This is a genomic window from Hydrogenivirga sp. 128-5-R1-1 (genome assembly GCF_000171895.1).
Genome location: NZ_ABHJ01000001.1, coordinates 110,228 through 163,558, shown reverse-complemented (window position 1 = coordinate 163,558; position 53,331 = coordinate 110,228). Strand labels below are relative to the sequence as shown.

The following is a 53,331-nucleotide window of genomic DNA, read 5'->3' as shown; positions in this document are numbered from 1 at the left end:
GTCAACGTCCGCCTCCAGGAGGGCGAGCCTTATGTCCCTGAGGGCGTCGTTTATAACCTTGTCTGTGAGCTTTCTTGCCTTCTTCAGTTTGGAGAGTGTTCCGCTGAACTTTTCCGTAAGTAACTCAAGCATGTTTAAAAGTATAAACTAAAGACTGAGGTCTATAAACCTGCCCGTTTCCTCTCCGTTTTCTGAGAGCATCTCTATGCGGGCTTTTATCTCCATGGCGGTAGCCTTAGCAGCTATCGCCCTGTCCTGAGGCGAGGGGTTCAGGGGTGCGAGGGCAGCCCTCTTAACCTTACGGGCTATCTCTATAGTTTCTTCGGGTGTTTTCCCCTCTTTCAGGTGAAGGGGGACTTCTCCCCCCGTTATGTACATTCTTCCGTCAGGACCTTTGGTGTACCTGTACCTTACGGGACCGGCCAGCTCACCGCCGACGGACTTGTGGGCGAGCTCGTGCATCTTTACCTTCTGTTCCGCGAGCCTCAACTGCTGGGTCATTATGCTGAGCTTGACGTTCTCCATGAGGCTCTGTCCTGCAGCTCCCACCCTCATGATATACGCCCTTTAGCCCCTGATATTAAAGATATAATTTAAATGCCATGAGCTTGAGTGCACACGAAATTCGCGAGCTTTTCCTGAGCTTCTTTGAGAGGAAGGGACACACCAGGGTGAAGAGTGCCCCCCTGGTTCCGGAGAACGACCCTACCCTTCTCTTCGTGAACGCGGGCATGGTTCCCTTCAAGAACGTATTTCTCGGTGTAGAGAAGAGACCCTACACGAGGGCTGTTTCCTGTCAGAAGTGCCTCAGGGTCTCTGGAAAGCACAACGACCTGGAACAGGTGGGCTACACCTCAAGGCACCATACCTTCTTTGAGATGCTCGGCAACTTCTCTTTCGGGGACTACTTCAAGGAGTCTGCCATAGAGTACGCCTGGGAGTTCGTTACCGGAACCCTCAAGCTTCCGGAGGAAAAGCTCTACGTATCTGTTTACAGGGACGACGAGGAGGCTTACAGGATATGGAGTGAAAAGGTGGGCGTTCCTTCGGAGAGGATATGGAAGCTCGGCGATGAGGACAACTTCTGGCAGATGGGCGAGACGGGACCCTGCGGACCCTCCTCAGAGATATACGTGGACAGGGGTGAGGAGTACGAAGGTGACGAGAGATACCTTGAGATATGGAACCTCGTCTTCATGCAATACAACAGGGACGAGAAGGGTAACCTAACACCTCTTCCCAAACCTAACATAGACACTGGGATGGGACTTGAGAGGGTTGCGAGCGTCCTCCAGAACACGAAGACGAACTATGAAATAGATATAATCTACCCTCTGATAGAGTTCGGAGAGGGTGTTTCAGGGCACAGATACGGAGAGTCCCCCGATACGGACGTTGCCCTCAGAGTTATAGCGGATCACCTCAGGGCTCTCATCTTCGCCATATCTGACGGTGTGCTTCCCTCCAACGAGGGAAGGGGTTACGTGATAAGGAGGATACTGAGGAGAGCCCTCCGGTTCGGCTACAAGCTGGGTGTTGAGGAGCCTTTCCTTAACCGGGGTATAGACCTGGTAGTGGACATAATGAAGGATCCTTACCCAGAGCTTGATATGTCCAGGGAGTTCGTTAAGGGGGTGGTCAGGGGAGAGGAGGAGAGGTTCATAAGAACTCTTAAAGCCGGTATGCAGGCGGTTGAGGAACTCATAGAGAGAGCTAAGGAGGAGGGAAGAGACACCCTCAAAGGCGAGGAGGTCTTCAAGGCATACGACACCTACGGATTTCCCCTTGACCTGATAGACGAGATAGCCCGTGAGAGGGGGCTGAAGATAGACATCGCCGGATTTCAGGAGGAGATGGAGAAGCAGAGGGAGAGGGCAAGGAAGCACTTCAAGGTTGAGACTAAGAAGGTAAAGCCCGTTTACCAGCATCTGAAGGACATAGGGAAAACTTCCGAGTTCGTGGGCTATGAGCATTACGAGTACGAAACCGAGCTGATGGGCGTCGTGAAGGGAGAGGAGCTCGTGAGTGAGCTCTCTGAGGGTGAAGAGGCTGAGCTAATTCTCAGAGAAACTCCATTCTACCCCGAGAGAGGGGGACAGGTGGGAGACACGGGTGTGATAGAGAGTGACAGGGCTCTCTTCAAGGTTGAGGACACCCAGTCACCCGTTGATGGAGTTATAGTCCACAGGGGAAAACTCCTGAAAGGAACGCTTCGCGTTGGTGACAGGGTCGTTGCGAGGGTGGACAGGGAGAGGAGAGAGGACATAATGAGAAACCACACCGCCACCCACCTCCTTCACGCAGCCCTGAAAAACCTTCTTGGAGAGCATGTGCGTCAGGCTGGTTCTCTCGTTGCGGACAGGTATCTAAGGTTTGACTTCACCCACTTTGAAGCCCTGACGAGGGAGGAGCTCAAGAGTATAGAGGAGCTCGTCAACGAGAAGATAAGGGAAAACATGCCCGTTCAGGTTAACGAGATGGACTACCAGAGCGCCTTAAGAAGCGGAGCTGTCGCCATATTTGAGGAGAAGTACGGAGACACCGTCAGGGTTATATCTGCGGGAGAGTTCTCAAGGGAGTTATGTGGAGGGACTCACGTATCAAGGACGGGAGACATAGGCTACTTCAAGATACTCTCCGAGTCCTCCGTCGGAGCTGGTGTCAGGAGGCTAATAGCCCAGACGGGCAGGTGGGCTGTGGAGACCGCCTTCAGGGAACACACCCTCCTTGAGGATGTGGCTCAGTCACTAAACGCCAAGGAGGAGGAGGTGCTCTCCAGGCTTGAGTCTTTGAAGTCAGAGCTGAAGGAGAAGGAGAGGGAGATATCGCGCCTGAGGCAGGAACTTCTGAAGTTTCAGATAGAGACCTCTGTGAAGAGAGAAGAGGTGGGAGAGTTTACCCTCTTCTGGGGAAAATTCAAGGGCGTTGGGGCGGAAGAGCTCAGAAACCTCGCTGACATGCTCAGGCACAAGACAGGTAAGGACGTGGTGTTCCTCCTTTCCGAAAAGGACGGAAAGCTCTCCACCGTCGTGGCTGTGTCAAAGGAGACCACCGACAGGGTGAAGGCTAACCAGCTCATAAAGGAGCTCGGCAGGGCTCTCAAGGGTGGAGGAGGAGGAAGGGAAGACCTCGCTCAGGGCGGCGGCAGTAACCCGGGAGGCTTTGAAGAGGCTGTTAAAATATTAAGGAACAGGCTTAAGGATATTTCCTCAGGAGGTCAATAGATTGAAGGTGGGTGCGGTTTTAGTTGGAGCTATGATGGGAGCTATCCTCTTAGCGTGCGATAAGAAGGAGGAGAAAACCCAGGAGTCTCCTAAACCGGAGACCAAAGAGGAGATCAAGAGAGAGGAAAAAGAACCTGCGGTTGAGAAAACGGGGGCTTACGCCCTTGCGGACAAGAAGGGCTGTTTTGCCTGTCACGACGTTTACAGGAAGAAGGTGGGACCCTCCTATGCCGAGGTGGCTAAGCGCTACGCTGGTAAGGAGAAAGCCCTTGAAGAGCTCGTGGTGAGCATAACCAAGGGAAGCATGGGTAAGTGGGGCTCAATACCCATGACGCCTCAGCCCGTTACGAAGAAGGAGGCTGAAGAGTTAGCCAAGTGGATACTCTCAATCAAGTGACTTCTCTCTTAACCCTGCTGGATACGTTGCACATGAGCTCGTAGGGTATCGTTCCCGCCTCCCTTGCGAGCTCACCGAAGGTTCTCTCTTCGCTGACCACGGTTACCCAGTCTCCAACCCTGACGTTTGCTGTGCCAACGTCAACTATGGTCATGTCCATGGTTATGTTTCCGACTATGGGCAGCTTGTTTCCCTCGTAGAGCAGGTAGCCCCTGTTTGAAAGGCTCTTCATCAACCCATCTGCATACCCAAAGGCGATCACCCCTATCCTCATCTCTCTCTCGGTGACGAAAGTTCTGCCGTAGGAGATAGGGTGTCCTGCGGGGAGCGTTTTAAGGGACAGCACCCTTGCCCTTATGCTTACCGCCGGTCTCAGCCTCAGGGGGTACTCCTTAAGAGGCTTTTCCCCGTAGATGGCAAGCCCCACCCTTATGTGTGTCGTGTAAGGCACCCTGTATATAACTCCGGCGGAGCTTTCCAGATGAACCTTTATTTTCCTGCTGTACCTTCTCACTATGGCTTCAAACCTCTCTATCTGTTTTCTGGAGAACTCTTCGTCCGCGGGAGTGGAGAGGTGGCTCATTATACCCACTACCCGTGGGTCGTCCACGAACTCATCAACGAAGCCGAGACGCCCCATGCCTGTGTCGTACTTCACGTGAAACTTTATGTCCTCGTTCCCTATTATCTTCAGGTGTTCAATGTCTGAAACCACGGGCGTAAGCCCGTACTCTTTAACCGCCTCAAGCTCCTCGGGCAGGATCCCCCCGAGTATCAACACCTCCCTCTTTATGCCCATCTCCCTGAGGAGGACACCCTCTTCCACGCAGGCAACGGCGAAGGATTCCACCTCCGGGAGCTCTCTGAGTATGGGGGCTACGTATTTTACCCCTATCCCGTATGCGTCTGACTTTATCACCGCTATCAGCTTCTTTCCGCCGAACCTGAAGAGCTCCCTTACGTTTTCCTCTACGGCTGAGCGCTTTATTCTGAGAACAGACCTGCAACCAAGCAGAGCCCCGCAGTATCCTTCAACCACATCTAAAATTTTATAGGAGTTTAGAATCTAATTATGAGCGTGAGGGAGATAGGGATAATCGGTCTCGGCAGGATGGGTCTCGGTATAGGAAAACGGCTCGTGGGAAAGGGCTGGAGGGTCTTCGGCTACGACCCATCTGAGGAGGCGAGGGAAAGGGCAGAGGAGGGGGGTATAGAATCCTTTGAGGAGCTCAGCTTCCTCTGCGGTGAGTTCACGGATAGAAAGCTCCTCTGGATAATGGTTCCCCACACAGCGGTGGACGGGGTCATATCCTCCCTCAGGGAAGAGCTCGTTGAGGGCGATGTGGTTATAGACGGGGGGAACTCCTTCTATAAGGACTCCGTCCGCAGATTCAACGACCTGTCCCGTATGGGAGTTCATTTCCTTGACGTGGGGGTAAGCGGTGGTGTGTGGGGAGAAGAGCAGGGCTTCTGTCTCATGGTGGGTGGTGAGGAGAAGGTCTTCCGGGAGCTTGAAGAGCTGTTTATAGACCTCTCCTACGGAGGGGACGGATACGCTTACATGGGCAGGGCTGGAAGCGGACACTTCGTAAAGATGGTGCACAACGGGATAGAGTACGGGATGATGCAGGCTATAGCTGAGGGCTTTGAGCTCATGAAGGAAAGTGACTATGACCTTGACCTTGAAGAGGTGGCGAGGGTGTATACAAGGGGTAGCGTGATTAGGTCGTGGCTCATGGAGCTCACCCACAAGTCCTTAAGGGACTTTGGAGACCTTAAGGGTATAGAGCCTTACGTTCAGGACTCGGGAGAGGGGAGGTGGACTGTCCAGACAGCGGTGGAGCTCGGAGTTCCCGTATGGGTTATATCCGATGCCCTCTTCAACAGGTTCAGGTCAAGACAGAACGACTCCTTCAGGGATAAACTCCTCGCCGCTCTCAGATACGAGTTCGGAAGGCACGAGGTAAAGAAGAAGGATGAATAGGGAGCTCGTATTCTTCATATTCGGGGGGACAGGAGACCTCGCGAGGAGGAAGCTCTATCCCGTTTTGCAGAATCTCTACCGGAAAGGTAAGCTCAGGGGGTTGAGGGCTGTCTACGCCCTCGGCAGGAATGTGGACAGGATAGAGGAGTACGTGAGATCCCTTGAGGGGGACTTCGCAAAACTTATCCGTCCCTTTGAGTTTGACGTCTCCAGAAGGGAGTCCTACGATAGGCTGGGAGCTGAAATATCCGGTATGGGGGGTGCGGAGCTAATACTATACTTAGCCCTTCCGCCCCAGCTCTTTGAGACAACCATACTCCACCTGGGTTCGCTCATGAGGAAGTTCTCCAACCCACGCAAGATCGTTGTGGAGAAGCCCTTCGGCTTTGACCTATCCTCCGCAAGGAGGTTGAACTTCCAGCTCAAGCGCTACTTCACCGAGAGGGAGATATACAGGATAGACCACTTCCTCGGGAAGGTTCCCATACAGAACATCCTGTCCGTGCGCTTTTCAAACTACGTGTTTGAAGGTATATGGAACAAAAACTTCATAGACAACATACAGATATCGGCTCTGGAAGACATAGGGCTTGAGGGGAGAGCGAGCTACTACGACAGGGTGGGCGCCCTCAGGGATATGGTTCAGAACCACCTCCTCCAGATACTCTCTTTCCTCGCGATGGAACCCCCTGCAGTTATGGAGGCTGAGCGTGTTCGTGACGAGAAGGTGAAAGTCCTCTCTTCCATAAGGCATCTCTCTGAGTCCGATATAGACCGCTACGCGGTGAGGGGTAGGTATAGAGGATATCTTGAGGAGCTCGGCAGGGAGTCTAACACCGAGACCTATGCAGCGGTCAAGCTGTTCATAGACAACTTTCGCTGGGAGGGAGTACCCTTCTACTTGAGAACGGGCAAGAGGCTTAAGAGGAAAGTGACCCAGGCTGTGGTCGTCTTCAAGGAGGTTCCGGGGAACTTCGGCAGGCTTCTTGGATGCGTCCCTGAGCAGAACAAGCTCGTATTTGAGATAGCACCCTCCAACAGGGTGATGTTCTTCTTTGAGATGGCGCCCCCGGAGGGCTTCCTGTCCTGTCCCGTGGAGAGGGAGATGGAGCTTGAGCTTGCGCCGGAGGGTCTGCCGGAGGCTTACGAGACCCTCCTGGAGGATATAGCGGAGGGAAACCAGACCCTCTTCATAAGGGAGGACGAGGCCGAGCTCGCCTGGGAGGTAGTCCAGCCGATAATAGACCGCTGGAGTCAGGAAGGGGATATCCCCGAGTACGAACCGGGCAGCTGGGGACCTAAAGAGGCTGAGGAACTTATAGGTAGAGACGGGAGGAGCTGGATAGTTGTATAGGATCTTTCACTACGACACTCCGGAGGAGGTCAGCAGAGAGCTCGCCCGCTTTATGGAGGAGTTCCTGACCACGGTGATAACCGAGAAGGGCGTAGCAAAGCTTGGGCTTGCAGGGGGAAACTCCCCGAGGGAAACCTATGCTCTCATGAGGGACTCCTTCCACCTCTGGGAGAGGGTCTTGATATTCCCGACGGACGAGAGATTCGTTCCCTCCGAATACCCTGAGAGCAACTACCGGATGCTGAGGGAGTACCTCGGTGACAGGGCGAAGGTATACAGAGTTAAGACGGAACTCCCACTGAGGGAAGCCTGCGAAGACTTTGACAGGGCTCTCTCCAAAGCCGGGGGGCTTGACCTCGTACTCCTCGGTATCGGCAGGGACGGACACACAGCCTCTATATTCCCGGGGGTTCCTTGTGAGTCCTGCGGTGAGAACGCCTGCACCTCAAGGTCTCCAGATGGGCTTGACAGGATAAGCATGAGCCTGAGCTATATAAACCGTTCCCATCAGGTAGCTTTTCTCGTCCTCGGAGAGGAGAAGAGAGATGCCCTTGAGAGATTACTTGAGGGTGATGATATACCCGCTTCGCGGGTGAGTAATGGAAAGGGGATATACCTGTTCACTGACCTTCTTCCAGCATCTCGTTCTCAACTTCAAAGTAAACGTAGTAAGCGTTGACAGGGTTTACGTCAAAGAACACAGGAACCTGAGCGTAGGAGGGGTCTATCTCAAGGAGAGCGTCGTTTATGTGTTCCCTTACGTAGTCTATGTCCTGACCCTCCTCTATCATCTTCCTTATCGTTCTCCTGAGGTCGTCTATGTACCTGTACGTCCAGTTCACCCTGTCCCTTATCCTCTCCCTGGTGAGCATGGGCTTTCCGTGTCCCGGGAGGAGGACGTCGGGGTCAAGCTCAAGGATCTTCTTCAGGCACTTCAACCAGTCCCTTGAGTTCCCGGAGCCGAGAAAGGGGAGGCGTCCGTCAAAGACTATGTCTCCACTGAACAGAACCTTCTTATCAGGTATCCAGGCTACTATGTCACCGGGGGTGTGGGCTTTACAGAAGTGCCTCACCTCTATGGTGATCTCACCCATGTGTATATCTATATCCCGCGTCAGGGTTATGTCGGGTGCTACCATGTCCGTGCCTTCCATGTGTTCCCTCAGGAGTTTTTTGCGAGCCTCGTAGAAGTTCCAGCTTGAGGGTCTTGATACGTACTCGTAAGCCCACTCGTGAGCTATCACGTCCGCCCCAGCTTCCTTCAGTGCCCCCGCCCCGTAGAAGTGGTCTGTGTGATAGTGGGAGACCACCGCGAACCTTATGGGTTTTCTGGAAACGTTCCTTATGGTCTCTACGAGCTCCTTCCCGAGCTTATATGTCGTCAGGGTATCAAATACGAATACACCCTCGTCGGTTACCACAAAGTAAGCGTTGGATATAAAGCCTCTGTTTTCGTAATTCACCTGCTCGTAAACCCCGAAGACCCCATAGACTCCCTCCTTGACTTTCTTCAGGGTTTCTCTGACGTGCTTTGGGTGATCTCCCCCTAAGGATGCCCCAACCCACAGGAGCAGGACTAAGAGGAATGACCTTTTCATAGCTCCCCCTTAACTTCTTTTATGGCACCCTTAACGTCCTCGTCAGCCTTGATGAAGAGTTTCTTCGCCTCTTCCGAGAGCTCTTCGTCAAAGACCCTCAGCAGGGTCTTAACGTTTATGAAACCAACAGCCACGGAGCCGTCCTTTCTCTCGTAGAGGTATATCCTGCAGGGAGCCATAACACCGAGCTGGGGGAACTCCCTGAATATCTTTTCCGCGTAGGAGAGGTTGCACACGAGCATGTAAGAGAATCTCGGCTTGTCGGTAGCCACGTCTATAACACCGAGAACATTCATGTTCCTTCCGTCAAGGGCTGTCTTGAGGAGGAGCTTAACGTCTTCAAAGTCCATGCCCTCTATGACCTCTTCGTACTGGAGGGGGTGCTTACCCTTATCCTGGGCGAAGGAGAGGGTTATCAAGAAGGTAAGGATTATGAGGGCGAACCTCCTCAATTCAACTCCTCCTCGGCAACCTCTGCCACAGCTATGCGTAGTTTTTGGTAAACGTCGGCTATGAGCTGGACGTACTTATCTCCGAGTTCTTTAGAGTAGTCCTTTATAAAGAGTATCTCCTTAGGAGCCGTTATGGTGGTCTTTCCGTTCTTCTCATAGACGGCTATGCTGCAGGGTATAAGGACACTCATGAAAGGGACCTTCCTGAGGAGTTCCTTCTTCTCAGGTATGTCGCACGCGAGCACCGTGGTGTAGTTGGGAAAGTCCTTCATGCCCCTCTCATGGATGACCTTAGACATGGGAAGGGTTCTTATGACCTTCAGTCCCTTCTGGTTGAGCTTCTCAACGAGCTCCTTTACGACTTCGTCGTGCTTCTTTTTGCCTTGGACTTCAAGGGTGAAGAAGAACATCTTCTCTGGAGTTATGAGGTTCGTCCTCACGTAGAACATAAAGGCAAGGACGGCGAGAAGGCCGCCCAGAAGGAAGAGAATTGCCCTCATGTTCCGAAGCACTCCTCGTAGGTCTTGTAGGGAGCATCAAGGACCTTTACGTTGGGCTTCGTTCTTACCTTTATGCTTCCCTTCTTCTTTATGTAGTTTATGAGTATGTCGTAAACGGGAACGGGCTTGTAGTCCGGGTGTACGGCGTCCGGGGGCGGTGGTGGTCCTCCGTAAACCGCCATCAGGTACTCCTTGTTCTCCTTGAGAGGCTTTCCACCTATCCACGCCCTCTTTATCCTCTTGTACTGGGGTCCGTATACTTCTATCTCGTACTCAACGTTCCAGAGCCTTGACATATCTCCACCCTGCTGGTAGAAGGGGTCTGGGTTGAAGACGTTGTCCGCCACGTCCTCCCATATCGTCAGAAGGTCTTTTCCGGTTCTCTTCAGGACGTAAACGTTGGGGTAGGTTATGGCTGTATAGTCGTAAACGTGATCCCTCGTTATCTTCTGTCCCGGCAGGACGACCGTTCCCCACCTGTATCCGGGAGAGGTTACCACGTCAAGGTCTCCGCCGTAGTAATCGTTTATAGCCTCTCCGACGAGCCAGTCCCAGGTTGAGAAGAAGGTGTCCCTCTTGTAGAGCATGACCTCGGCCGTTCCTATCTCCTCGTCAAGCCTGTGGGTCTTGGTAACCTCAGCCTTCCACTTGTTAACTATCTTCTGAGCTCCCTTGTCCGCAGGTATCAGGTTCGTTGCAACGGGGTAGAGCTTGAAGTTAAAGTCCCTGATCCTGCCGTTTCTTACGTCAAGGTCAAGCCTTCCAACGAACTTACCGTGGGAGCCTGCTATGAGCACGAGGGTCTTTCCTACCTTTACCGCCCTTGGAGTTACGTCGTGAGTGTGCCCAGAGATTATGACGTCTATTCCCTCAACCACCTGGGCTATCTTCTGGTCAAGGGGGAACCCGTTGTGGGTGAGGAATATTACCGCATCAACCTTGTGCTGCTCCCTGAGCTCGTTTACGAACTGTTGTAGCTGATCTTCCCTTATTCCGAAGCTCCAGCCCTCAACGAACTGCCTGGGGTTTGCGAGAGGAGTGAAGGGGAAGGAGCTTCCTATTATTCCAAGTTTGACTCCTCCTACTTCTTTTATGGTGTAGGGTTTGAAGACGAGCTCTCCCCACATTTCATCAACGACGTTGTGGGTTATGAACTCGCATCCTCCCTTCTTCAGGTCGTCTATTCTCTTGAGGAAGGTCTCCTTACCGAAGGTGAAGTCCCAGTGAGCGACGAAAAGGTCGTAACCCGTGTAGTTCATCCAGTCAACCACAGACTTACCTTCGGTGAAGGTTCCTATCGCGGTGGTCGTCCAAGTGTCTCCGCCGTCCATGACGAGGACTTTGTCTTTTCCTCTCTCGGCTATGACGTGTTTAATGATCGTGGTTATGTGGGCTGCTCCACCCATCTTGCCGAACTTCTGGGCGAGCTTGGGAAAGTCCACACAGCTGGTAAAGTAAGCCTCAAGGCTTGAGGGGGCTATCTTGTAGTACCTGAGGAACTCCCAGCCCGTTATATATCCGGGAGTGCCCACGAGCTTTTTGGGAGCCACAAGGTTCATAGGCTCCGCAAAGTAGAGAGGTTCAAGGTGAGCGTGCATGTCGGTGGTGAACAGCAAGGTCACGTTCCCGACAGGCTTGAACCTCATTATGTCGTCGTAATTCATCTTTGCCAGAGCCGCCACAGGGTTGGCGCTCATGAAAGCACCCGTAACTATAGCCAGCTCTAAGAAATCTCTACGCGTCAGATGCATCTGCCGTCACCTCCTCTTAACATAAAAAAAAGAAATAACACATTTTGGGTATCTATGTTGAAAATCAGGGGGACCTGAGGTCCCCCTACGGAACGTTACTTGTTGAGTGGAGAGTTGGGGTCATGCATATAGGCAACTATGTCGGCTATCTCTTCGGGCTTCAGGACTCCGTGGTATCCAAGTCTGGGCATTACGGAACAGGGGTTTACAGCCCATGCGTTGTATATCCTTATGTAGGTATCCTTGGGGTCTATGCCCCTCTTGGCGTAACCCCTGAGAGAAGGACCTATGTTTCCACAGGCGAGTATCTTGGGGTCTCCGCAGTGGCAGGCGTAGCAGTTACCCCTTCTGCTCTTTCCGCCCTTCTTGGGGTCTCCGAACAGCTTCTCACCCCTGGCTATGTTCTTTCCTACGACGCCGCCCTCGGGAAACTTAACGGTAGCGAGCATGTCCTTCTTGAAGGTCTCTATGTCTATACCCTCGGGAACGAGCTGAACGGGGTTGGAACATGCCTTCTGGTACTTGTCCTGATTGGACAGAGCTATCTTAAACTTCTCAGCCTTGCTGAGCTTTTTCTTCTCAGCCTTGGGTGCCTCAGCCTGCTGAGCCGCCGGCTGACAGGCTACCAGTAGACCAAGTCCTGCAACAGCACCAGCTAAAAATATCTTCTTCATCTTTCGCCCCTCCTTTTACCTTAAGAGTCCAGGAACCTCAACCGTAGCTCCGTTGGCTGCCTTCTTCATGTACAGCTCAAGGGCTATCACCCACTTGGAGAAGGGTGGCGGCTTCTTCACCCAGTCCTTCTTCTGGTTCCACTGCTTCACGTACAGGAAGTAAGCCTTGTAACAGCTTCTCGTCCTGTCTTCCATGGTCCACATCCTGTCAGAGCCGAACCTGTATGCGGGCCAGTGGGCGTAGACCTTCTGTTTGACCGGGTCTGGTAGTCCCTGAAGCCTTATTCTCTTTCCGGCGAGGACTGTGTGGCATATTCCGCAGGAGAAGTCCCTTGCTCCTACCCTCTGGAACCAGAGCTTCTCCCCGAGTTTGTACATCTCCTTCTCTTGGGGATCATCAAGCTGGACGTTTATCTCCATGCCGTTGCTCAGAGAAGCCACGAATGAGGCGAGAGGCACCCTGTAAGGACCGCTCCACTTCTTGAACTTCTTCATGAACTTCTTGTCCTTCTTGTCGTAACCCATGTACTTGGTCATACAGGCGAGTATTCTCAGGTCAACGTCAGCAACCTTGCCTATGTCCTTGTAGTATCTGGGCATCTTTGTGTACGCACCCTCAAGCTTTACCCCATCCTGTCCGTGGCAGGTTGCGCAGGACTTTCCGTTGGGTCCGGGCTTATGGAACATCTCCCTTCCTTCGTCAACGTAGGCATCTCCGGGGTGCATACCGAGCTCTTTCAGCTCCTTCAGGTGTGTGGGGAGTTGCTCCTGAGCTACCGCCGCAGTTCCCAGAACTGCCCCTCCAGCCAGCACGGCTGAAATAAAAAGTGCCTTTTTCTTCATACCAACCCCTCCTTGTTAGGCAACGTTAATTTTGACGGTCTTTTCCCACTTGCCTCCTTTGTTGTCTTCGTACTTTATGGCAAGCGTGCCGGACTCGGTCGCCTTCATCTTTATAGCGAAGTAAGGGTTTTTACTTACACCGGGTCCCGTGTTCAGGGTGGTTACCTTCTTTCCGTTGAAGGAGAACTCAACCTTGGTTATGTAGTGGGCGGGTATAATCTTCCCGGTCTTCTTGTCCTTCCTGAGACCGGTCTCCATAGGGTGTGTTATGACCATCTGAACCTTAAAAACCTGACCCTTGCTTATCTTCCTGGGTACTCTTACTATAGCTCTTCCTAATCTTGCCATCTTCTACCTCCCTTAAAGTTTTCTGGATTTATTAACCGCAACCACCGACGGTGACCTTAACTTCCTTAGCAGCAGCCAGGAGACTGCCATCCTTCATCTTAATAACAGCCCTTACGGGGGAAGTCTTTGCGAGCTTTATCCTGGTGGCGAAGAACACCTCGCCGTTCATAGGCGTGAGCTCCACCGTTGCCACCCACGGATTGAAGTTGGCGTCCGCAAATATGTAGAGAGCTTCAACCTGGTCAATAGGTATGTTGGCTGAAACCTGAACGGGAACGTTAGCCCCGGACTCAGCTATGGTGGGCGCCTTGATGTTGATGAGGTTGCTCTCCTTGAGACCGGAGAGTCCCGTGCCCAAGTGCTCCTTCAGGGAATCGTCAATGGAGATCTTCTTCGGCTTAGCCCCGAAGGACTCCCTGACCATGCCGGGAGCTGCAACTACTGCCACCGCTCCCACTCCTGCGACCTTGAACAGGTCCCTTCTTGTAATCATTTCTAACACCTCCTTAGGTTGGTTTTCTTACAAGCTTTGATTAGCAAGTTCAGGAAATCTTCCCTCTCCCTACTTCCGAATATTCTGAGGACTATTCTATCACTCCTCGGGTCGTAAACCACGAAGTAGGGAGTTCCAAAGACGTTGAACTTTCTATCAAGCTCAACGGAGTCCTCTATGTTCAGACTCACAACCACGAAACGCTCCTTTATGTAGCTGTCAACCTCGGGGTCTCCGAGGACGAACTCTTCCATGTGAAGACAGTAAGGGCAGTGGTCTCCGTAGAAGTACAGGAGCACCTCCTTGCCCTGGGATTTAGCAAGTCTAACTCCCTCAGCGAAGTCAGTGACCCAGCCTGAAACCTGAGAATAAGAAAATGCAGATATTCCAATAATCACAAGTATTAGACGCCTGAGCATGGCAGTAAATAATTTAGAGGAAAGGAGTTCGTAAAATTATTAATTGTTACTTATGAATAGATAACCACATCTAATTTAAAATAATTCGCATATAAAAAATATCTTATGGAAAGAGGGGCGCTACCGGGATAGAGAGGTCCTCATCCCAACCCAGCATAAGGTTCATGTTCTGGACAGCCTGGAGGGAAGCACCCTTCCCGAGGTTATCTATGGCGGATATAACAATCGCCGTGGACGTTCTCTCATCGTAGTGGGTGTATAGTAGGCAGTTGTTCGTTCCGAGAACCCACTTGGTCATCGGCGGAGTATCCAGCAGGGTGACGAACCTTTCTCCGTAATATGTGTCCTCAAATAGAGCCTTTACATCCCTGAACTCTGTTTTTATATACAGGGTTGACAGCATACCCCGTGAAGCTGGAACTACCGTTGGTGTGAACCTGATTTTTATAGACCTGCCGCAGAGTCTCTCAATAGCGTCTTCCATCTCCGGAGTGTGCCTGTGTTTTGTGACCGAGTAGGCGAAGAAGTTCTCCTCCATCTCAGGGTAGTGAAAGTGCTGTCTCACCTTCCTACCGGCACCCGACACACCCGATAGAGAGTGGACGACCAAGTCCGAGACCTCTACGCCCTCTTTCAGGAAGGGATACAGGGCGAGTAGGACGGAGGTTGGGTAGCATCCAGGGTTTGCTACGAGTTCACTCTCTCTTATGCTGTCCCTGAAGAGCTCCGGAAGCCCGTAAGCGGACTTCTTCAAAAGCTCTGCGTGGTCGTGCTCAAAGCCGTAGAACTCAACGTAAGCTTCTTTATTCCTTATCCTGTAAGCTCCGGACAGGTCTATGACCTTTTTGCCGGCGTCTATTAACCGGGGAACGAGCTCCATAGAAGCTTCGTGGGGGAGGCACAGAAAGGCGAGATCAAAGTCTTCGTAGGGTTCTTTTGAGAGGGCTATATCACCCATAAGGGGACTAAGGTGGGGTAGAACCTCAGATACTTTCTTCCCGGCGGTTGAGTGGGATACGAGGTCTGTTATGCGGACGTGGGGGTGTTTAGAGAGAACCCTTACGAGTTCAGAGGCTGTATAACCCGTAGCTCCGTATATACAGACCCTTAACGTTTGCTCCACCTGTACTTAGCCCTTGCACCCATCTGTGCGTACTTCTTCCTTTCCTTCTCCCTGGCGTCTCTTGTAAGGAGCTTGGCTTTCTTGAGGGAATTTCTCAGGTCTGGATTGTGGGCAAGAAGAGCTTTGGCTACGCCGTACATTATGGCTTCCGCCTGTCCTGATATGCCCCCGCCTTTAACGGTGGCGTATATTCCGAACTTACCTTCGGTTCCTGTAACCTTGAAGGGGAATATGACCTTCTGGAAGAGGGTCTCCCTCTGAACGTAATCCTTGAGGTCGTATTCCTTGCCGGTCTCATCAACCCTGACCACGAGTCTATCTGGCTGGTCTTTAAGTATCCACACCCTCGCTATTGACTCCTTCCTTCTGCCTGTCCCGTAGTGAGAGTTCTCAGGAGTTATCTTGAAGTCCTTAAGCTTACTCATCCTTTAACCTCCAGTGGTTCGGGTTTCTGGGATATGTGCGGATGTTCTGGACCTCTGTAAACCTTCAGCTTCTTCAGCATCCTGTGCCCAAGCCTGTTCTTGGGTAGCATCCTCTTGACCGCAAGGGTTATGACCTCTTCGGGCTTGTTTGCGAGCATCCACCCGAGGGTTCTTTCCTTTAGACCTCCCGGATAGTTGGAGTGTCTGTAGTATTTCTTTTGGCTCAGCTTGTTTCCTGTAACCCTTACCTTTTCGGCGTTCACGACTATCACGAAGTCTCCGCAGTCAACGTCCGGCTGGTAGTAGGGTTTGTGCTTTCCCCTGAGTACCTTGGCTATCTCTGTGGCGAGCCTGCCGAGAACCTTCCCCTCGGCGTCTATCACGTACCACTTCTTCTCTACCTCGTTGGGCTTAACTCTGTATGTCCTCATCTCTCTCTCCTTTCAGGAAACCACTATTTTATTACTTTTTACCTATATATTCAAGTGGGTTTAGGACGGAGCCGTCCTTTGACCTTATCTCAAAGTGGAGCGCACACTTACCGGAGCCCGGCTTGAGACCGACCTTTCCTATAACCTCTCCCCTGCTTACCTTGTCACCTCTGTCAACGAGGTTCTGCATGTTGTAGGCGTATATAGATAGGTATCCTGGGTGTTCCACTATAACCATGTTTCCGTAAGTTGTGAGGTCGTCCCCGCTGTAGATCACTCTGCCGGTGTCCACAGCCCTGACCTTATCCCCGCAGGAGGCGTATATGTCCACACCACGGGAGCCCTTCTCAACCTTCCCATCAACCGGCAGGAAGGCGAGGTTTATCTTTGGCTTATCCACGTATCTCCTCTCAAAGGCTCTCTTCGGCACGGGCACCTTTATAAGCTGACCTACACGGATGATGTCGCTTCTCATGCGGTTGGCTCTCTTTATATCTTTCCAGCTCACGCCGAACTTCTTTGCGATCTTCTGGAGGCTGTCTCCTCTCCTAACCCTGTACTTTATATAGACCACCTCGCCTCTTCTGTAAGTTCTCCTGACCCTCTTCCTGGCTACACCCTTCTTGGGAATCTTTAGCTTCTGCCCCACCACTATTACATTACTTCTGAGCCTGTTGAACCTCTTTATCTCCCTCCAGCTCACGCCGAACCTCTTTGCTATCTTCTGGAGGCTGTCTCCCGGTCTAACTCTGTAAACTACATAACTCTTCTTGACGCTCTTCTTTCTCTTCACAACCCTCTTCTTATAGGGTATGCATATCCTCTGCCCGACCCTGAGATACTTCTTCTTCCTAAGCTTTGGGTTTGCCCTGAGTATGTCCTTTATATAGAGGTTGTACCGGTCTGCCACCTTCCACAGACTGTCTCCGGGTCTGACCTTATGGTATAGTCTGCACTTGGCTGCGTTGGCTTCCCCAACGGCAAGGCTAATAGCGAACACTAAAACCAAGAAGAGGCTCATCAGGTTCCTCCTTAATTATCTCCAGCTTATCAACCCGCGACAGCCTTGGACCCCTCCACACATCTTTAACGAAGCTACATAAAACTTCTTCGTCCCCTTCAACGAGGATTTCAACCCTTCCATCGGGAAGGTTCCTAACCCAGCCTGATAGTCCGTAACTCTCCGCAACCCTCTGGGTATAGGCTCTAAAACCAACACCCTGAACGAGACCCGACACAAAAATGCGAAAACGCATGTCCCTTATAATATTACCAAAGGGAGGTTTATGCTAATGGAGAACACCGTTACCTTTCTCCTGAATCCGCTAAAGGGAAACAAGGTATGGGCTGTGATGACCTACGATGGTGAGCTCATGTACGACGTAATGTCCGTTAAGAGGGCTGAGTTCTGTATGGCTGAGGGGGAACAGTTCTGGATGAACCCCTTCGGTGGAACTTTCCAGTGGGACACGAAGGTATCCCAGCCCTATGAGGCTGAGTTCGTCCTATTCAAGAGGGAGGCTCAGCAATACATGTGCGTCTTTGACCTTGAGATAGCAGACCTCCAGTACATAGACTACGCCCCCACCACCGGGGAGCTGGTTTTTGACGAGGCTGAGCTCTCAAGAAAGCTCGGCGGCAAGGAGCTCGGGGAGTTCAAGAGGTTTATGGGAGAATTGTGGGACTATATAAAGGAGATATCCTGATGTTAGACAGGAAATTGCTTGAGATCCTCGCCTGTCCTGTGTGCAAAGGTGATCTCCTTTACGAGGAGGAGAAGGACATACTCGTATGTGAGAGGTGCGGTGTTTACTACGAGGTCAAGGAAGGGATACCCGTTCTCCTTCCCGATTCAGGGAAGCCTCTTGTAAAAGAAAGTCCCTGAGCTCCTCCTCGCTGTCCGTTGAGAAGTCCGCGGGTATATCCATCTCGGTAACCTTCTTAAAGTGGGCGAACTTCATGGGGTTTCCGTACATCTTTCTGTAAAAGTGAACCATCTCCATGTCCGCTCTGTTGTCTCCAATGTAAACGCCCTCGTTGGCTCCGAGCATCTCCATACACAGGTGAAGGGGGAAAGGGTGGGGCTTCCTGAGGTTCTTATCCAGAACGTCGTCCTCGTCTACGGTGACCTCAAAGATATCCTTGAGGTTGAACCTCTCAAGCACGAACTCAAGGTCTCCCTTTGGTCTACCCGTAACTATGCCTAAGGGAACCCCGCTCTCCTTCACGCTCTCAAAGAATTCCCTTGATAGGAGCTGTTTCTCCTTGTGCTTGAGCCTCTCGTATATCTCGGTGAACTTCTCAACGAGAACTTCGTAATCTGCAGAGCCTCCGAACTCCTTTATAACCTCGTATGTAGCGTCCCAGTCGTTGTTTATAGCCTTTGAGAACTTTATCTCCTTGACAGCCGAGAGCGATACCTCCATGCCGAGGAAGTACTCTGCTGTTTCTTTTATGGCGTAGTGGTAACTCTCCCTTACGTCCACTATGACGCCGTCAACATCAAATACGAAGGCTTTCATCCTTAAACACGCTCCGGGACGCTCTCCTGGGTTTTGGAGAGGATGAACTTGACGAAGTTGCTCGCGAGGAAGGTAACGTTGGAGGTCTTGGGATATATTATGTTGAATCGCCTCTTTACCCTGAAACCCTTTATCTTGACGGGGACTATAGCGCCCCTCTCTATCTCCCTTATTATGAGACCCTTTGAGAGGAAAGAGGAGCCGTAGCCGCTCTTGACGATGTGCATTATCGTCCTGCTGTTGTTAGCCTCTATCTTTATGTTCAGCCTCTCAAAGACGATGCCGAGCTTTTCAAGGGTCTCCCTTACTATCTTACGGGTTCCGGAGTTCATCTCCCTCATCACGAGGTCAACGTGGTAGAGCTCCTCCGGCTCTATCTCGCCTGCGTCCGCTATAGGGTTCTCCGGGTAGGTGAAGAAAACTATCTCGTCCTCAAGCCACGGAACGCTGACGAACTTGTTTGAAGGCTCGCGTTCAATTATACCGAGGTTCAGAACGCCCGAGAGTAACCCCTCCTCAACGTCGTGGGAGTTCCCCGTGAACACCTTTACCGTAGCGCTGGGAAATTCCCTGTGGAAGTCCGCTATGAGCGACGGGATTATGAACTCGCTCAGGGTCGCGCTCACACCAAGGAATAGGCTGTCCTTGAGGTCTTTCTTTATTTTTGCTATCTCTTCCATGAGACCTTCGTAGCTTCCTAAGAGTATCTTTGCTATCTCGTATATCCGTTTTCCCTCTTCGGTGAGGCACATCTTCCCTCCCTGACGCTGGAAGAGCTTCGCCCCTATGGTCTTCTCAAGGGCTTTTATCTGCTGGGTCACCGCCGGCTGGGTTATGTATAGGATTTCGGAAGCCTTGGAGAAACTCCCGAGGTCTGCTACTGTGACAAAGGTTTTAAGCTTAGATATATCAATCATATCAAACTTTAATTATAGTATAAGAGCCTCTTATTGCAAGTATAAAGACCGTAAATACTTGTGCTTACAGAAACCCTTCCGGGAGAATTCATGGTAATCCGAGAAGCTTGTGAACCTGAGGTATTACGCGGACTTTGAACCCCTTTAGGGATAGCTCTCTCTGGATATCCAGGGCTTTTCTCAGGAAGGATACCTTGTTGCCCTCGGGCTGTAAAACGACCTTCTCCGCGAGTAAGAGCCCTCTGAACTCTTCTCTAAGGACAACATCACTTGAGAACTCCTCGTCTACCACGAACTTCAGTTCGTTCGTATGCTTGATAACCCTCGGGTTTACGAAGAAGTTGGCTGCCGCCTTGGGAGAGCAAGTTATGTGAACCTGTTCAGCCATGCTGTCAAGCCCTTCATTCCATAAAGTTCCATTCGTCTCTATCTGAAGAGAGAAGCCCTCCTCTATGAGCGCACGTACGAGCACGTGAAGGTTCTGGTGGGCAAAGGGTTCACCCCCGGTTATTACCACGTGTCTCGCCGGGAACTCCTGAACCTTCTGGAGTATTCCCTCCACGGGAATGGTAGTGTTAGAGAAGCTCAGGGCTTCTGGCTGGTCGCACCAGGGGCATCTGAGGTTGCAGCCCTGCAGGCGGATGAATATGGAGGGAGTCCCCACGAGGAGACCCTCTCCCTGTATGCTCTCGTATATTTCATTAACGCTTAAAGCGTTGGCTGTTCTAACTTTATCTCGTAGCATTCTATTACGTCTCCGACCTTGACGTCGTTGAAGTCTTTGAGCTTTATTCCGCACTCGTACCCGCGGGCTACCTCCTGGACGTCCTCTTTGAACCTCTTCAGGTTCTCTATCTGTCCGTCGTAAACGACAACGCCCTGCCTTACGAGCCTTGCCTTTGCACCTCTAACTATCTTGCCCTCAAGCACGTAACATCCGGCAACGGTTCCCACCTTCTTAACCTTGAAGGTAGCTCTGACCTCAGCTGAACCGAGAACTTCCTCCCTCTCTATCGGTGTGAGCATACCCTGGAGGGCTTTCTTCACGTCGTCTATGACCTGGTAAATTATTCCGTACATCCTGGCATCAACCTTCTCCTTCTCTATGAGTTCCCTCGCCTTGGGGTCGGGTCTCGTGTTAAAGCCTATGATTATTGCGCCGGAAGCCTTGGCGAGCATAACGTCGTTCTCCGTTATTCCCCCCACCGCCCCGTGGATTATCCTCACGGATACCTCTTCGGTGGAGAGCTCTTCAAGGGATTTCTTCAATGCCTCAAGGGAGCCCATCGTGTCCGCCTTGATTATGACCCTGAGCTCCTTTATCTCGCCCGCCTCTATCTTTTTGTATATCTCTTCAAGCTTGACGCCCTGAGCGAGCTTTTCCTCTTTCTCCCTCTTCTCCCTGAACTTCTCGGCAATGTCCCTCGCCTTCTTCTCGCTCTCCACAACCACGAGAGTGTCACCGGCTTCGGGAAGGTCTTCAAATCCGAGAACTTCAACGGGTGTAGAGGGTGGAGCCTCCTTAACCTGTCTTCCCTTGTCATCAAACATAGCCCTGACCCTTCCGTGGGTTATGCCCGCGACGAATATGTCTCCAACGCGAAGCGTTCCTTCCTGAACTATCACCGTGGCTGTGGGTCCCTTCTTCCTGTCCAGCTTGGTCTCTATGATCACTCCCTTAGCTCTCTTGTTGGGGTTTGCCTTGAGCTCAAGTATGTCCGCTACAAGACCTATCATCTCAAGGAGCTGATCAACGTTCTGTCCCGTCTTTGCGGACACGTCCACGAAGACCGTATCGCCTCCCCAGTCCTCGGGTATGAGCCCGTGTTCTGAGAGCTCCCTCCTGACCCTCATGGGGTCAGCACCGGGCTTGTCTATTTTGTTCACCGCTACTATGATGGGAACCTCAAAGGCTTTGGCGTGGTTTATAGCCTCTATCGTCTGGGGCATGACACCGTCGTCCGCCGCTACCACAAGGACAGCTATGTCCGTTATCTGGGCGCCCCTTGCCCTCAGGGTTGTGAAGGCTTCGTGTCCGGGAGTGTCTAAGAAGGTTATCACCCTTCCGTCGGGGAGCTTTACCTGAGAAGCTCCTATGTGCTGGGTTATGCCTCCTTTCTCTCTCTCCGCCACGTTCGTCTTCCTTATCGTGTCCAGAAGTGTCGTCTTTCCGTGGTCAACGTGTCCCATGACCACCACTATCGGAGGTCTGGGCTTAAGGTCTTCGGGTTTGTCGGGTATATCCTCTATGAGGACTTCCTCCTCCTCTTCCTTCTTCGCCTCCGCGAGGAAGCCGTAGCTCTCGGCTATCTCAACCGCAACCTCTGTAGGGACAGCTTGATTTATAGTTGCGAGTATCCCCTTCTTGAGGAGCGCCTCCATAACCTTGTTGGCAGGAACGCCGAGCATATCCGCCAGTTCCCTGACCGTTATGCCTTCGTATATCTCAATTATCTTTATCTCCTCTTCCTTCTTCTCCTTCTGCTTCCTTTCTTCTTTCTTCTTCTCACGCTCCATCTGTTGCTGGAGCTTCTTTAGGATCTGTTCCTCCTCCTTGGAGAGCTTCTCTTTCTTTTTCTCCTCAACCTGTTGGGGCTTCTTCTCTGCCTTCTTCTCCTCAATGGGTTTTGGGGGCTCTTTGGGCTTCTCCTCAGCCTTGGTAGGCTTCTTGAACTCTCTTACAGGTCTTCTCTTTTCAGGTCTTGGCTTTCTTTCTGGCTTGGGAGGTCTGAGCTCCTCCTTTGGTTTCTCCTCTTTTACCTCCTTGCCGAGGACTTCCGCCACAACCTCCTCTATGGGTTTCTCTTCAACCTTTATCTCTTCCTCTTCTTGCTCCTGCCCTTTGGAAACCTCAACTCCCTTTTCCTCTTCCTCCACCGCGACAGCGGTCTCTTTCTTCTCGGGCTCGCCGTACTCCTGGTAGATCATCTCAAGCTTTTCGTCGTCAAGGATATGAAAGTTAGACCACTTCTTTCCGTCGTCTCTCGGAGCCCACTCCTCAAGGAAGTTTATGAGCTCCTTTGGTTTTAATCCAAGCTCCTTAGCGACATCCTGAACACGCTTCTTTTCCAATACTTCAAACCTCCTAAAAGATATATTATAGGCTTGAGACCCTTAAATGCCACAGCCCTCGTATAATATCCTTCATGGTAGAGGGCTTGCCAGGGAACCTGAAGAAGGTTCCTTTATGCTGAAGTAAGTTTTATGGGTATGTCTACAGGTTTGTCTCTGAACCTCTCTGTGAAATGCTCTATTTCTATTCCGACGATCCTCCCCCGGGTATCATAATCTACCACTATGTCCTCCATAATTTCCTCGGACTCCACGCTCGTAGCGTTAATTAACTCTATGTAAAGCGTATCTGTGTCCGGAAAGTACTGAACTTTCATTAAGTTACCTCCTTATTAAAATTTCGGTCAAAAAAGGCATTGTGCACAGTCTCCCCATCGGGCAAGAAAACAACTCTCAAATACTTATCTGCCTCTTCTATGTATATCCACCGGCGTATTCTTCCATCCTTTTGCACTTCTTCTTTGGCAACCCCCTCTTTTCTTCTCGCCATATTTATCCATTCAGGTCTAAGATACCTGCGTTTAGCAATCACTTTGGCGGTGAAGTAGTTGGTAGCTTTACCCCAGCTCATTATTGCTGGTTGTATTATAAACTTTAGGTTCTACAGCCCTCGTATAATATCCTCCATGGTGGAGGAGCTTGCAAAGGAGCTGGGAGGGGAGCTTGTCCAGACCCATACCTCCTGGGTGATACTCCTAAAAGACGTAGTCTATAAGATAAAGAAGCCCGTGAACTTTGGTTTTCTTGACTACTCCACCCTTGAAAAGAGAAGGGATAACTGCGAGAAGGAGGTGGTTCTCAACCGTAGGCTCTGTCCCTGGGTTTACATGGGTGTCGTTCCCATAAGCGAGCGTGACGGAAGGTGGGTGATAGAGGATGGCACGAGGGTAGTTGAGTATGCGGTGAAGATGAGGAGGATCCCCGACGGTAGGATACTCTCCAACAGGCTGGACGATGTTTCCAAAGATGAGATCAGAAGGGTGGCGGACAGGGTAGCACGGTTTCACCTCTCTGCGGACAGGGTGGACGAGTTCGGAAAGCCAGAAGTTATGAAGTTCAACACCGACGAAAACTTCCAGCAGACCGAGGAGTTCGTGGGGATAACCATAACGAGAGAGGACTACGAGTTTATAAGGGATAGGACAAACAGGTTCTACGAAGTTTACGAGGGGCTCTTCTACAAGAGGATGAAGGAGGGTAGGATAAGGGACGGGCATGGAGACATAAGACTTGAACACGTCGCATTCCTTGAAGAAGGAGTATGTATCTTTGACTGCATAGAGTTTAACGACAGGTTCAGGTACGGGGACGTCCTAAACGACATGTGCTTCCTTTCCATGGAGCTTGACTTCTTTGGGAGAGAAGGCCTCTCAAGGGTCTATGAGGAGGAGTATCTGAGGATAACGGAAGACCCGGAGTTTGATGTGTTCCTTCACTTCTTCAAGTGCTACAGGGCTTACGTTAGGGGCAAGGTGACGAGCTTCTTACTGAGAGACCCCCACGTGCCCGAAGAGGAAAAGGAGAGAGCTAAGGAAAAGGCGAGCAGGCTCTTCAGGCTCGCCAGAAGGTATGCAGAAAGCATTAAGCTCACATGAGCTGTTGCTGTTTCTTGAGGGCTTTGAGTATCCTCTTCCTTCTCGCCCTCTCGCGCTTCTTCTTGCGCTCACTGGGCTTCTCGTAGTACTCCCTTCTCTTTACCTCGGTGAGTATCTGTTCCTGGTCAACTATACGCTTGAACCTCCTGAGAACCTTCTCGGGTGGCTCTCCATCGTGAACTATTACAACCGCCAACTACATCACCTCCTTTAAATGGGACAAAAATTTTAACATATTCCTAAGATATGGCAATAGCTTTGCTCACGGACTTCGGCACGCAGGACGGTTTCGTGGGGGCTATGAAGGGTGTGATACTTTCCATAAACCCCGGCGTTCAGATAGTTGACATATCCCACGAGGTTCAGCCCTTCAACGTCCTTGAGGGTGCCCTGCTCCTGAAGGCACACTACAGATACTTTCCCACTGGAACGGTTTTTGTGGCGGTGGTTGACCCCGGCGTTGGCTCCGAGAGGAAGCCCATAGCTCTCAGGGCAGGTGATCACTTCTTCGTGGGACCGGACAACGGGATATTTGACCTCATCGTCAAGGATTTTGAAAGACCGCCTTCGGCAGTGGTTCTGGAGAACAGAGAGCTCCAGCTCCCGAGGGTGAACGACACCTTTCACGGTAGGGACATCTTTGCTCCTTCGGCGGGCTACCTTAGCAGGGGAGTCCCTTTAGAAGAGTTCGGAAGGAAGGTTGAGTACGTGCATAGGTTGAACTTCCCCGAAGTTGTTAAGGAAGGGAATAAGCTAAAGGGTCGGATAGTCCACTTTGACAGGTTCGGGAACGCGGTGACGAATGTCCCCTGTGGTAACTATTCCCACGGAGAGTTCAGGGGGGAGAAGCTGAAGGTGGTTCCCTTCTTCCAGGCGGGTGAGAGGGAGAGGCTAAACCTCGTCTGCGGGAGCTTTGGCTTCATGGAGCTCTTTATCCCGATGGGGAACGCACGAGAGGAGTTTGGACTTGAGCTGGGTGAGGAGGTTGTTTTGTGGAAAGGCTGAGGGCAGTTCTTAATGTATTTCACATAACTATATGCACTATAGTAACTGCATACCTTCATTATTTTATCCCAGTGGTGATTCCCGACAAATTCCCCCGCCTTATATATCCCATCCACGATCTTTATTATGATTTGGCGCCTCTATCAACTATATTTACATCAATTGTTTTCTCTTACCTTTACATGAGACTGGTAAGGGCTCCTTCGCCCTTTAAGAAGGCAATAATTTCCGTTATCACAGGTACGGTTCTCTTCTGGACATCGTGTATTGGGATATTATGCGCAATAGCCCCAGCCTTACGCAATATGTGAAAACTTTTAAAATATTCACCTATGAGGTGGAGCAGATACTTTCTATACACACTTAAAGAAGACCCCGCAGAGGCTGAGGCACCTTCCCACAGACTTCTGCTAAAGGCGGGCTTCATAAAGCAGGTCTCCGCAGGCATATACGAGATACTCCCCGCAGGCTGGAGGGTGATAAGGAAGATAGAGAGCATAGTCAGGAAGGAGATGGACAGGTCGGGAGCTCAGGAGCTACTGCTCACGGTTCTCAACCCCGCAGAGCTATGGAAGGAAACGGGCAGGTGGGACACCTACGGAAACGAGCTATTCAGACTAAAGGACAGGAGCGGTAGGGAGTACTGCTTGGGACCAACCCACGAGGAGGAGATAACGGACTTGGTTAGGAAGGTAGTCCACTCCTACAGGCAACTGCCTGTCACCCTTTATCAGATACAGGTCAAGTTCAGAGACGAGAAGAGACCCAGATTCGGGCTCATAAGAGGCAGGGAGTTCATAATGAAGGACGCCTACTCCTTTGATGCGGACGAGTTCTCCGCCACCATGTCCTACGAGAACATGAAGTTCGCCTACGATAGGGTCTTTAAGAAGCTCAGGCTTGAGGTGATAATGGCTCAGGCGAGCACGGGACAGATAGGTGGTAAGCAGTCCCACGAGTTCATAGCCTTCACCGACTACGGAGAGGCAAAGGTGGGATACTGCGAGAGCTGTGGATACGCCGCAAATGCGGAAATAATCCCCCTCTCAAAACCCCCGGAGCAGGAGGAGGAAGAGAAACCCCTTGAGAAAGTCCACACCCCGGGCGTAAAGACCATAGAGGAACTGGCAAGCTTCCTGAAGGTCTCCCCCTCAAAAATACTCAAGGCTGTCCTATACATGGTGAAGGGCAAAGAACCCGTTCTGGTGCTCATAAGAGGAGACAAGGAGATAGACGAGAACAAATTGGAGATGGTCTTGGGAACGGAGGATTTCAGACTCGCCGGAGACGAGGAGGTTAAAGACATATTGGGAACTGAGAAGGGCTTTATAGGTGTGTTCAACCTGCCCGAAGGTGTTAAAGTCCTCTGGGACAACTCCCTTTACGGAGTCAAGAACATGGTGGTTGCCCTCAACGAACCCGATTACCACTACATAAACGCAAACCCCGGCAGGGACTACCAGTACGGAGAGTTTGTGGACGTGGCTGAGGTGGTGGAGGGTGACCCCTGTCCCCAGTGCGGTTCTCCCCTCAAGGTAAAGAGAGGCTTGGAGCTCGGGCATATCTTCCTGCTGGGAACGAGGTACTCTGAACCCATGAAGGCGTACTTCACCGACCCGGAGGGTAACGAGAAACCCATAATAATGGGCTGTTACGGGATAGGCATATCAAGGATAATGTCCGCCATAGTAGAGCAGTACCACGACGACAAGGGTATAAAGTGGCCTACCCCCGTGGCACCCTTTGAGCTGGAGATAATATGCCTGAACATGTCCGACTCACAGATGACAGAGGTGGCTGAAAAGCTATACTTGGAGGCTGAGGAGAAGGGAATAGAGGTCATATATGACGACCGGGAGGAGAGCGCAGGCTTTAAGTTCGCGGACGCGGATCTTGTGGGCTTCCCATACCGCATAGTGGTGGGAAGGAAGGTAAAGGAAGGTAAAGTAGAACTCCAGAAGAGGGCGACAGGAGAGAAGTTGGACGTTCCCGTGGAAGAGGTGATAGACAGGGTCAAGGAGATGATAGCGGAGGACAAGAAGTGAGCTTAGGAATGTTATCCTATCGGAGAGAGGCGGTGATGAGTGATAGGTTAATGGACTGGATTCCCTACTTAGTCAGCGGTGCGGTTGCCATTGTGTTGCTATACCTCGCCCTTTTCACAAAACCCGAGAAAGGAACAGCGAGATGAAGGTAGGCTTTATAGGTCTCGGACACCTCGGCAGGGCGATAGCCAAGAGGCTAACTGAACAGGGTATTCAGCTTATAGTATGGAACAGAACCAGAGAGAAGGCTGAAGAGTTCGCCAAGGAAACGGGATCGGAGGTAGCAAAGAGCCCGGCGGATCTAATCGGCAGGGTTGATAGGGTCTTCGTGATAGTCTTTGACTCTCAGGCGAGTGAGAGGGTTATATTCGGAAGAGAAGGACTCACCTCCGGCGATATAAAGGGAAAGACCATAATAGACATGACCACCAACCACTTCTCCTACGCAGAGTTAGCCTATAAGGAGCTTGGCAAACTCGGTGCCCATTATCTTGACGCACCCGTCTTGGGTAGCGTGATACCTGCCCAAAAGGGAGAATTAACCGTAGTGGTGGGCGGAGACGAGGAGAAGTTTGAGGAAAACAAACCCCTCTTTGAGAAGTTCTGTAAGAACATCTTCTACGTGGGCAATTCTGGAAACGCCACGAAGGTCAAGCTCATAAACAACATAGTCCTCGGCGGCATAATGGACGTCCTTGCGGAGGCTATAGCCATAGGCGAGAGTGCCGGGATCGGCAAGGAACAGATCATAGATATACTGAACACGGGAGCGGGTAAATCCTACATACTTGACGTTAAGAAAAAGAAGCTCCTTGAGGAGGATTTCTCAACCCACTTCTCGGTGGACTTGATATACAAAGACCTCCATTATGCCCAAGACCTGATAAAAGAGTTGGGACTCTTCTCCTTCACCGCCTCCGCCGTGAAGGAAACCTACGGGCTTGCAAGGAAGATGGGTCTGGGCGGGCTGGACTTCTCGGTAATTTATAAGCTCTTCAAGGAATGATACTCTCACTCAAGAACAGCTTACATTTACCCGCCAGCGTTATCTTCAGATCTCTATCCGCCACATACCTCCCCTCAAGGAGTCGGTATAGCTTCATCCTCTTAGTTTCGGGATAAACGAGAAGGTAATAAGGGACCCCTTCCCTCTCGTATAACTCAAACTTTACCCTCTCGTCCATCTTCTCGGTGCTCTCGGACACCACCTCAACTATAAGCTCAGGAGTTATATAGACTTTGCCTTTCACCTCCCCGCACAGAACCATCATGTCCGGCCTAACTACCGTGTCTTCAGATACGTACCAATCGGTTTCGTAAACCACGGAACACTCCGGACAGCGGTCAAGAGCCTCGCTTATATGCCTGAAAATTTTTCCTGCGACAAGCTGGTGTTCGTACGAGGGTGAGGCTAGGGCGAAAGGGACACCCTCTATCAGCTCCCAGTCTCCCTGCCAGTTTTCGTAATCATGGATCGTGTAGTGGGGTAAAAACCTTTCCGCAAGTCCCATCAGAGTTCAAAGTCCTTCAGGTACTTAGCCCTTGAAGGGTGCCTGAGCTTCCTTATCGCCTTTGACTCTATCTGCCTTATCCTCTCCCTCGTTACGTTGAACATCTTGCCTACCTGCTCAAGGGTGTATTCAGTTCCGTCAACGAGACCGTAGCGGTATCTCAGTATCTCTCTTTCTTTGTCCGATAGGGTTTCAAGGACTCTCTCCAGTTGCTCTCTCAAGAGCTTCCTTGACACGTACTCCTCAGGATTGGGGACGGACTTGTCCTCTATGAAGTCCTTCAGGAAGGTGTCCTCGTCGTCTCCTATGGGGGTCTCAAGGGATATGGGCTCCTGAGCAGACCTGAGAACCTTCCTGACCTTGTCCGGAGTCATGCCCAGGTGCTTGGCTATCTCCTCGGGGGTGGGTTCCCTTCCGAGCTCCTGGAAGAGCCTCTTGGACGCCTTTATTATCCTGTTTATCGTCTCTATCATGTGGACGGGTATCCTTATGGTTCTTGCCTGATCGGCTATCGCCCTCGTTATAGCCTGCCTTATCCACCATGTTGCGTAGGTGGAGAACTTGTAACCCTTTCTGTAATCGTACTTGTCCACTGCCTTCATAAGTCCTATGTTCCCCTCCTGTATGAGGTCAAGGAAGTGAAGTCCCCTGTTCACGTACTTCTTCGCTATGGAGACGACGAGCCTGAGGTTTGACTGGATCATGACCTGCTTAGCCTTGACCACCTTCTTTCTGCCCTGCTCTATGATACCCATTACCCTCTTTATCTCTTCGGGTATAACGCCTATCTCGTTCCTCAGCTTCTCAACCTCACGTTTTAGGGACACGTACTCGCTCACGAGGGAGTTGAACCTGTCAAAGGAGTATCCTGCGCTCTTGACCTTCTCCTGGAGCTCCCTGTCTCCGAGGTAGTTGTTTATGAGTTCGTCTATGTCTGGGTGTATAGCCTGGAGCTTCCTCTTCCTGGACTCGTAATCCCTGTTCTTTCTCACGTACCTCTGGTAGAGCTTGAGGATCTCGTCCGCCACCCTTTCAAACTTGGAGTACTTTATCCTCATCTGGTGGACTATCCTGTTCATCTGGGCGTGCTTGTACAGGTATTCTCTCTTGGCTTCGGGAGTGCCTTCCTTTATGTACCTCTCCCTCGCCTCCAAGAGCTCTTTGTAAGCTCTGGCGAGCTCAAGACCCTTCTCCATGAAGAACTTTTCGTGCTTCTCGCAGTTCTCCTCGTAGCAATCGCTGTTGGGGTCTTCCTCTATCAAGTCCATTATGTCGCCTATCTTGAGTTTGCCGTTACAGAGCTTGCCCCAGTCTTGAAGGAGCTTCTCAACGAGGAACGAACTCCTGAGGAGACCTCTCCTCATTATCTTCCTTCCGATCTCTATCTGTTTGGCGTAGTGGATCTCCTGCTGACGTGTCAGGAGGGGTATCTTACCCATCTCTTTGAGGTAAAGCTTGACAGGGTCGCCGTCTCTTCCCATGACGGTGAAGGACTCGGTGGACACCACGAGCTCATCAAGGCTGTCTTTCTCCTCGTAGTCCTCTTCACTCTCTACAACCTGAATGTTGAAGTTCGCAAGGGTGTCTATCAGCTCTTCAAAGCTGTCGGAGGAAACGAAGTCCTCTTCAAGCACCTCGTTCACCTCGTCGTAAGTTACGAACCCCTTCTCCTTGCCGATTTCAACCAGGTGCCTAAGACTTTCCCTGTCTATCATTCTTTACCTCCTGCACAAATTTATTAAAAGTAGCCGTGTTGACCTAACTTTCAAGCTTCCCCCTCCACCTGCGCACGGAGTAAGGTCTTATACCTCCCTTATGACTTCTTATGAACTCCCTGACCGACTCCCTTACACCAACGGCTTCGCTGATCTCCTCCTCGGGTATGTCTATCCTGAGCCTGCTCAGACTCGCTTCAAACTCTCTCTCTATGTCTCCAACCTTGAGGTTAAGAACGTCCTCGGGGACGGGATAGTACTCCTCGTTGATTATGCTCTGTGCGTACTCTCTCGCCTTTGTAGAGAGCTTCAGCTCGTCCAGGTTCACGCTGGGTCTCAGCTCCATCAAACCTTTAAGGAATACCTTTTCTGTAAAGCTCAGCCTGCTTTCATCCTCTTCCTCGGAGTTTTCTGGAGCCTTGTACATCTTTGCTGATAGGACATCAACGGGTATCCTCGTGATCCTGCTCAGCTCAGAGAGTAGCGTATAAGCTCTTATCCTGTCCTGCAGGAAGGAGGCATAGTAGGTGAAATCCTTCAGGGAGTTTTCCACATCGGAACCCGACTCTATCCTCTTCTTCAAGAGATCAAACACGCTGACCGAAGACCCTATCAACGCTTTGAGGGAAGCCTTCCCCTCCTTGAGAAGGAAGTCGTGGGGGTCAAGCCCTTCGGGCAGAAATACTGGAAATACCTCAAGACCCGCCCTGAGAAGATGAGGCACGGCGAGCCTCATAGCCTTCCTTCCAGCTTCGTCTCCGTCAAACAGGAGGTAAACTCTGTTGACCACCCTTGATAGCAGTTGGGCGTGCTCTCTGCCCAGAGATGTTCCCAGCGTAGCGACCGTATTCCTGAAGCCCTCCTGGTGAAGGGCTATGACGTCAAAGTAACCTTCAACGAGGAGAGCACTCTTCAACTCTCTGAGGTAACTTATCCCTTCGTAGAAGCCGTAGAGGAGCTCTCTCTTCTTGAAGAGACCGCTCTCCGGTGAGTTAACGTACTTGGGACCCTCACCTTCAAGGAGCCTGCCGCCGAAACCCACGACCCTTCCGCTGGCATCCCTTATGGGTATGACGAGCCTGTTCCTGAACAGGTCTCTGTATCTATCCTCTTCAACCTGAAGGAGGTTTCCGGTCTTCAGATAGGGCTCAAGCCCTCTGATCTCCTTCAGAAGCCTGACGAGTTCCCCCGAAGCTGGAGCGTATCCTAAGGAAAACCTCTTTATCGTGGAGCTCTCTATCCCCCTGCTCTTTAGATATTCAAGGACTCTCCTGTTTTCCCTGAGCTTAGAGTGGTAGAGCTCTGCTACACGCTCCATTATCTCGTGGAGCTTCTTCTTCTCGGAGGACTCTTCCTTTAAGTTGAGCTTTATCCCGTGCCTCTTGGCGAGGTGTTTTGCAGCTTCAAAGTAGGATACGTTCTCATAGAGGGAGACGAACTTTATGGCGTCCCCTCCAACACCACACCCGAAGCACTTGAATATCTGTCTTGAGGGAGACACGTAGAAGGAAGGCGTCTTGTCCGGGTGGAAGGGGCAGTTGGCTTTGTAGTTGTTTCCAGCCCTTTCCAGCTTTATGTATTCGGATACGACGTCAACGATATCTAATTCTCTTCTAAGCTCGTCTATATCCGAGGGCATTACCTTTTGAGAATTTAGCCTCCCTCTTGAGACTGTCAAGGACGAGTATGTTAAAATATCTGTTTGAGAATTTTTCTGTAGCCCTCAAGGAGGTCTCCCAGGTCAAACCTGAACCTATCCTTGTCCAGCTTCTCTCCAGTCCTTGCATCCCAGAGTCTCATGGAATCCGGAGATATTTCATCAACTATCCCTATACTCCCGTCAGGGAGTCTTCCAAACTCAAGCTTGAAGTCCACTAAGATTATGCCGTGCTCCTGAAAGAATTGGGATAGAACCTCGTTAACCTTAAGGGCTGTATCCCTCATAAGGGGCAGGGCTTCCATGGGAGCGAGCTTCATTAGCTCTATGTGGGCATCACACACCAAGGGGTCGTGGAGTTCATCGTTTTTGTAGAAGAACTCAAGGAGAGGCTTCTCAAATCTGTCCCCCTCCTTAAAGCCCAGTCTCTTTACAACGCTTCCTGCCGCTACGTTCCTAACCACTACCTCAACGAGGAACCTCTCTGCCTTCCAGACGAGCATCTCCGTGTCGGAGAGCTTTTCTATGTAATGGGTTTTTATGCCACTTTTGTGTAATATCTCAAAGATCAAACTTGATATGGTGTTGTTTAAAGCTCCCTTACCCTTTAACTCTGCCTTCTTCACGCCGTCAAAGGCTGTGGCTGTATCCTTGAAGACCAAGATGAGCTTGTCGGGGTCGTCCGTTTCGTAAACTACCTTTGCCTTTCCCTCGTATAGCTTTTTGGTCTTATGAGGCATTTTAAAATTATACCCCCATGCAGAGCGTGCTGTTTCTCGCCATCCTCCTATTCTTCTCCGTGGGAGGCTTGCTGTTTGATGAGTTCTTCAGAGAGCTCAGAGGTTTTATAGTTCCACTTCTGGTGGTGATAATGCTGAGCATGGGTATTACCCTGACCCCAGAGGACTTCAGGAGGATTCTCTCAAAGCCCCACATAATCTTGTATGGGGCTACCCTCCAGTTTTCGGTCATGCCCCTGACAGGCTTCCTTCTTGGCGTCACTCTCGGTCTGGACAGGGAGCTGCTCGTGGGTATGGTACTCGTGGGCTCAGCGCCCGGTGGAACGGCTTCAAACCTTATCACTTACATATCTGGAGGGGAGCTCTCCTACTCCATATCCATGACGACCCTATCAACTCTTTTGTCTCCTCTCCTCACGCCGTTATGGACCTGGCTCCTTGCGGGAAAGTTCGTTCCCGTCCCCTTCCTCTCTATAGCCCTGACGACCTTGAAGATAGTTGTCCTACCTGTGCTCTTTGGAATGCTCGTGAGGAAGTTCCTCGGTGATAGGGTAGGGCGTCTTGAATCCTTCCTGCCTTATCTCTCTATAACAGCCATATCCCTTATAGTGGGTGTGATATTCGCTCTGAACAAGGGCAGGCTCGGGGAGATGAGCTTCACAGTCCTCTGTGCTGTTTTGCTCCACAACCTTTTAGGCTTTCTGGCGGGGTTCGCCTTCGGGAAGATTGCCGGACTGGACAACAAACTCGCCAAGACCCTCGCCATAGAGGTGGGTATGCAGAACTCGGGACTCTCCACGGTGCTTGCCCTCAAATTTTTCTCCCAGCTTGCTGCACTCCCGTCGGCGGTATTTAGCCTGTCTCAGAACGTGCTGGGAGTAGCCCTGTCCTCCTTATTCAGGAGGCTTTAGAAGTCAACTATCAGAGAGGTGGAAAAGGTGGTATCCGTCCTCTTGACGTCGGGAGAGGGAGGTTTGTTCTGATAAGCTACCTTGTAGCCCACGCCCAGAGATATGTGCTCGTTCACCTTGACTTCAAGGGAGGCGTCCGAGTTCACGAAGTAGGTTTTCGTGTCCGAGAGGTTCGCTATGTAGTTTATATCCTCCTTGAGCTTTAAGTTTTCCAGTATGCTCCACCGGTAGTAGACTTCCGCCTTGAAGGTGGTGTAGTTGTCTATACCATCATCCTCAATCCTGTTGTAGTAGTAGAGCACCGACAGGAGAGTTTTGAGCTCGTGTCTCTCCGTCTTGAGCAGGTCGTAACCTACACCAGGACCCCCGTTCCACTTGTAGGTGTATCCAGAGAACTTGTCCCTCTCGTATCCCGTGGTTAGGAAGCCAAAGAACCTCTCTGTGATAAGTCTCTCCCACCTGCCGCTGACATCAATCCTGTTGGCGGTTTCCTTGTCCTCCTGGGTTGCGTAGAGAGCCGAGTTCTTAAGGAAGAATCTGTTCGCCTCGCCTTCCCACTTTATCTCCAGCTTTTCGGAGAGGGTCTGGGTATTGGTGTTACCGGAGGTGTTCACGTAGGAGAGCTCTATGTGGGCTGACCACCGCTTCGTCTGTGCTTCTTCCGCGGAGAAGGCGGCTGCCGCAATAAGGATCGGGAGAGGAGATATATACCTCATGGGTCTTCCAATTGTATCACTCCTCAAGCCTCTTAAGGTCTCTGTAAGCGTTCCGAAAGCCTGAGATTATGCCCACGAAGAAAAAGAATATCAGTCCCCAGGGACTCGTTCTAATGCCAAACCAGTTCTCCATAGCCCAGTCTGCGAAGTAGCCGACGAGGAGTCCGGCTATTATCCCCCCCAAGAGGTTCAGACCAACGGTCATAGCGGATACGTCTTTAGGGTTCATGGGTATATCTCCCTGTACCAGGAGTACACGGCGTAAACCACGTATATGGTTAGCAGTATTCCAGCCTCCATACGGGACACAGAGTAACGCCTTCCCATGTAGTTTGAGAGCAGAAGGAGCAGTGTAGCCACGAAGAGCACAGATAGGTCTCTGAAAACCCTGTCGGGTACGGGTATGGGATTCACGAGGGCGCTCGCTCCGAGGACGAGAGATACGTTGAATATATTTGAACCAGCAACGTTGCCCAGGGCTATATCGGGGTTGCCTCTGTACGCTGCCACCGCAGAGGTGAGGAGCTCTGGTAGAGACGTCCCGACAGCTATAAGAAATAAGCCCACTATAACTTGACTAACTCCGAGGGCGGTCGCGAGGTTGACGCCGCCGCTGACAGTCCACTCCGAGCCCAGCACGAGTCCCACGAGACCGATCGCTATCAGTATCCCACCCTTGATAAGTCCCATCTCCGTGCCGTCCTTATCAACGTTTTCCCTTTCAAGAAAGGCTGCAAGGAAGTAAAGATAGCCCACGAAGGTGGTTATGAGGACGAGCCCCTCAGAACGGGACACAAAGGAGAGAGAACTTCCGTCAAGCAGCCTGTCGGACACCATGGCAAAGAGGACGAGTATGCTGAGAAAGTTCAGGGGTATCTCCTTCTTTACAAAGGTTCTGTGGATGGTCAGGGGTCTTATCAAGCCGGCTATCCCAAGGATCAGCAGTATGTTGGCTATGTTTGAACCTATCACGTTTCCAAGGGTTATCTCCGAAGCTTTCTGAAAGCTTGCCTGAACGTTGACCGTAAGCTCGGGAAGAGACGTCCCAAATGCCACGAGGGTCAAGCCTATAACGAACTCGGGCACGCCTATCCTGCGAGCCAGCCCGGAAGCTCCTGTGATGAGCGTGTCTGCACCTTTGACGAGCACACCTATGCCCACGATCAGTTTGATCAGGTCTACAAGAACTCCCGTTTCCATAAGTCCTCAAGTATTTTAAACCTACCGAGAACGGAGTCTACCAGGTGTTGGTCTTTACAGGTCTCAAGGAAACTTCCTAAATCCCCTCTGAGTTTATTAAGGCGTTTCACTTGAACTTCCTTTCTGTCGGTCTTCTCCCCCTGTAGCTTGTGCCCACCTTCCATCAGTCCCTCCGGGAAGTACCAATCTTTGAACCATGTGTATCCCCTTGTAGCGAGCTCAAATCCGAGTCTTGAGAGGGCAGGCGGGACGCCCATGGACAGCTCCCTTGTGGTCTCCTTGTCCTCAAAATACTCAACGAATATCCTTCCGGTGAATGAGAACAGATCAAGGATAGTCTTTTCTAACTCACTACCGAAGTAAGGGACTCCCATCACCTCCCTTTTTATGCCGAATATCTCCACCCACTCCCTGTAGTATCCCCTGCCACCGAAGACCTTGGCATGTAGTAGGTGTGTGTGTTCTCCGTCCTTAGACACCGCAAGGTCAAGATTGAACTCCTCCGCAAACCTGCCGGGTTTTGGATCTTCGCAGGAGATGGTAAACTCACCCGCCTTTACACCCTCCTTCAGCTTTTTAAGTAAGTCCTCAACGGATTTTTGCATGGAAAGAGATTATGGTCTATCCCTCACTCTCCGTAAATGACCTGTATTAGATCCTCCACTCCCACGCCCGGGAACTCCACATCTTCCCTCTTGAAGAACTCCTCCAGCCTTGTTCGTATCGGCTTCTCTTCAAAGACGACGCCCTTCAGACTTTCCTCAAGGTCTCTTAGAGCGGATCTTGGGTATAGTGTGAAGTCTCCGTATATCCTGACCTCCTCAATCTTGCCCTCACCTATGTGGACTTCCGCCCTCAGAAGCCCGCCCCTCGCCTTGTGGACTGCGGTTCTTACGAAGACACCCTCCCTTATCTTTATCGCCCTGTGCTTTCTGCCCGTGTCCTCTAAAAGAAACTCCTCTGAGGTGAACTCTTCCTTTAATTCATCAGCAAGAGAGACCGCCTCCGGCGGTATTTCTCCAAAACCATCAAACTCAGCTACCTTTGAGAACTCCTCTGCGAGTATGTTGGCAACCTCTTCGTAGCTCGGCATCCTTCCCGTTTCCCTCTCCACCCAAGAGAGGTTCTCCTCAAGGGACTTGTAGATCTTGTCCCTGAACTTTTCCTCCGGCACCCTGAATATCTCCGACATCAGCTTGGTGTTGAACCTGATCAGTAGCCCCCCGACGAAAACGAAGGAGTCACCTATGTCCGCCGCACCCTGCCCGCTTATCTTCCTTTTGCTCTCTTTGACGACTATGTCGTTTATGGGTCTGTACTCGGTCTCTACGCCCAGCCTTCTGTATGTTTCTATAACGGGAACGGAGAACTTCCTGTAAGCCTCCTCTATCTTGAAAGGTAGCTTACCCGTGTTCCTCCTCAATATCAGCTGATAGAAGACTTGGTTCTCGTCCAATAGCACCGCACCACCGCCCACCTCCCTCCTTATGACGGGAATTCCCTCCTCTTTACACTTCTGGAGATCAAGGATCTCCTCGGTCTTGTCAAAGTATCCCACGCTCACGTAGGTCTCTGCGGGAGAGGTTATTACCAACCCCTCGTATCCCAGCCTTGCAAGGGCGTGGAAGAGAGTTATAGAGCGTAGATTATCCTGCCTGCCTGCGAGGTATATCTTCATGGTTCAAGAGAGCTTTTCGTGTCCTTGAAACGCTTTGCTTATTAGGATAAGAACTAATGTGATTAAAAGAGCTGTTCCACCGAGAACGAGGGCAAAGGTGTTGAAATCTATCTTATCCATCGCTTCTTCCTCCCATGAATATAAGGATAGCCCCGAGTGTCAGAAACAACAACCACATTGAGAATCCGACGATGGCTGTTTTTAGAGATATATTACCCTCTATACCGAACCTTATGAGAACAAAGGCTATAACAGCCAAACCTATAGAGAGGAAGTGTTTTCCTACTTCTTGAAAGACTTTGTTCATTAAACACTACCGTCAAGGTCTTTGAGATAGACCTTCCACCTCGGAGGTGTAAGCTCCGTGGAGCAACCCAGAGAGGAAGTGTCGTATATCTTGAAGGCTTTGGGATCGCTCGGCTCGTGAACGAATATGAAGACCGTCCCTTGGGTCAGTGTAGTGAGGCTTTCCTTCCAGCCTTTGACCTCGTTGACTATCTCCTTGAGTTTCTCTTTGGCTTTCTCTCCGCTGAGAGACTCCTTCTTGCCCTCCTTGGTGTCCTCAAAGACCCACTCCCCCGAGCCTATACCTTCCACTATCTCAAGAACCCTGTTCTCCGAAGGTATCCCGTAAAATCTCATCTCACCGCTCCTTGTAAAAATTATAGTTTAGAGTTGTCCAGTCTCGTTTGGTTCAAGCACCTCCCAACCTTTTGTCAAAGGTGAGTATCCTTGCCTTTAGCCTCTCTGAACTTTTGAGTAGCACCATGTCCACAAAGCTAAGCTCACAATCTTTCCTCTTAACCTCTTCCAAAATTTCCTTGTGCGAATAGGGAACGTCCACTATGTTTATGGACTCTAAAAACTTCTCATAAACCTCAAGGGCTTTTCTATGGTCTATTCCTCTTTCTCTACAACGCCTGCATATAACTGTGGCTGTCTCCTGGACGACGAGAGGTATTGTGTAAAACTCGGCTGTATCCGACAGGTGCTTTACTTTGCTTACCGCTTCGTGATGGAAGACGTCTCTGTCAAAGAGAAAGGCTACTATGAAAGATGTATCAAGGAGAACCCTCATATATCTTTTCCTTGTCCTCTACGGAGTTGCCATTTCCTCTAATGGCTCCCGCAAAACGCATTATATCTGACTTTCCTCTCCTTACCACATCAAACCCCAGTCTTCTGAATATTCTCACCGCATCTTGTGTTGTGTAGTCCAGGAGAGTGAGACCTATACCCTTTGCCCTCAAAACTTTTTCCAGAGCCCTTTTGACCGGTATTTCTTTTCCCTTTACGATCACGTAATATGAGGCTTTTCCAGACTCCTGAGCTTCGCTGAGTATGTCCTCCACTTCCCTTCTATCAAGCTTAAAGTCAACCCTTCTTAACGTTACCTCCATCGCCATATAGCATAAATGGTGTATCTCAGGCATATGTGATTTTAATCATATTGGTGTTGGTAATCTACTTAGCCTCAAACCTCTCCCCTGTTGATCATCTCAGCCACTTCTTTTGCGAAGTAGGTGATTATTATGTCCGCTCCCGCTCTCTTCATGGAAATTAATGACTCAAGCATGACCTTCTTCTCATCTATCCAGCCCAGCTTCCCTGCAGCCTTTACCATGGAGTACTCACCGCTCACGTTGTAGGCGCACACTGGAAGAAGGGTGTTCTCCTTGACCTTAGTTATTATGTCAAGGTAAGTGAGGGCGGGTTTCACCATAACTACGTCCGCACCTTCCTGAACATCCATCAGGACTTCTTTGAGAGCCTCCCTTGAGTTTGCAGGATCCATCTGATAGCTCCGCCTGTCCCCGAAAGAGGGTGCGCTCTCCGCAGCGTCCCTGAAGGGTCCGTAAAAAGCTGAGGCGAACTTGGCTGAGTAAGCCATTATGGGTATGTGGCTGAATCCGGCGTCGTCCAAGGCGATCCTTATAGACCTAACCATCCCATCCATCATCCCGGAGGGAGCTACCATGTCCGCCCCGTTCTGAGCGTGGGAGACCACCTGCTTCTGAAGGTTCTCTAAGGTTGCATCGTTATCAACTTCGTGGTCGTGTAGAACTCCGCAGTGCCCGTGGGAGGTGTATTCGCAGAAGCATACGTCAGTTATCAGATACATCTCCGGAACTTCCTTTTTCAGCACCCGAAGGGTCTTTTGGACTATTCCCTCATCACTCCAAGTGTCTGAACCCACCTCGTCCTTGTGTTCGGGTATGCCGAAGATGATCACCGCAGGTATTCCGAGGTCTCTTACCTCCTTGACAGCGTCCGCAACCTTGTCCACCGAGTATCTGAACACACCGGGCATGGAAGGGACTTCCTCAACGACGTTCTCCCCGTAACGGACGAATATAGGGTATATGAGATCGTCGTGGTTTATGCGGTTCTCCCTAACGAGCCTCCTGATGTTCTCGTTTCTTCTGAGCCTTCTCGGTCTGAGGAAAGGAAAGCCTGATGTGATCATGACTTAAATTTTAAATTATTCCTTGAGCTCTGGAGAGGGTTTGCCAAAGTAAAAGCCCTGTCCGTAATCCACTCCAAGCTCCCTTAGATAGTTAAGTATGTCTTCACCCTCTACAAACTCTGCAACTGTTTTTATACCCATACCCTTGGCGAGGGCGACTATGGAGGCTATGAAGCTTCTGTCCCTCCAGTCTGAAACTATGTCCTTTACAAACTCTCCCTCCATCTTTACATAGTCAACCGGGACTCGTTTCAGGTAATAAAAGGAGGAGTAACCTGAACCAAAATCGTCTATGGCAAACTTAAACCCATTCTCTTTCATAACCTTTACAAACTTTTCCAGTAGCTCTATATTCCTTACGCTCTCCCTTTCGGTCAGCTCAAAAACTACGTTGCCCGGTGATATGCCCAAACCCTCAACGAGACTGCTCAGTCTACTTGAAAAGTCCTCTAAAAGGAGAACCCTCGGGGAGAAATTGAGGAATATCTTCTTTTTGTATCCCTGTTCCTTTATCTTCTTGAACACTTCTTCGTAGAGGATTAGATCCATTCTGACTAGAACCCCGAGGTTCTCAGCTGCCTCAATGAAGGCAGCGGCTGGAAGTCTGTGCTTGCCTATTCTCATTAGGGCTTCGTTGGCAAATACCTCACCCGTGTTCAGATCAACTATAGGTTGGAAGTACGGAACTATTTCTCTTTTATTCAAGGCGTCCAGTATCTGAATGCTCTTTTCCGTGAGGAAACTTCCTATCTTGCTCAAGTCTTCATAAGAAGGAACTTTCAGCCTGCTCCTGCCTTCCTCCTTGGCTTTGCGGAGTAGGTTATCTGCCAGTATAAACAGATCTCTTGGGTTCTTTGCGTGGTCAGGAAATGTACTTATCCCTATTGAAACTTCAACGTTTATAACCTTGTCTTCCTCTGCGATAAACGTGAGGTTTTCTATAGCCTCCTTTATCCTTTTGGCGAGCGAGTAGGCTTCTGTTACACCTGCACCCACAACCAAAAGGGCGAACTCATCTCCTCCGTACCTTGCTGCAACGTCAGCCTTCCTTTTCTTCTCGTAAATAATCCGTCCAACTTCCCTGAGAACCGTGTCCCCAAAGACGTGTCCGTAAGTATCGTTTATGACCTTGAAATTATCAAGATCCAGAAGCATTAGACTTAGCTTTCTACCGAAACGCTCCGCTCTCTCCAGCTCGTAGTTGAAAAGTTCCCAAAAGGTTCTCTGGTTATAGAGAAATGTGAGGGAATCCCTCATGGCATAAAACTCAACCTCTTGGACGTGCGTACTTATTGCTTTGGCTGAGCCTATAACGTTTATGAGAGTGGCAAGAATCGCATCTAAGACAGTGTGTTTGTAAGTATCCTGGGCTAACTCCGAGTTTAAACCCACGCCTACTATACCTCCAAGCTGGGGCTTTTCAAGGAGAAGTACTTTCGTCCTCAGTCGGAGCATCTCCTCTTCTACATCTGTCAATCTCTCGTTTTCCCTGTGGACATGATGGTGGAATATGAGCTCTTTTCCAGACAAGCTGGTCACGGGAAGTCTTGATATAACCTCCCTGTGTATTATGTTCTCTGAAAAATTCTTCATCTCCTCGCTCGGACTGTGGAGCCAAAATACCTCTACACTCAGGGTGTCGCCTTCTATAAACAGAGAGAATATAACGTTGAGCTCTATTATCTCGTTCACGTCCTCAAGGAGCTTCCCGACGTACTTTCTCCAGTCGTTTACGAGCTCAGAGGTGACTATGAACTTTTCAAGTATCTTCGTTTCAAGCTCCAGGATGCTTTTGTCAACCGCTATCTCCTTCACCTTATTCGCCAGGATGGCGATAGATCTCTCAAGATCTTTGAACTCTCTGTAGGGAACTTCATTGGTTATACTAACTTTGTCTATGTCCTCAATACTGCTTAGTCCCCCTATGGCGTTTCTCAAAGAGGAGCTAACCTTGTTTATCGTCTTGCGGATAGAGTAAGCTAACAACGTAGCGAATAGAATATTAATGGGAAGCAGGAAGATTAGAGTCGCCAGTATCTTCCTGTTCATAGTGGTGAGAACTGCTCCAGTGTTGAATCTTGCCTCAATAACACCAAGTATGTCCCCCTCTTTCGCATTCACATGGCATCTCAGACATTCGCTCCTTGCACCTATAGGGTATATGTAAATGGACTCATTTTCCCGTAGAAGGGACAATTTCATTTTCTCTTTGAATGCTCGCAAGACTTCTTTGCTCTTTTCTGGTTCAGGGACATCTCCGAACAGGGACCTGACTTTTTCTCCCCTGTACACGTTCACTACGAGGGGAGTTTCGTGATAGGAGGTTTCTATACTCCTTAGGAACTCAAAAAGGTCTTCTCTCTTCCATCCCCTCTTCATCACTTGATACATTGAGCTGAACACCTGTTTTGAAACACCTTCAAGTGTCCTTTCCATCTGATGTATGTATACATTTCTAACCGCAAAGTAGAGAACCAGATACACAACTCCCAGCGAGAATAAGAAAGTCACGAGAGCCTGCAGAAGAACCCTTTTACCGAGAGATTGCATGACCTAAGTCATAAACTTTAACATACAAACACGTATGTGTCATGTTCCTTTAAAAGTTTGGAATAAAATATTTCCCATGAGTAGACTGCTTGTTTACGACGAAGAGGGGAAGCTTCTGGAAAAGGTGGAAGACCCTGAGCAGATAGCCGAGAAGCTCTCGGAGATAAACGTCCTCTTTGAGAGGTGGGAGCCCTCCGCACCCCTGAGCGAGTCCGCCGGTGAGGAGGAGGTTCTGGACGCCTTCAAGGACGAGATAAACAGGCTCATGATAAGGTTCGGCTTCCAGTCCTGTGACGTAGTATCCCTCACGCCCGACAACCCCAAGAAGGAGGAACTCAGGAAGAAGTTCCTTGACGAACACACCCACTCGGACTTTGAGGTCAGGTACTTCGTCTATGGGGACGGCGTCTTTTACCTGCATCCGGACGATAAGGTCTATGTAGTTCACTGCAAGGGTGGAGACCTTATAAGCGTTCCTCCCAACACGCCCCACTGGTTTGACATGGGAGAGAACCCCAACTTCAAGTGCATAAGGCTCTTTACAACGCCCGAGGGCTGGGTAGCCAACTACACCGGCTCGGACATAGCCAAGAAGTTTCCCAAATACGAGGGGATAGTCGCCCTTGATTAAGGCAATTCTCACCGACATAGAGGGGACTACCTCCTCCATATCCTTCGTCAAGGACGTTCTCTTCCCCTACTCAAAGAGAAAACTCAGGGAGTTCGTCCAAAAGCACTCGGAAGACCCACAGGTTCAGAGGATACTGAGAGAAGTCCGTGAAATAGAACCGGGAGACCCCGTTGAGACCCTCCTTAGGTGGATAGACGAGGACAGGAAGGTTACGCCCCTGAAGGAGCTTCAGGGACTTATATGGGAGGAAGGATATAAGAGTGGGGAACTGAAGGGACACATATACGAGGACGCCTACAGGAGGCTCAAGGAGTGGTACGAGAAGGGTATTCCCATATACGTTTACTCCTCCGGTTCTGTGAAGGCTCAGAGACTTCTCTTCGGGCACACCCAGTACGGAGACCTGAACTACCTCTTCTCCGGGCACTTTGATACTAAGATAGGAAACAAGAAGGAGTCAGAATCTTACAGGAAGATAGCCGAGGAGATCGGGCTTGAACCCGAGGAGATCCTCTTCCTGTCTGACAGCCCGGAGGAGATAAAGGCGTCCGCAGAGGCGGGCATGAAGGTCATAAGGTTTGCGAGGGAGGGTGAAAACGAGTTTATAGAGGACTTCCCCTACCCTCAGGTGAGGAGCTTTGAGGAGGTCACTTTGGATTGAGGAGCTTTGAGCAGTCCCTCATAAGCTTTGGTTTAACCTTCTTGAAGTAGGCTTCCCTGTTGGAGCAGACCCTGTAGCAGGTTCTAACTATGAATGCCCTCTGGTCGGGGTTGAGCCCGGACTCTTCCAGCATAACCGAGACCTTCTTTGCATGGAACTCACAGCTCGTTCCCGGGTTAGCGCATCTGTCGTATATAGCTATAGCGTCCATACACCTCTCATACTCCCCGTAGTCAACCTTCTCAAAGTCCTTCTTCTTAGCGCAGGAGAACAGGAGCAGGAAGAAAGCCACCGCGAGCGGTACGTACCTCATCAAGTTCCATTTTACCTATATTTTTATTGGGGGTGGGATGAAGCTAAGGGTAAACGGGTCGCTTTACGAAGTCCTTGTGAGTCCTGAGACACCCCTTCTGTGGGTGATAAGAGAACACCTGAAGCTGACGGGGACGAAGTTCGGTTGTCTCAAAGGTCTATGTGGAACCTGCACGCTCTTAGTGGATGGAAACCCCGTCCGCTCCTGTATGACTCCGGTTGGGAGCGTTCTCGGCAGGGAGATAATAACCATTGAAGGGATACCGAGAGACCACCCCGTAAAGAGAGCCTGGAAGGAGGTGGGAGTCCCCCAGTGCGGGTACTGCCAGAGCGGTCAGATAGTCCAAGCTTACGCGCTCCTGAAAAGGAACCCCAAACCCACAAGGGAGGAGGTGGTAAAGTCCATGAACGGGAACCTCTGCAGGTGCGGTACCTACCCAAGGATAGTGAGGGCTGTTATGAGGGCTTCGGAGATGATGAGATGATAACGAGGAGGGAGTTCTTCAAGCTCGGAGGTCTCAGCCTCGTAGTGGTGGCAACCCCTAAGGGCTTTGATGTGGTTAAGGCAAGCGAGCTCAAGAGGCACTCCCCTCGGCTCTGGATAAACCTATCGGAGGACAACTACCTGACAGTGTTCGTGAACAAGTCCGAGATGGGTCAGGGGGTTTACACCGGCATAGCCCAGCTCGTCGCCGATGAGCTTGACTTCCCATGGGAAAGGGTAAGGGCGAGACCAGCCCCCGCAGGGAAGGCTTACGTAGACCCCTACATGGGTTCACAGCTCACCGGAGGGAGCACGAGCATAAGGCACATGTTTGGCATAATGCGCTCCGCAGGCGCGGCAATGAGGGATATGCTTCTCCAGACCGCCTCTCAGCTCTGGAGGGTTCCAAAGAACAGATTAAAAGCCGAGCTCGGCTACGTGATAGATACGAAGAGCGGTAGAAGAGTCCCCTACGGGAAGCTCTCAAGCTCAGCCATGAAGCTCCCCGTTCCACTCTACCCAAAGCTAAAGGAGCCGGAGGAGTTCAGGTACATAGGGAAGTCCCTTCCGAGGATAGACCTTGAGGATAAGGTGAACGGTTCAGCAAGGTTCGGTCTTGACCACTTCTTTGAGGGCCAGATATACGCTGTCATAGAGAGACCGCCCTTCGGCGGTAGGGTCGTGTCTTACGACTCTTCAAAAACCAGGAAGGTCAAAGGTGTAACCCACGTCTTCAGGGTGGGAAAGGGGGTCGCGGTCTGCGGGGAGAGCCCTACCGCTGTCCTTGAGGGGAGAAAAAAGCTCAGGGTTAAGTACAGCAGAAGCTCGGTAGGTAGCACTGAAGACCTGAAAGAACACTACCTTGGGTTGCTGAAGAGGAGAGGTTTCGTTGCAAGGAAGGACGGAGACCCGAAGGAAGCCTACGAGAAGTCAGGAAAGAAAATAGAGCTCACCTACCTTCTGCCTTACCTCTACCACGCCTGCATGGAGCCAATGTCCTGCACGGTGAAGCTGGACAGGGAAGGGTGCACCATCTACGTTCCCACCCAGAGCCAGACCTCCGTCCTCAGGCACGCAAGGCGCATAACGGGGCTCCCCGAGAGTAGGATAAGGGTTATAACCACCTACCTCGGCGGAGGCTTCGGGAGGAAGTCCAACTCCGAGTTCGTTGCTGAGGCTCTGAAGATCGCCAAGAAGGCGGAAAGACCTGTGAAGCTCTTCTACACGAGGGAGGACGACGTTCAGTCAGGCTGGTTCAGACCCATGTGCTCAGCCCTGCTTAGAGGTTCGGTGGACGAGAGCGGAATGCCAGACTCCCTCTACTTCAAAATAGCGGTTCCAGCGGTCTTTGAGTGGGCTGTGGGCAAAGAGAGGAGAGGGGTGGACAGGGCAGCCGTCTCAGGAGTGGCGAACACCTTTTACGAGATACCGAACCTTCGCGTTGAGTTCGTCAAGTCAAAGGTAAAAGTCCCGGTCTGGTTCTGGCGCTCGGTGGGGCACACCCACAACGCCTACATAATGGAGACTTTCATAGATCAGCTCGCCCATCTAGGTGGCAGAGACCCGGTGGAGCTCAGGCTTGAACTGCTGGGCATGCACATGAGGGCGCAGGGAGTTATAGAGAAGGTGGCAGAGGCTTCAGGCTGGCACAGGGGACCAAAGGAGGGACAGGCTCTCGGGCTCGCCTACCACTACTCCTTTGGAACCCATGTCGCTCAGGTAGCTGAGGTCTCTCTGGTCGGTGGAAAGGTCAATGTCCACCGGGTTGTGTGCGCGGTTGACCTCGGACCCCTCGTGGTGAACCCAGACCTCGTCGTCCAGCAGATGGAGAGCGGTATCATCATGGGACTGAGCGCCTTCCTCTACGAGGGAGTTAGGTTTAAGGACGGCTTCGCCGTGAACAACAACTACGACACCTACCCCATACTGAAGATGGAGGAGACGCCTGAGATAGAGGTTCACATAGTTCGCTCGGAGGGGGAGATGGGAGGAATAGGTGAGCCGGGACTCCCACCGATAGCTCCCGCTGTTGCCAACGCCCTCTTCAGGATAACGGGGAAGCCCGTTACTGAGCTCCCCTACTATGGGTTATAATCTTTCTCCCGTGAGTCCCGAAGAACAGCTGAAACTCCTGAAGCAGGGAACGTCTGAGGTCATAGAGGAGGAGGAACTCCTCAAGAAGCTCAAGGAGGGCAGACCTCTCAGGGTGAAGGCTGGCTTTGACCCCACAGCCCCTGACCTCCACCTCGGACACGTCGTCCTCCTCCAGAAGCTCCGCCAGTTCCAGCAGCTCGGGCACGAGGTCTACTTCATCATAGGGGACTTCACCGCTATGATAGGGGACCCAACGGGTAGGAGCGAGACGAGACCACCCCTCACAAAGGAGCAGGTTCTTGAGAACGCTAAAACCTACGAGCACCAGGTATTCAAGGTCTTAGACCCTGAGAAGACCACTATAGTCTTCAACAGCACATGGCTCCAAGAGCTCGGGACGGAGGGGCTCATAAAGCTCTCCGCCAAGTACACGGTCGCGAGGATGCTGGAGAGGGATGACTTCTCCAAGCGCTTCAAGGAAGGTATTCCCATATACATCCATGAGTTCCTCTACCCCCTGTTACAGGCTTACGACTCGGTCGCCATAAAGGCAGACGTGGAGCTGGGAGGGACAGACCAGAAGTTCAACCTCCTGATAGGTAGGGACATCCAGAGGGAGTACGGGCAGGAACCTCAGGTGTGCATAACCATGCCCCTTCTGGTGGGTCTTGACGGCGTGAGGAAGATGTCCAAGTCTTACGGGAACTATGTTGGGATAACAGAAGACCCCAAGACAATGTTCGGGAAGCTCATGTCCATCTCCGACGAGCTCATGTGGGATTACTACCTGCTACTAACCGACTACACCGAGGAGGAGATAGAGAAGTTCAGAAAAGAGTGGCACCCCATGGAGGCAAAGAAGCACCTCGCCGAGCTGATAGTGAGCAGGTTCCACTCGGAGGAGGAAGCCAAAAAGGCGAGGGAGTGGTTTGAGAGCACCTACTCCAAGAGAAAGTTCCCCGAAGACGCACCCCTCGTAGAGCTACCCCACGAGGAGATGACCGCCCTTGACCTGATAACTGAGCTCGGGGCTGTCTCTTCTAAAAACGAGGGCAGGAGGGTCATACAGGGAGGAGGTCTTAAGGTAAACTTTGAGAAGGTCTCAGATCCATACCAGAGCATAAAGCTTGACGGAGAGCTGAAGGTTCAGGTGGGTAAGAAGAAGTTCTACAGGGTTAGAAAGGGGTAAGATTCACATCTGAAGCTCTGTGAGAAAGTTATCATTTAAAAGAGGGAGGTAGTTATGAAGCTCCTTTTCCTTCTCACCCTCGTTGTCTTCAGCTTCGCTCAGCCGATAAAGAGCTTCAAGTACTGCGGACACATAGAGGTGTTGGGCTTTGAAGGAAACATGCCCATGCCCATTCCTATGATGCCGATGGGAATAAAAGGTTACGTCTCGCCCACTGGTATAGACCCCCAGCCTCCCAAAACCTGCACGTGGGTATTCCTTGAGACGAGGAGGGGAGACCTTTATGTACCCACGATAGTGGTGTGGTCGGACACATACGCAGGATACCACGCGGACATATACTCCGACCCCAGCTACATCTTTGGCTACAGACAGAGACAACCCTCAGACTTCAGCCCTGCGGGACTTGAGCAGAGGAACAGGGAGATGGAGAACTACCTGAGCAACGCCGCAGGTAGCAGAGTCCTCTTGGAAGTCCTGAAGGCGATAAAATCTGGCAGACCTGAGACGGGCTTTGAAGCCCTGATAGAAGTTCCCATCGCGACCACGCTGGGAGTAGTTCCCAGGGTAAGGGTCAGGTACTACCTCTACGACTTTGAGGTCAACCCTGTGGTTCCGCCTAACGTCCAGAGGCTCATAGAGGAAGGGAGAAGCAAGAGAATACCCCACACTCCCCTGTGGGAGCCTGTAACCGTGCCCGCAGACCTCGTAGGGGGATAAATTATTAGAATGAAGTTCTTTAAGCTTGAGCTCACCTCTTACGAGGATAGATTCCAGCTCTGGTTTGTCGGAGATGAAAAGCTGACCGAGGAGGATTTTGGAATCGCCCTCTCGGAGGCTATGCTTGAGGTTTTCAGGAAGCTTGACATAACCGTTGACGACTCGCCAGAGGTCAGGAAGGACTATCCCCTCTTCGTCCTCGCTCTGGAAGAGGAAACCTTCCTTAAAGTTATGGAGAACAGGGGCTTTAAGAAACTGGAGCCGGACGTCGTGGTTAAGGGAGACTCCTACTCCGTCCTGTGGGAGACACCACAGGGAGATAAAAAGCTGACGCCACTGAAGGACAGGGGAAACCTTGAGGATTACATACTCAGTAAGGGGGTTGAGCTCTCGGACGAAGACCCTTCCAAGCTCATATTTGGCGAGTTTTAATACAAGGAGGGAGTGCGATGAGACTGCTCGTCCTTTTGCTGACCCTGATCGGACTGGGTTTTTCCATACCCGTGATCCTGATTGAGAAGGAGATCACCACCAAAAGTAATTTCCACGAGAGCCACAGGAAGGTGAAGCTATACATGGCTGAGGGCTACGAGAAGGAGGTCTGGGAGGAGAAGACGATAACCAAGGGAAGCCCTCTCGGGCAGCTACCTTTCATGCAGAACCTGATGAAAAATGCTCCCAGGCAGGAACCCCAGAGCCAGGTTAGCAAGGGGGAGAAGATCACCCACTTCAAGAAGGGGAAGGCGGTGGTTTACTTTATCTACCCTGACAAAAAAGCTTACAGCAGGCAGGAACTTCAAGGAAGGATGCTAATTATGGGCTTTATGATGCTCCTTGACTGCGACCAGCGGGGAAGATGCAAACCAAAGATGGAACCCACCAACGAGAGGAAAAAGATAGGCAGGTGGAAGGCGAGGAAGGTGATCGTCAGAGTGAACATGATGGGGAGAGAGGTTCCAGCTTACTACTGGTTTACTAAGGACAGTAAGCTCCTTATGGAGGCTGACAGGATAAGTATGAAGAACATCCTCAAGGTGATAGAGGACGACCCCAAGGTATCGCCCTTCCTCAGGGGTGCGAAGGAAGCTTTTGAAGAGATAAAGAAGAAATACGGGTCTGTTGTGATGAGTGAAACTCCCGTCATGGGAAGCACCACCGTTGAGGTGGTAAGGTCGGTAAAGAGGGTGAACGTGCCCAAGAGCTTCTTTAAAGTGCCCAAGGGTTACAGTGAGTCCAGCCCACAGATGCCCATGATGCCTCCCAAGAACCACGGGGGATACAGACAGAGATGAAAATACTAATACTCGTGCTTGTCTCCCTTGTCTTTTCCCAGACCCTTTACAACGGGCTCGTGAACTATAAGGGGCAGGTCATAGACTGCGGACATATCTTAGGTAGATACGCCCATGGGGGCGTCCCTTCAATAAGAGAGGACAAGAACGTAAAGCTCTGCTGTTCTTCTCTGAGGGAGATACTGAAGAACGAGGGTGCGAACGCCCTGCTGATAGCACACCTCAACATATGCAGACAGCTCGGACGTTGAGATTAAATTTATGTAAAATTTGCTCTGGAGGAGCGAAGAATGAAGACGATCTCAATAGATTACATAAAGGATAAGGTCATAAACGGAGAGAGGATAACACCCGAGGAAGCCCTTGAGCTATACAGGAACTCCGACCTCACCACCCTCGGGATGCTGGCAGATCTCGTGAGGAAGAGAAAGCACCCGGACAACGTGGTCACCTTCGTGATAGACAGGAACGTGAACTACACCAACGTATGTATAGCGGGCTGTAAGTTCTGTGCCTTTTACAGAAGGAAGAGCGACGAGGACGCCTACACCCTTGATATAGATACGATCCTGAAAAAGGTTGAGGAGCTGGTTGAGTGGGGTGGAACGACCCTGCTTATGCAGGGTGGGATAAATCCGGATCTGCCTCTCAGCTTCTATGAAGAGATGATCTCCACGATAAGGGAGAAGTTCCCGCAGGTTCAGATACACTGCTTCTCCGCTCCGGAGATAGTCTATCTATCTAAGTTGGAGAAGATGCCCATAAAGGAAGTCCTCAAGAGGCTGAAGTCCGCAGGACTGATGTCCATTCCCGGGGGAGGTGCGGAGGTGCTATCTCAGGAAGTCAGGGACAAGGTATCGCCGGGCAAGTGTTCGGTGGAAGAGTGGGAGGAAGTCCACAGATCAGCCCACGATCTCGGCATGACCACGACCGCCACCATGATGTTCGGGCACCTTGAGAGCATAGAGCACATCCTTGAACACCTTGATCGTGTCAGGAGAATTCAGGACGAAACGGGAGGCTTTACCGCCTTCATACCTTGGACTTTCCAGAGGGGGAATACAGAGCTTGACTTTGTTGAGCCTGCTGGCAGCCCTTATTATCTGAAGGTTCTCGCCCTATCAAGGATATTCCTTGATAACTTCACCAACGTTCAGAGCTCTCACGTGACCCAAACCATGCCCGTGGGGATGGTGGGACTTCACTTCGGTGCCAACGACCTTGGGTCTGTGATGATAGAGGAGAACGTCATATCCTCCACAGAGTTCAAGGTGAGCATACCCAACGTTGAGGACATGGTTCAGGCGATAAAAGACGCCGGCTTCATACCAGCCCAGAGGGATACCTACTACAGGGTAGTGAGGAGGTTTAGTTGAGGGAGAGGTTCTTTCTGAGTTTAGTTCTGCTCTGCGTCTCTCTCGGCTATCCCTCAGCACAGCAGGTTTCCTACGATAGGGTTATCTTCATGACCAACTTTGGGGGCGTTTTCCAGTACAGCATCTCTTCAGTTCAATATTACGTCCCCGACATACGCCTTGAACTTCGTGTAGGGCACAGCCTGGGGTTAAGGCTGGATGAGATAAGGAAGGGTTGCACCGCGAGCGTTGAGGGAGATCCCACCGACAGAGACGGGGATGGCTTCCCCGCCGGAGCTACATACCATATCAAGTGTAAGTTCCCTGCTCACAATCTTGAGCTTGTGGGGAGGATAAGTGTGAGGGACAACAACGAGAGCGATTCCAGAAGCGGAGGGTATCTGTGCACGGGTGTGTTCACCCCTGCGGGGTGCTCCAGAGAACCTCTAAAGAACAGGGGATACGACTACTACGCCCTTGATATAGACTCCGAATACAGCCCTGTGACCAACACTTACTTCTTCAGGAGATACTACTGGATGGTTTACGGGCACTCCTGCGAGGCTGAAAACCTCTCCTTTGCCCCTAAGGGACCCTTAAACCCCTGGGAGTGGGACAGGGGAGTCTGGAACGGAACCCTGAAATGTAACGCCATCCCCTCTTACAAGTATATCTTTGAGGTAAAGAACTGGGAGTCCGGTATGTGTCCGGACGCGAGCACGCCAGCGAAGGGAACTATAAGGATCAGGGCAAGTTGTCTTAACGCTCCCTCTGAGGAGTTCAGCGCTACTGTTAACTACATATCCTGTGGTCATGGGAGGGCTGTGGGAACCAACTGCGGAGGTTTCCTGATAAACACCTCCTTCTGAGGTGAAATTTCCCTTAACATTCTTCTAAAGTAGCTTCAAATTAAACATAAAACAGGTCGGGAGGTGAGTGTCATGAGGGTTAAGTATCTGGTGTTGTCTTCAGCTTTAATTGCCGCCGCTGGATGCGGAGGCGGTGGTGGTGGAGGCGGTGAGACCATATCTGGTGTATGGAAGGGCGAATACACTGGTTCAGCCCCCACTTCGGGAGCCACACCCAAAGGACCAATCTGTCTTGAGATAAACCAGAATGGTGCTCAGGTAAGTGGAAGCGCATGGGTGTCAGGTTATATATGGTCAGGAAGTTACAGCGGAACTGTGAGCGGCAACACCTTTACAGGTCAGGTGAGTGGAAAAGACTTGAATAATAATGATGTAACAGTGAGCTTTGATGCGAGTGTGTCGGGTAACAATATTACTGGACGAGTGACAGTTACCGTTGGAAGTCAAACTCAGACATACAATATAACCTTAGAAAAGGAAAGTGACCCGAATTGTGGCTGGGCAAACAGGGACTTAGCGTCGGCTTTTGGGCAAGCATTGGGTAACGCTTCAGGTAGTTCATCTTTGGGGACTGCTTTGGCTTCGTTTATAACATCTGTTCCCCAGGTGAATGTAAGTATTGATGGAAGCCCACCCCAAAACTGGTGGGTATGTATATGGGAGGTTAGGGAAAGAGATGCCTCAAAAACCCCAACTAAGGAATACACTATAGGTGGCATAATTGAAGACCAAAACTTTAGTAAAGGTATAGGATGGTATGTGGAAGAAAGTAGTAACCTGAACAGTGTGCCACATTATATTGGTCTGGACTCAAATTTAAATTCTAGGAATGTCAATGTTACCAATCTAAATGGCTCTGTGCCTAAAGTCGCTGGATACTTTGATTTCCTGACTTCAAGTCTTTTCATGGCCGATGGGGGAGTTGAAGACGTTTACAAAACCTCCGGGACATCACTGCCAGCCAACAGTGATCCTTTTTATGTTAGCGAGTGTGATAGCGCAACCAATACTCAATACAAAGTGTGGATGACAACTATAAACGACTTCTGTATAACGTTTAACACAACGACCCCTGCAAACAGATCAGCGAGTGCACCTCCGGATGCCTGCACCGGAACTGCAAAAGTGGATGCTCTCTATATAGAAAAGGTGACCTGTACGCCCTGAGATGAGAAGGAAGGCTGTTTTCTTTTCCTTCCTGCTTTTCTTTCTTTTACTCTCCTGCGGAGGGGGAAGTTCTCTGGACACAGATCTGAGCGCAATAATAAAGAAACACAACCTAAAACCCATAGAAAAGCCCAAGACCGACCCGGACACTGTAGCCCTCGGGAGGGCTTTGTTCTTTGACAAGATAGTCAGCGGCAACAAGGACATATCCTGTGCCACCTGCCACGACCCGAGATTCGG

Annotated in this window: 66 protein-coding genes (2 of these 66 only partly in view); 26 read left to right on the top strand and 40 right to left on the bottom strand. The window is 50.9% G+C overall.

The window, feature by feature from the left end; translation table 11 throughout:
- Both ffh and HG1285_RS16180 read right to left on the bottom strand, forming a co-directional pair.
- Positions 1-132, bottom strand: partial view of a signal recognition particle protein gene (ffh, locus tag HG1285_RS16175; RefSeq protein ID WP_008285960.1) — the start only. Its footprint begins 1,188 nt before the window's first position; the window shows 132 of its 1,320 coding nt (coding positions 1-132); its start codon is at positions 130-132; the stop codon falls past the left edge of the window.
- A gap of 15 nt (positions 133-147) precedes the next feature.
- Positions 148-555, bottom strand: a complete 408-nt coding sequence (locus tag HG1285_RS16180) for a putative metalloprotease CJM1_0395 family protein (RefSeq protein WP_008285959.1) — start codon at positions 553-555, stop codon at positions 148-150.
- Positions 556-602: 47 nt separating this feature from the next.
- Between HG1285_RS16180 and alaS the strand changes: the two genes are divergently transcribed.
- Both alaS and HG1285_RS20185 read left to right on the top strand, forming a co-directional pair.
- Positions 603-3,224, top strand: coding sequence for an alanine--tRNA ligase (alaS, locus tag HG1285_RS16185; RefSeq protein ID WP_008285958.1), 2,622 nt, complete (start codon positions 603-605; stop codon positions 3,222-3,224).
- A gap of 112 nt (positions 3,225-3,336) precedes the next feature.
- Positions 3,337-3,621, top strand: a complete 285-nt coding sequence (locus HG1285_RS20185; RefSeq protein ID WP_050777659.1) for a c-type cytochrome — start codon at positions 3,337-3,339, stop codon at positions 3,619-3,621.
- On the opposite strand, the gene alr is transcribed toward HG1285_RS20185, so the two are convergent.
- Positions 3,614-4,660, bottom strand: a complete 1,047-nt coding sequence (alr, locus tag HG1285_RS16195; protein ID WP_008285956.1) for an alanine racemase — start codon at positions 4,658-4,660, stop codon at positions 3,614-3,616. The two genes, HG1285_RS20185 and alr, sit on opposite strands and share 8 nt — an antisense overlap.
- 33 nt (positions 4,661-4,693) lie before the next feature.
- On the opposite strand from alr, the gene gnd reads away from it, so the two are divergent.
- From gnd to pgl, 3 genes are read left to right on the top strand one after another with little or no spacing between them, the layout of a single operon-like run.
- Complete coding sequence (gnd, locus tag HG1285_RS16200) at positions 4,694-5,605, top strand: phosphogluconate dehydrogenase (NAD(+)-dependent, decarboxylating) (protein ID WP_008285955.1); 912 nt, start codon at positions 4,694-4,696, stop codon at positions 5,603-5,605.
- Positions 5,598-6,959 (top strand): glucose-6-phosphate dehydrogenase, encoded by a 1,362-nt coding sequence (gene zwf / locus HG1285_RS16205; RefSeq protein WP_008285954.1) that lies wholly within the window; start codon positions 5,598-5,600, stop codon positions 6,957-6,959. The genes gnd and zwf overlap by 8 nt, the downstream gene beginning before the upstream one ends.
- Complete coding sequence (gene pgl / locus HG1285_RS17085; protein ID WP_008285953.1) at positions 6,952-7,638, top strand: 6-phosphogluconolactonase; 687 nt, start codon at positions 6,952-6,954, stop codon at positions 7,636-7,638. Before zwf ends, pgl begins: the two co-directional genes overlap by 8 nt.
- Here the strand turns inward: pgl and HG1285_RS16210 are convergent.
- The 14 genes from HG1285_RS16210 to HG1285_RS16275 form a co-directional block, all read right to left on the bottom strand.
- Complete coding sequence (locus HG1285_RS16210) at positions 7,580-8,557, bottom strand: MBL fold metallo-hydrolase (RefSeq protein WP_008285952.1); 978 nt, start codon at positions 8,555-8,557, stop codon at positions 7,580-7,582. The two genes, pgl and HG1285_RS16210, sit on opposite strands and share 59 nt — an antisense overlap.
- Positions 8,554-9,009 carry a DUF302 domain-containing protein gene (locus HG1285_RS16215; protein ID WP_008285951.1) on the bottom strand — a complete coding sequence of 152 codons (456 nt, stop codon included), beginning with the start codon at positions 9,007-9,009 and terminating at the stop codon, positions 8,554-8,556. The genes HG1285_RS16210 and HG1285_RS16215 overlap by 4 nt, the downstream gene beginning before the upstream one ends.
- Entirely contained in the window at positions 9,006-9,509 is a 504-nt protein-coding gene (locus HG1285_RS16220; protein WP_008285950.1) for a DUF302 domain-containing protein, read from the bottom strand. Before HG1285_RS16220 ends, HG1285_RS16215 begins: the two co-directional genes overlap by 4 nt.
- On the bottom strand, positions 9,506-11,260 hold the full coding sequence (soxB, locus tag HG1285_RS16225; protein WP_008285949.1) for a thiosulfohydrolase SoxB: 1,755 nt from the start codon (positions 11,258-11,260) through the stop codon (positions 9,506-9,508). The genes HG1285_RS16220 and soxB overlap by 4 nt, the downstream gene beginning before the upstream one ends.
- 95 nt (positions 11,261-11,355) lie before the next feature.
- A complete protein-coding gene (soxX, locus tag HG1285_RS16230) occupies positions 11,356-11,934 on the bottom strand; it encodes a sulfur oxidation c-type cytochrome SoxX (RefSeq protein ID WP_008285948.1) in 579 nt (192 codons plus the stop codon).
- A gap of 15 nt (positions 11,935-11,949) precedes the next feature.
- Positions 11,950-12,777: a sulfur oxidation c-type cytochrome SoxA gene (gene soxA / locus HG1285_RS16235; protein WP_008285947.1), complete on the bottom strand. Its 828-nt coding sequence runs from the start codon at positions 12,775-12,777 to the stop codon at positions 11,950-11,952.
- A gap of 15 nt (positions 12,778-12,792) precedes the next feature.
- Positions 12,793-13,125, bottom strand: coding sequence for a thiosulfate oxidation carrier complex protein SoxZ (soxZ, locus tag HG1285_RS16240; RefSeq protein ID WP_008285946.1), 333 nt, complete (start codon positions 13,123-13,125; stop codon positions 12,793-12,795).
- A 31-nt stretch (positions 13,126-13,156) separates the two neighbouring features.
- A complete protein-coding gene (gene soxY / locus HG1285_RS16245; RefSeq protein WP_008285945.1) occupies positions 13,157-13,618 on the bottom strand; it encodes a thiosulfate oxidation carrier protein SoxY in 462 nt (153 codons plus the stop codon).
- Between the two features lie 2 nt (positions 13,619-13,620).
- Positions 13,621-14,037, bottom strand: coding sequence for a thioredoxin fold domain-containing protein (locus HG1285_RS16250; RefSeq protein ID WP_008285944.1), 417 nt, complete (start codon positions 14,035-14,037; stop codon positions 13,621-13,623).
- 103 nt (positions 14,038-14,140) lie between these two features.
- Complete coding sequence (gene argC, locus HG1285_RS16255) at positions 14,141-15,160, bottom strand: N-acetyl-gamma-glutamyl-phosphate reductase (protein ID WP_008285943.1); 1,020 nt, start codon at positions 15,158-15,160, stop codon at positions 14,141-14,143.
- Positions 15,145-15,585 (bottom strand): 30S ribosomal protein S9, encoded by a 441-nt coding sequence (rpsI, locus tag HG1285_RS16260; RefSeq protein ID WP_008285941.1) that lies wholly within the window; start codon positions 15,583-15,585, stop codon positions 15,145-15,147. The genes argC and rpsI overlap by 16 nt, the downstream gene beginning before the upstream one ends.
- A complete protein-coding gene (gene rplM, locus HG1285_RS16265; protein ID WP_008285940.1) occupies positions 15,582-16,016 on the bottom strand; it encodes a 50S ribosomal protein L13 in 435 nt (144 codons plus the stop codon). The genes rpsI and rplM overlap by 4 nt, the downstream gene beginning before the upstream one ends.
- Positions 16,017-16,047: 31 nt before the next feature.
- Entirely contained in the window at positions 16,048-17,037 is a 990-nt protein-coding gene (locus HG1285_RS16270) for a M23 family metallopeptidase (protein WP_008285939.1), read from the bottom strand.
- A complete protein-coding gene (locus tag HG1285_RS16275; protein ID WP_032496256.1) occupies positions 17,003-17,272 on the bottom strand; it encodes an acylphosphatase in 270 nt (89 codons plus the stop codon). Before HG1285_RS16275 ends, HG1285_RS16270 begins: the two co-directional genes overlap by 35 nt.
- Positions 17,273-17,308: 36 nt before the next feature.
- Between HG1285_RS16275 and HG1285_RS16280 the strand changes: the two genes are divergently transcribed.
- The gene (locus tag HG1285_RS16280; protein WP_008285937.1) at positions 17,309-17,722 is read left to right on the top strand and encodes a hypothetical protein; all 414 of its coding nucleotides are present in this window, start codon (positions 17,309-17,311) and stop codon (positions 17,720-17,722) included.
- Positions 17,722-17,901 (top strand): Trm112 family protein, encoded by a 180-nt coding sequence (locus HG1285_RS16285; protein ID WP_008285936.1) that lies wholly within the window; start codon positions 17,722-17,724, stop codon positions 17,899-17,901. The genes HG1285_RS16280 and HG1285_RS16285 overlap by 1 nt, the downstream gene beginning before the upstream one ends.
- Here the strand turns inward: HG1285_RS16285 and HG1285_RS16290 are convergent.
- The 6 genes from HG1285_RS16290 to HG1285_RS16315 form a co-directional block, all read right to left on the bottom strand.
- Positions 17,837-18,538, bottom strand: a complete 702-nt coding sequence (locus HG1285_RS16290) for an HAD family hydrolase (RefSeq protein WP_008285935.1) — start codon at positions 18,536-18,538, stop codon at positions 17,837-17,839. The two genes, HG1285_RS16285 and HG1285_RS16290, sit on opposite strands and share 65 nt — an antisense overlap.
- Positions 18,539-18,540: 2 nt before the next feature.
- The gene (locus HG1285_RS16295) at positions 18,541-19,455 is read right to left on the bottom strand and encodes a LysR family transcriptional regulator (protein ID WP_008285934.1); all 915 of its coding nucleotides are present in this window, start codon (positions 19,453-19,455) and stop codon (positions 18,541-18,543) included.
- Positions 19,456-19,543: 88 nt separating this feature from the next.
- A complete protein-coding gene (locus HG1285_RS16300; protein WP_008285933.1) occupies positions 19,544-20,200 on the bottom strand; it encodes a 7-carboxy-7-deazaguanine synthase QueE in 657 nt (218 codons plus the stop codon).
- Positions 20,164-22,527: a translation initiation factor IF-2 gene (gene infB, locus HG1285_RS16305; protein WP_008285932.1), complete on the bottom strand. Its 2,364-nt coding sequence runs from the start codon at positions 22,525-22,527 to the stop codon at positions 20,164-20,166. The genes HG1285_RS16300 and infB overlap by 37 nt, the downstream gene beginning before the upstream one ends.
- Positions 22,528-22,640: 113 nt before the next feature.
- Entirely contained in the window at positions 22,641-22,844 is a 204-nt protein-coding gene (locus tag HG1285_RS16310; RefSeq protein WP_008285930.1) for a DUF2283 domain-containing protein, read from the bottom strand.
- Positions 22,844-23,098, bottom strand: a complete 255-nt coding sequence (locus HG1285_RS16315; protein WP_008285929.1) for a hypothetical protein — start codon at positions 23,096-23,098, stop codon at positions 22,844-22,846. Before HG1285_RS16315 ends, HG1285_RS16310 begins: the two co-directional genes overlap by 1 nt.
- Between HG1285_RS16315 and HG1285_RS16320 the strand changes: the two genes are divergently transcribed.
- Positions 23,076-24,122: a gluconokinase gene (locus HG1285_RS16320; protein ID WP_232219434.1), complete on the top strand. Its 1,047-nt coding sequence runs from the start codon at positions 23,076-23,078 to the stop codon at positions 24,120-24,122. The two genes, HG1285_RS16315 and HG1285_RS16320, sit on opposite strands and share 23 nt — an antisense overlap.
- Here HG1285_RS16320 and rpsU read toward each other — a convergent pair.
- Positions 24,115-24,318: a 30S ribosomal protein S21 gene (gene rpsU, locus HG1285_RS16325; RefSeq protein WP_008285927.1), complete on the bottom strand. Its 204-nt coding sequence runs from the start codon at positions 24,316-24,318 to the stop codon at positions 24,115-24,117. The two genes, HG1285_RS16320 and rpsU, sit on opposite strands and share 8 nt — an antisense overlap.
- Before the next feature lie 50 nt (positions 24,319-24,368).
- Between rpsU and HG1285_RS16330 the strand changes: the two genes are divergently transcribed.
- The 4 genes from HG1285_RS16330 (at position 24,369) to HG1285_RS16340 (ending at position 28,178) form a co-directional block, all read left to right on the top strand.
- Positions 24,369-25,127 (top strand): SAM-dependent chlorinase/fluorinase, encoded by a 759-nt coding sequence (locus HG1285_RS16330; RefSeq protein WP_008285926.1) that lies wholly within the window; start codon positions 24,369-24,371, stop codon positions 25,125-25,127.
- On the top strand, positions 25,115-25,438 hold the full coding sequence (locus HG1285_RS19365; protein ID WP_157560412.1) for a hypothetical protein: 324 nt from the start codon (positions 25,115-25,117) through the stop codon (positions 25,436-25,438). Before HG1285_RS16330 ends, HG1285_RS19365 begins: the two co-directional genes overlap by 13 nt.
- A gap of 21 nt (positions 25,439-25,459) precedes the next feature.
- Positions 25,460-27,172, top strand: coding sequence for a proline--tRNA ligase (locus HG1285_RS16335; RefSeq protein WP_008285925.1), 1,713 nt, complete (start codon positions 25,460-25,462; stop codon positions 27,170-27,172).
- 142 nt (positions 27,173-27,314) lie between these two features.
- On the top strand, positions 27,315-28,178 hold the full coding sequence (locus tag HG1285_RS16340) for an NAD(P)-dependent oxidoreductase (RefSeq protein ID WP_008285923.1): 864 nt from the start codon (positions 27,315-27,317) through the stop codon (positions 28,176-28,178).
- On the opposite strand, the gene HG1285_RS16345 is transcribed toward HG1285_RS16340, so the two are convergent.
- Genes HG1285_RS16345 through purC form a run of 4 tightly spaced genes read right to left on the bottom strand, consistent with a single transcriptional unit; the run spans position 28,168 to position 32,795 of the window.
- Entirely contained in the window at positions 28,168-28,683 is a 516-nt protein-coding gene (locus HG1285_RS16345) for a Uma2 family endonuclease (protein ID WP_008285922.1), read from the bottom strand. The two genes, HG1285_RS16340 and HG1285_RS16345, sit on opposite strands and share 11 nt — an antisense overlap.
- Positions 28,683-30,398: an RNA polymerase sigma factor RpoD gene (rpoD, locus tag HG1285_RS16350; RefSeq protein WP_008285921.1), complete on the bottom strand. Its 1,716-nt coding sequence runs from the start codon at positions 30,396-30,398 to the stop codon at positions 28,683-28,685. The genes HG1285_RS16345 and rpoD overlap by 1 nt, the downstream gene beginning before the upstream one ends.
- A 43-nt stretch (positions 30,399-30,441) precedes the next feature.
- Entirely contained in the window at positions 30,442-32,037 is a 1,596-nt protein-coding gene (gene dnaG / locus HG1285_RS16355) for a DNA primase (protein WP_008285920.1), read from the bottom strand.
- A 50-nt stretch (positions 32,038-32,087) separates the two neighbouring features.
- Positions 32,088-32,795 carry a phosphoribosylaminoimidazolesuccinocarboxamide synthase gene (purC, locus tag HG1285_RS16360; RefSeq protein WP_008285919.1) on the bottom strand — a complete coding sequence of 236 codons (708 nt, stop codon included), beginning with the start codon at positions 32,793-32,795 and terminating at the stop codon, positions 32,088-32,090.
- A gap of 17 nt (positions 32,796-32,812) precedes the next feature.
- On the opposite strand from purC, the gene HG1285_RS16365 reads away from it, so the two are divergent.
- Positions 32,813-33,706, top strand: coding sequence for a bile acid:sodium symporter family protein (locus HG1285_RS16365; RefSeq protein WP_008285918.1), 894 nt, complete (start codon positions 32,813-32,815; stop codon positions 33,704-33,706).
- Here HG1285_RS16365 and HG1285_RS16370 read toward each other — a convergent pair.
- The 11 genes from HG1285_RS16370 to HG1285_RS16420 all read right to left on the bottom strand — a co-directional run bounded on the left by HG1285_RS16370 (position 33,703) and on the right by HG1285_RS16420 (position 42,317).
- On the bottom strand, positions 33,703-34,449 hold the full coding sequence (locus tag HG1285_RS16370) for a DUF481 domain-containing protein (RefSeq protein ID WP_232219433.1): 747 nt from the start codon (positions 34,447-34,449) through the stop codon (positions 33,703-33,705). The two genes, HG1285_RS16365 and HG1285_RS16370, sit on opposite strands and share 4 nt — an antisense overlap.
- Entirely contained in the window at positions 34,439-34,651 is a 213-nt protein-coding gene (locus HG1285_RS16375; protein WP_008285916.1) for an AtpZ/AtpI family protein, read from the bottom strand. The genes HG1285_RS16370 and HG1285_RS16375 overlap by 11 nt, the downstream gene beginning before the upstream one ends.
- Positions 34,648-35,622: a calcium/sodium antiporter gene (locus HG1285_RS16380; protein WP_008285915.1), complete on the bottom strand. Its 975-nt coding sequence runs from the start codon at positions 35,620-35,622 to the stop codon at positions 34,648-34,650. The genes HG1285_RS16375 and HG1285_RS16380 overlap by 4 nt, the downstream gene beginning before the upstream one ends.
- A complete protein-coding gene (locus HG1285_RS16385) occupies positions 35,601-36,227 on the bottom strand; it encodes a DUF1122 family protein (protein WP_008285914.1) in 627 nt (208 codons plus the stop codon). The genes HG1285_RS16380 and HG1285_RS16385 overlap by 22 nt, the downstream gene beginning before the upstream one ends.
- 23 nt (positions 36,228-36,250) lie before the next feature.
- Complete coding sequence (locus HG1285_RS16390) at positions 36,251-37,300, bottom strand: lipoate protein ligase C-terminal domain-containing protein (RefSeq protein ID WP_008285913.1); 1,050 nt, start codon at positions 37,298-37,300, stop codon at positions 36,251-36,253.
- Positions 37,301-37,412: 112 nt separating this feature from the next.
- A complete protein-coding gene (locus HG1285_RS16395; RefSeq protein ID WP_008285911.1) occupies positions 37,413-37,607 on the bottom strand; it encodes a hypothetical protein in 195 nt (64 codons plus the stop codon).
- The gene (locus HG1285_RS16400; RefSeq protein WP_008285910.1) at positions 37,607-37,942 is read right to left on the bottom strand and encodes a hypothetical protein; all 336 of its coding nucleotides are present in this window, start codon (positions 37,940-37,942) and stop codon (positions 37,607-37,609) included. Before HG1285_RS16400 ends, HG1285_RS16395 begins: the two co-directional genes overlap by 1 nt.
- 52 nt (positions 37,943-37,994) lie before the next feature.
- The gene (locus HG1285_RS16405) at positions 37,995-38,378 is read right to left on the bottom strand and encodes a PIN domain-containing protein (protein ID WP_008285909.1); all 384 of its coding nucleotides are present in this window, start codon (positions 38,376-38,378) and stop codon (positions 37,995-37,997) included.
- On the bottom strand, positions 38,362-38,733 hold the full coding sequence (locus HG1285_RS16410; protein WP_157560411.1) for a hypothetical protein: 372 nt from the start codon (positions 38,731-38,733) through the stop codon (positions 38,362-38,364). Before HG1285_RS16410 ends, HG1285_RS16405 begins: the two co-directional genes overlap by 17 nt.
- Positions 38,734-38,774: 41 nt before the next feature.
- Complete coding sequence (gene hemB / locus HG1285_RS16415; RefSeq protein ID WP_008285907.1) at positions 38,775-39,767, bottom strand: porphobilinogen synthase; 993 nt, start codon at positions 39,765-39,767, stop codon at positions 38,775-38,777.
- A 15-nt stretch (positions 39,768-39,782) separates the two neighbouring features.
- Positions 39,783-42,317, bottom strand: a complete 2,535-nt coding sequence (locus HG1285_RS16420; protein ID WP_008285906.1) for a GGDEF domain-containing phosphodiesterase — start codon at positions 42,315-42,317, stop codon at positions 39,783-39,785.
- A gap of 76 nt (positions 42,318-42,393) precedes the next feature.
- Here HG1285_RS16420 and HG1285_RS16425 point away from each other — a divergent pair, with 76 nt between their 5' ends.
- Positions 42,394-42,948 (top strand): acireductone dioxygenase, encoded by a 555-nt coding sequence (locus tag HG1285_RS16425; protein ID WP_008285905.1) that lies wholly within the window; start codon positions 42,394-42,396, stop codon positions 42,946-42,948.
- Entirely contained in the window at positions 42,941-43,609 is a 669-nt protein-coding gene (gene mtnC / locus HG1285_RS16430) for an acireductone synthase (RefSeq protein ID WP_008285904.1), read from the top strand. The genes HG1285_RS16425 and mtnC overlap by 8 nt, the downstream gene beginning before the upstream one ends.
- On the opposite strand, the gene HG1285_RS16435 is transcribed toward mtnC, so the two are convergent.
- Positions 43,596-43,922 (bottom strand): hypothetical protein, encoded by a 327-nt coding sequence (locus HG1285_RS16435; RefSeq protein WP_008285903.1) that lies wholly within the window; start codon positions 43,920-43,922, stop codon positions 43,596-43,598. The genes mtnC and HG1285_RS16435 overlap by 14 nt on opposite strands.
- 37 nt (positions 43,923-43,959) lie before the next feature.
- On the opposite strand from HG1285_RS16435, the gene HG1285_RS16440 reads away from it, so the two are divergent.
- From HG1285_RS16440 to HG1285_RS16490, 11 genes are all read left to right on the top strand, one after another.
- The gene (locus HG1285_RS16440) at positions 43,960-44,406 is read left to right on the top strand and encodes a (2Fe-2S)-binding protein (protein WP_008285902.1); all 447 of its coding nucleotides are present in this window, start codon (positions 43,960-43,962) and stop codon (positions 44,404-44,406) included.
- The gene (locus HG1285_RS16445; RefSeq protein WP_008285901.1) at positions 44,403-46,499 is read left to right on the top strand and encodes a xanthine dehydrogenase family protein molybdopterin-binding subunit; all 2,097 of its coding nucleotides are present in this window, start codon (positions 44,403-44,405) and stop codon (positions 46,497-46,499) included. The genes HG1285_RS16440 and HG1285_RS16445 overlap by 4 nt, the downstream gene beginning before the upstream one ends.
- A gap of 10 nt (positions 46,500-46,509) precedes the next feature.
- Positions 46,510-47,688, top strand: coding sequence for a tyrosine--tRNA ligase (tyrS, locus tag HG1285_RS16450; protein ID WP_032496285.1), 1,179 nt, complete (start codon positions 46,510-46,512; stop codon positions 47,686-47,688).
- Between the two features lie 54 nt (positions 47,689-47,742).
- Positions 47,743-48,408 carry a hypothetical protein gene (locus tag HG1285_RS16455; protein ID WP_008285899.1) on the top strand — a complete coding sequence of 222 codons (666 nt, stop codon included), beginning with the start codon at positions 47,743-47,745 and terminating at the stop codon, positions 48,406-48,408.
- A gap of 9 nt (positions 48,409-48,417) precedes the next feature.
- On the top strand, positions 48,418-48,840 hold the full coding sequence (locus tag HG1285_RS16460) for a hypothetical protein (RefSeq protein ID WP_008285898.1): 423 nt from the start codon (positions 48,418-48,420) through the stop codon (positions 48,838-48,840).
- 17 nt (positions 48,841-48,857) lie between these two features.
- Positions 48,858-49,700, top strand: coding sequence for a hypothetical protein (locus tag HG1285_RS16465; RefSeq protein ID WP_008285897.1), 843 nt, complete (start codon positions 48,858-48,860; stop codon positions 49,698-49,700).
- Positions 49,697-49,951: a hypothetical protein gene (locus HG1285_RS16470; protein WP_008285896.1), complete on the top strand. Its 255-nt coding sequence runs from the start codon at positions 49,697-49,699 to the stop codon at positions 49,949-49,951. Before HG1285_RS16465 ends, HG1285_RS16470 begins: the two co-directional genes overlap by 4 nt.
- Positions 49,952-49,990: 39 nt before the next feature.
- Positions 49,991-51,076 carry a cyclic dehypoxanthinyl futalosine synthase gene (gene mqnC, locus HG1285_RS16475; protein ID WP_008285895.1) on the top strand — a complete coding sequence of 362 codons (1,086 nt, stop codon included), beginning with the start codon at positions 49,991-49,993 and terminating at the stop codon, positions 51,074-51,076.
- The gene (locus HG1285_RS16480) at positions 51,073-51,924 is read left to right on the top strand and encodes a hypothetical protein (protein ID WP_008285894.1); all 852 of its coding nucleotides are present in this window, start codon (positions 51,073-51,075) and stop codon (positions 51,922-51,924) included. The genes mqnC and HG1285_RS16480 overlap by 4 nt, the downstream gene beginning before the upstream one ends.
- Positions 51,925-51,996: 72 nt before the next feature.
- Positions 51,997-53,091, top strand: a complete 1,095-nt coding sequence (locus tag HG1285_RS16485) for a hypothetical protein (protein WP_008285893.1) — start codon at positions 51,997-51,999, stop codon at positions 53,089-53,091.
- Between the two features lies 1 nt (position 53,092).
- Positions 53,093-53,331 carry the beginning of a cytochrome c peroxidase gene (locus HG1285_RS16490; protein ID WP_008285892.1) on the top strand. It continues 1,078 nt past the right edge of the window, so only the first 239 of its 1,317 coding nucleotides appear in the window; the start codon lies at positions 53,093-53,095; its stop codon lies off the right edge, out of view.

What these genes read in the sequence shown, in the direction of transcription:
- HG1285_RS16280 (WP_008285937.1), top strand. Translation starts at nt 17,309, where the DNA reads ATGGAGAACACCGTTACCTTTCTCCTGAATCCGCTAAAGGGAAACAAG.
- HG1285_RS16385 (WP_008285914.1), bottom strand. Translation starts at nt 36,227, where the DNA reads ATGCAAAAATCCGTTGAGGACTTACTTAAAAAGCTGAAGGAGGGTGTA.
- HG1285_RS16180 (WP_008285959.1), bottom strand. Translation starts at nt 555, where the DNA reads ATGAGGGTGGGAGCTGCAGGACAGAGCCTCATGGAGAACGTCAAGCTC.
- HG1285_RS16295 (WP_008285934.1), bottom strand. Translation starts at nt 19,455, where the DNA reads ATGATTGATATATCTAAGCTTAAAACCTTTGTCACAGTAGCAGACCTC.
- HG1285_RS16465 (WP_008285897.1), top strand. Translation starts at nt 48,858, where the DNA reads ATGAGACTGCTCGTCCTTTTGCTGACCCTGATCGGACTGGGTTTTTCC.
- soxZ (WP_008285946.1), bottom strand. Translation starts at nt 13,125, where the DNA reads ATGGCAAGATTAGGAAGAGCTATAGTAAGAGTACCCAGGAAGATAAGC.
- mqnC (WP_008285895.1), top strand. Translation starts at nt 49,991, where the DNA reads ATGAAGACGATCTCAATAGATTACATAAAGGATAAGGTCATAAACGGA.
- soxB (WP_008285949.1), bottom strand. Translation starts at nt 11,260, where the DNA reads ATGCATCTGACGCGTAGAGATTTCTTAGAGCTGGCTATAGTTACGGGT.
- HG1285_RS16270 (WP_008285939.1), bottom strand. Translation starts at nt 17,037, where the DNA reads ATGAGCCTCTTCTTGGTTTTAGTGTTCGCTATTAGCCTTGCCGTTGGG.
- HG1285_RS16310 (WP_008285930.1), bottom strand. Translation starts at nt 22,844, where the DNA reads ATGAAAGTTCAGTACTTTCCGGACACAGATACGCTTTACATAGAGTTA.
- HG1285_RS16210 (WP_008285952.1), bottom strand. Translation starts at nt 8,557, where the DNA reads ATGAAAAGGTCATTCCTCTTAGTCCTGCTCCTGTGGGTTGGGGCATCC.
- HG1285_RS16330 (WP_008285926.1), top strand. Translation starts at nt 24,369, where the DNA reads ATGGCAATAGCTTTGCTCACGGACTTCGGCACGCAGGACGGTTTCGTG.
- HG1285_RS16400 (WP_008285910.1), bottom strand. Translation starts at nt 37,942, where the DNA reads ATGAGATTTTACGGGATACCTTCGGAGAACAGGGTTCTTGAGATAGTG.
- HG1285_RS16335 (WP_008285925.1), top strand. Translation starts at nt 25,460, where the DNA reads ATGAGGTGGAGCAGATACTTTCTATACACACTTAAAGAAGACCCCGCA.
- dnaG (WP_008285920.1), bottom strand. Translation starts at nt 32,037, where the DNA reads ATGCCCTCGGATATAGACGAGCTTAGAAGAGAATTAGATATCGTTGAC.
- HG1285_RS16460 (WP_008285898.1), top strand. Translation starts at nt 48,418, where the DNA reads ATGAAGTTCTTTAAGCTTGAGCTCACCTCTTACGAGGATAGATTCCAG.
- HG1285_RS16455 (WP_008285899.1), top strand. Translation starts at nt 47,743, where the DNA reads ATGAAGCTCCTTTTCCTTCTCACCCTCGTTGTCTTCAGCTTCGCTCAG.
- HG1285_RS16485 (WP_008285893.1), top strand. Translation starts at nt 51,997, where the DNA reads ATGAGGGTTAAGTATCTGGTGTTGTCTTCAGCTTTAATTGCCGCCGCT.
- HG1285_RS16470 (WP_008285896.1), top strand. Translation starts at nt 49,697, where the DNA reads ATGAAAATACTAATACTCGTGCTTGTCTCCCTTGTCTTTTCCCAGACC.
- HG1285_RS16390 (WP_008285913.1), bottom strand. Translation starts at nt 37,300, where the DNA reads ATGAAGATATACCTCGCAGGCAGGCAGGATAATCTACGCTCTATAACT.
- HG1285_RS16220 (WP_008285950.1), bottom strand. Translation starts at nt 9,509, where the DNA reads ATGAGGGCAATTCTCTTCCTTCTGGGCGGCCTTCTCGCCGTCCTTGCC.
- HG1285_RS16405 (WP_008285909.1), bottom strand. Translation starts at nt 38,378, where the DNA reads ATGAGGGTTCTCCTTGATACATCTTTCATAGTAGCCTTTCTCTTTGAC.
- soxY (WP_008285945.1), bottom strand. Translation starts at nt 13,618, where the DNA reads ATGATTACAAGAAGGGACCTGTTCAAGGTCGCAGGAGTGGGAGCGGTG.
- alaS (WP_008285958.1), top strand. Translation starts at nt 603, where the DNA reads ATGAGCTTGAGTGCACACGAAATTCGCGAGCTTTTCCTGAGCTTCTTT.
- zwf (WP_008285954.1), top strand. Translation starts at nt 5,598, where the DNA reads ATGAATAGGGAGCTCGTATTCTTCATATTCGGGGGGACAGGAGACCTC.
- HG1285_RS16410 (WP_157560411.1), bottom strand. Translation starts at nt 38,733, where the DNA reads ATGCCTGAGATACACCATTTATGCTATATGGCGATGGAGGTAACGTTA.
- HG1285_RS16445 (WP_008285901.1), top strand. Translation starts at nt 44,403, where the DNA reads ATGATAACGAGGAGGGAGTTCTTCAAGCTCGGAGGTCTCAGCCTCGTA.
- HG1285_RS16340 (WP_008285923.1), top strand. Translation starts at nt 27,315, where the DNA reads ATGAAGGTAGGCTTTATAGGTCTCGGACACCTCGGCAGGGCGATAGCC.
- HG1285_RS16365 (WP_008285918.1), top strand. Translation starts at nt 32,813, where the DNA reads ATGCAGAGCGTGCTGTTTCTCGCCATCCTCCTATTCTTCTCCGTGGGA.
- HG1285_RS16300 (WP_008285933.1), bottom strand. Translation starts at nt 20,200, where the DNA reads ATGCTACGAGATAAAGTTAGAACAGCCAACGCTTTAAGCGTTAATGAA.
- HG1285_RS16380 (WP_008285915.1), bottom strand. Translation starts at nt 35,622, where the DNA reads ATGGAAACGGGAGTTCTTGTAGACCTGATCAAACTGATCGTGGGCATA.
- HG1285_RS16250 (WP_008285944.1), bottom strand. Translation starts at nt 14,037, where the DNA reads ATGCTCAGGCGTCTAATACTTGTGATTATTGGAATATCTGCATTTTCT.
- HG1285_RS16375 (WP_008285916.1), bottom strand. Translation starts at nt 34,651, where the DNA reads ATGAACCCTAAAGACGTATCCGCTATGACCGTTGGTCTGAACCTCTTG.
- HG1285_RS16315 (WP_008285929.1), bottom strand. Translation starts at nt 23,098, where the DNA reads ATGAGCTGGGGTAAAGCTACCAACTACTTCACCGCCAAAGTGATTGCT.
- HG1285_RS16435 (WP_008285903.1), bottom strand. Translation starts at nt 43,922, where the DNA reads ATGAGGTACGTACCGCTCGCGGTGGCTTTCTTCCTGCTCCTGTTCTCC.
- HG1285_RS16420 (WP_008285906.1), bottom strand. Translation starts at nt 42,317, where the DNA reads ATGCAATCTCTCGGTAAAAGGGTTCTTCTGCAGGCTCTCGTGACTTTC.
- HG1285_RS16345 (WP_008285922.1), bottom strand. Translation starts at nt 28,683, where the DNA reads ATGGGACTTGCGGAAAGGTTTTTACCCCACTACACGATCCATGATTAC.
- rplM (WP_008285940.1), bottom strand. Translation starts at nt 16,016, where the DNA reads ATGAGGACATACAGAGTTAAGCCCAACGAGGTAGAGAAGAAGTGGTAC.
- soxA (WP_008285947.1), bottom strand. Translation starts at nt 12,777, where the DNA reads ATGAAGAAAAAGGCACTTTTTATTTCAGCCGTGCTGGCTGGAGGGGCA.
- HG1285_RS16425 (WP_008285905.1), top strand. Translation starts at nt 42,394, where the DNA reads ATGAGTAGACTGCTTGTTTACGACGAAGAGGGGAAGCTTCTGGAAAAG.
- rpsI (WP_008285941.1), bottom strand. Translation starts at nt 15,585, where the DNA reads ATGAGTAAGCTTAAGGACTTCAAGATAACTCCTGAGAACTCTCACTAC.
- HG1285_RS16395 (WP_008285911.1), bottom strand. Translation starts at nt 37,607, where the DNA reads ATGAACAAAGTCTTTCAAGAAGTAGGAAAACACTTCCTCTCTATAGGT.
- purC (WP_008285919.1), bottom strand. Translation starts at nt 32,795, where the DNA reads ATGCCTCATAAGACCAAAAAGCTATACGAGGGAAAGGCAAAGGTAGTT.
- HG1285_RS16440 (WP_008285902.1), top strand. Translation starts at nt 43,960, where the DNA reads ATGAAGCTAAGGGTAAACGGGTCGCTTTACGAAGTCCTTGTGAGTCCT.
- HG1285_RS16290 (WP_008285935.1), bottom strand. Translation starts at nt 18,538, where the DNA reads ATGAAAGCCTTCGTATTTGATGTTGACGGCGTCATAGTGGACGTAAGG.
- hemB (WP_008285907.1), bottom strand. Translation starts at nt 39,767, where the DNA reads ATGATCACATCAGGCTTTCCTTTCCTCAGACCGAGAAGGCTCAGAAGA.
- HG1285_RS16285 (WP_008285936.1), top strand. Translation starts at nt 17,722, where the DNA reads ATGTTAGACAGGAAATTGCTTGAGATCCTCGCCTGTCCTGTGTGCAAA.
- gnd (WP_008285955.1), top strand. Translation starts at nt 4,694, where the DNA reads ATGAGCGTGAGGGAGATAGGGATAATCGGTCTCGGCAGGATGGGTCTC.
- rpoD (WP_008285921.1), bottom strand. Translation starts at nt 30,398, where the DNA reads ATGATAGACAGGGAAAGTCTTAGGCACCTGGTTGAAATCGGCAAGGAG.
- soxX (WP_008285948.1), bottom strand. Translation starts at nt 11,934, where the DNA reads ATGAAGAAGATATTTTTAGCTGGTGCTGTTGCAGGACTTGGTCTACTG.
- HG1285_RS16275 (WP_032496256.1), bottom strand. Translation starts at nt 17,272, where the DNA reads ATGCGTTTTCGCATTTTTGTGTCGGGTCTCGTTCAGGGTGTTGGTTTT.